The sequence below is a fragment of the Streptomyces sp. NPDC085524 genome (assembly GCF_044541755.1).
GTDB lineage: Bacteria > Actinomycetota > Actinomycetes > Streptomycetales > Streptomycetaceae > Streptomyces.
On sequence record NZ_JBITTH010000014.1, the window covers coordinates 170,871 to 226,350 of the forward strand.

General features: G+C 72.2%; 53 protein-coding genes and 1 pseudogene (2 of these 54 only partly in view). 32 read left to right on the forward strand and 22 right to left on the reverse strand.

Annotated features, from left to right (window positions below):
• The 11 genes from dnaJ to ACIGFK_RS22800 form a co-directional block, all read left to right on the forward strand.
• A protein-coding gene (gene dnaJ / locus ACIGFK_RS22750; protein ID WP_376660969.1) for a molecular chaperone DnaJ crosses the window boundary here: on the forward strand, positions 1 to 443 show its final stretch. Its footprint begins 694 nt before the window's first position; the window shows 443 of its 1,137 coding nt (coding positions 695–1,137); its start codon lies off the left edge, out of view; it ends in the stop codon at positions 441 to 443.
• Between the two features lie 180 nt (positions 444 to 623).
• Positions 624 to 1,715: a nitronate monooxygenase gene (locus tag ACIGFK_RS22755; protein ID WP_376660968.1), complete on the forward strand. Its 1,092-nt coding sequence runs from the start codon at positions 624 to 626 to the stop codon at positions 1,713 to 1,715.
• Positions 1,712 to 2,455, forward strand: a complete 744-nt coding sequence (locus tag ACIGFK_RS22760; protein ID WP_400053328.1) for a 16S rRNA (uracil(1498)-N(3))-methyltransferase — start codon at positions 1,712 to 1,714, stop codon at positions 2,453 to 2,455. Before ACIGFK_RS22755 ends, ACIGFK_RS22760 begins: the two co-directional genes overlap by 4 nt.
• 323 nt (positions 2,456 to 2,778) lie before the next feature.
• Positions 2,779 to 3,138 carry a histidine triad nucleotide-binding protein gene (locus ACIGFK_RS22765; RefSeq protein ID WP_386466774.1) on the forward strand — a complete coding sequence of 120 codons (360 nt, stop codon included), beginning with the start codon at positions 2,779 to 2,781 and terminating at the stop codon, positions 3,136 to 3,138.
• Between the two features lie 12 nt (positions 3,139 to 3,150).
• Positions 3,151 to 4,089: a ribonuclease Z gene (locus tag ACIGFK_RS22770; protein ID WP_376660965.1), complete on the forward strand. Its 939-nt coding sequence runs from the start codon at positions 3,151 to 3,153 to the stop codon at positions 4,087 to 4,089.
• Positions 4,090 to 4,359: 270 nt separating this feature from the next.
• Positions 4,360 to 5,457 (forward strand): carbohydrate kinase family protein, encoded by a 1,098-nt coding sequence (locus tag ACIGFK_RS22775; RefSeq protein WP_376660964.1) that lies wholly within the window; start codon positions 4,360 to 4,362, stop codon positions 5,455 to 5,457.
• A 140-nt stretch (positions 5,458 to 5,597) separates the two neighbouring features.
• Complete coding sequence (locus ACIGFK_RS22780; protein ID WP_376660963.1) at positions 5,598 to 6,635, forward strand: PhoH family protein; 1,038 nt, start codon at positions 5,598 to 5,600, stop codon at positions 6,633 to 6,635.
• Between the two features lie 13 nt (positions 6,636 to 6,648).
• The gene (ybeY, locus tag ACIGFK_RS22785) at positions 6,649 to 7,146 is read left to right on the forward strand and encodes an rRNA maturation RNase YbeY (protein ID WP_400053331.1); all 498 of its coding nucleotides are present in this window, start codon (positions 6,649 to 6,651) and stop codon (positions 7,144 to 7,146) included.
• The gene (locus tag ACIGFK_RS22790; RefSeq protein ID WP_376660961.1) at positions 7,143 to 8,447 is read left to right on the forward strand and encodes a hemolysin family protein; all 1,305 of its coding nucleotides are present in this window, start codon (positions 7,143 to 7,145) and stop codon (positions 8,445 to 8,447) included. Before ybeY ends, ACIGFK_RS22790 begins: the two co-directional genes overlap by 4 nt.
• Positions 8,444 to 8,797, forward strand: a complete 354-nt coding sequence (locus tag ACIGFK_RS22795) for an MmcQ/YjbR family DNA-binding protein (protein ID WP_376660960.1) — start codon at positions 8,444 to 8,446, stop codon at positions 8,795 to 8,797. Before ACIGFK_RS22790 ends, ACIGFK_RS22795 begins: the two co-directional genes overlap by 4 nt.
• A 192-nt stretch (positions 8,798 to 8,989) precedes the next feature.
• Entirely contained in the window at positions 8,990 to 9,343 is a 354-nt protein-coding gene (locus tag ACIGFK_RS22800) for a cytidine deaminase (RefSeq protein ID WP_376660959.1), read from the forward strand.
• Between the two features lie 454 nt (positions 9,344 to 9,797).
• On the opposite strand, the gene ACIGFK_RS22805 is transcribed toward ACIGFK_RS22800, so the two are convergent.
• Positions 9,798 to 11,072, reverse strand: a complete 1,275-nt coding sequence (locus ACIGFK_RS22805; protein WP_376662345.1) for an MFS transporter — start codon at positions 11,070 to 11,072, stop codon at positions 9,798 to 9,800.
• Between the two features lie 71 nt (positions 11,073 to 11,143).
• Between ACIGFK_RS22805 and ACIGFK_RS22810 the strand changes: the two genes are divergently transcribed.
• The 4 genes and pseudogenes from ACIGFK_RS22810 to era all read left to right on the forward strand — a co-directional run bounded on the left by ACIGFK_RS22810 (position 11,144) and on the right by era (position 15,550).
• Complete coding sequence (locus tag ACIGFK_RS22810) at positions 11,144 to 12,130, forward strand: GlxA family transcriptional regulator (RefSeq protein WP_376662344.1); 987 nt, start codon at positions 11,144 to 11,146, stop codon at positions 12,128 to 12,130.
• 151 nt (positions 12,131 to 12,281) lie between these two features.
• On the forward strand, positions 12,282 to 13,592 hold the full coding sequence (locus tag ACIGFK_RS22815; RefSeq protein WP_400053334.1) for a beta-xylosidase: 1,311 nt from the start codon (positions 12,282 to 12,284) through the stop codon (positions 13,590 to 13,592).
• A gap of 203 nt (positions 13,593 to 13,795) precedes the next feature.
• Positions 13,796 to 14,107, forward strand: a pseudogene (locus ACIGFK_RS22820) (WxL protein peptidoglycan domain-containing protein); the annotation flags it as partial.
• 492 nt (positions 14,108 to 14,599) lie between these two features.
• A complete protein-coding gene (era, locus tag ACIGFK_RS22825) occupies positions 14,600 to 15,550 on the forward strand; it encodes a GTPase Era (protein ID WP_376660479.1) in 951 nt (316 codons plus the stop codon).
• 37 nt (positions 15,551 to 15,587) lie between these two features.
• Here era and ACIGFK_RS22830 read toward each other — a convergent pair whose 3' ends face one another.
• The 4 genes from ACIGFK_RS22830 to ACIGFK_RS22845 form a co-directional block, all read right to left on the reverse strand.
• The gene (locus tag ACIGFK_RS22830) at positions 15,588 to 16,244 is read right to left on the reverse strand and encodes an SAM-dependent methyltransferase (protein ID WP_400053335.1); all 657 of its coding nucleotides are present in this window, start codon (positions 16,242 to 16,244) and stop codon (positions 15,588 to 15,590) included.
• Positions 16,245 to 16,359: 115 nt separating this feature from the next.
• Entirely contained in the window at positions 16,360 to 17,166 is an 807-nt protein-coding gene (locus ACIGFK_RS22835) for a GNAT family N-acetyltransferase (RefSeq protein WP_400053337.1), read from the reverse strand.
• Between the two features lie 83 nt (positions 17,167 to 17,249).
• The gene (locus ACIGFK_RS22840; protein ID WP_376660476.1) at positions 17,250 to 17,519 is read right to left on the reverse strand and encodes a protealysin inhibitor emfourin; all 270 of its coding nucleotides are present in this window, start codon (positions 17,517 to 17,519) and stop codon (positions 17,250 to 17,252) included.
• Positions 17,520 to 17,529: 10 nt separating this feature from the next.
• A complete protein-coding gene (locus tag ACIGFK_RS22845; protein WP_386466762.1) occupies positions 17,530 to 18,603 on the reverse strand; it encodes a M4 family metallopeptidase in 1,074 nt (357 codons plus the stop codon).
• A 366-nt stretch (positions 18,604 to 18,969) separates the two neighbouring features.
• Here ACIGFK_RS22845 and leuA point away from each other — a divergent pair, with 366 nt between their 5' ends.
• On the forward strand, positions 18,970 to 20,733 hold the full coding sequence (gene leuA / locus ACIGFK_RS22850) for a 2-isopropylmalate synthase (RefSeq protein ID WP_376660474.1): 1,764 nt from the start codon (positions 18,970 to 18,972) through the stop codon (positions 20,731 to 20,733).
• A 94-nt stretch (positions 20,734 to 20,827) separates the two neighbouring features.
• Here leuA and ACIGFK_RS22855 read toward each other — a convergent pair whose 3' ends face one another.
• Positions 20,828 to 21,586: an SDR family NAD(P)-dependent oxidoreductase gene (locus ACIGFK_RS22855; protein WP_376660473.1), complete on the reverse strand. Its 759-nt coding sequence runs from the start codon at positions 21,584 to 21,586 to the stop codon at positions 20,828 to 20,830.
• A gap of 153 nt (positions 21,587 to 21,739) precedes the next feature.
• Between ACIGFK_RS22855 and ACIGFK_RS22860 the strand changes: the two genes are divergently transcribed.
• From ACIGFK_RS22860 to ACIGFK_RS22880, 5 genes are all read left to right on the forward strand, one after another.
• A complete protein-coding gene (locus ACIGFK_RS22860) occupies positions 21,740 to 22,435 on the forward strand; it encodes a TerB family tellurite resistance protein (protein WP_376660472.1) in 696 nt (231 codons plus the stop codon).
• Positions 22,436 to 23,054: 619 nt separating this feature from the next.
• The gene (locus ACIGFK_RS22865; RefSeq protein ID WP_400053339.1) at positions 23,055 to 24,590 is read left to right on the forward strand and encodes a nucleobase:cation symporter-2 family protein; all 1,536 of its coding nucleotides are present in this window, start codon (positions 23,055 to 23,057) and stop codon (positions 24,588 to 24,590) included.
• 84 nt (positions 24,591 to 24,674) lie between these two features.
• Positions 24,675 to 25,421, forward strand: coding sequence for a DNA repair protein RecO (gene recO, locus ACIGFK_RS22870; RefSeq protein ID WP_376660470.1), 747 nt, complete (start codon positions 24,675 to 24,677; stop codon positions 25,419 to 25,421).
• Positions 25,422 to 25,432: 11 nt separating this feature from the next.
• Positions 25,433 to 26,257, forward strand: a complete 825-nt coding sequence (locus ACIGFK_RS22875; RefSeq protein WP_376660469.1) for an isoprenyl transferase — start codon at positions 25,433 to 25,435, stop codon at positions 26,255 to 26,257.
• Positions 26,258 to 26,339: 82 nt separating this feature from the next.
• Positions 26,340 to 26,885 carry a hypothetical protein gene (locus ACIGFK_RS22880; protein ID WP_400053342.1) on the forward strand — a complete coding sequence of 182 codons (546 nt, stop codon included), beginning with the start codon at positions 26,340 to 26,342 and terminating at the stop codon, positions 26,883 to 26,885.
• Between the two features lie 72 nt (positions 26,886 to 26,957).
• Here the strand turns inward: ACIGFK_RS22880 and ACIGFK_RS22885 are convergent, their stop codons facing one another.
• The 4 genes from ACIGFK_RS22885 to ACIGFK_RS22900 are packed head-to-tail and all read right to left on the reverse strand — an operon-like array spanning position 26,958 to position 30,087.
• Positions 26,958 to 27,383 carry a Fur family transcriptional regulator gene (locus tag ACIGFK_RS22885; RefSeq protein WP_376660467.1) on the reverse strand — a complete coding sequence of 142 codons (426 nt, stop codon included), beginning with the start codon at positions 27,381 to 27,383 and terminating at the stop codon, positions 26,958 to 26,960.
• A 51-nt stretch (positions 27,384 to 27,434) separates the two neighbouring features.
• Positions 27,435 to 28,301 (reverse strand): metal ABC transporter permease, encoded by an 867-nt coding sequence (locus ACIGFK_RS22890; RefSeq protein WP_376660466.1) that lies wholly within the window; start codon positions 28,299 to 28,301, stop codon positions 27,435 to 27,437.
• Complete coding sequence (locus tag ACIGFK_RS22895) at positions 28,301 to 29,092, reverse strand: metal ABC transporter ATP-binding protein (RefSeq protein ID WP_376660465.1); 792 nt, start codon at positions 29,090 to 29,092, stop codon at positions 28,301 to 28,303. The genes ACIGFK_RS22890 and ACIGFK_RS22895 overlap by 1 nt, the downstream gene beginning before the upstream one ends.
• 29 nt (positions 29,093 to 29,121) lie before the next feature.
• Positions 29,122 to 30,087, reverse strand: a complete 966-nt coding sequence (locus ACIGFK_RS22900; protein ID WP_400053344.1) for a metal ABC transporter substrate-binding protein — start codon at positions 30,085 to 30,087, stop codon at positions 29,122 to 29,124.
• 155 nt (positions 30,088 to 30,242) lie between these two features.
• On the opposite strand from ACIGFK_RS22900, the gene ACIGFK_RS22905 reads away from it, so the two are divergent.
• Entirely contained in the window at positions 30,243 to 31,625 is a 1,383-nt protein-coding gene (locus tag ACIGFK_RS22905) for a glycine--tRNA ligase (protein ID WP_376660463.1), read from the forward strand.
• Positions 31,626 to 31,704: 79 nt separating this feature from the next.
• Here the strand turns inward: ACIGFK_RS22905 and ACIGFK_RS22910 are convergent, their stop codons facing one another.
• The 4 genes from ACIGFK_RS22910 to ACIGFK_RS22925 form a co-directional block, all read right to left on the reverse strand.
• The gene (locus tag ACIGFK_RS22910) at positions 31,705 to 32,433 is read right to left on the reverse strand and encodes a VC0807 family protein (protein ID WP_376661493.1); all 729 of its coding nucleotides are present in this window, start codon (positions 32,431 to 32,433) and stop codon (positions 31,705 to 31,707) included.
• A gap of 136 nt (positions 32,434 to 32,569) precedes the next feature.
• Entirely contained in the window at positions 32,570 to 33,163 is a 594-nt protein-coding gene (locus tag ACIGFK_RS22915) for a TetR family transcriptional regulator (RefSeq protein ID WP_400053347.1), read from the reverse strand.
• Positions 33,164 to 33,184: 21 nt separating this feature from the next.
• Positions 33,185 to 34,129, reverse strand: coding sequence for an aldo/keto reductase (locus tag ACIGFK_RS22920; RefSeq protein ID WP_376661494.1), 945 nt, complete (start codon positions 34,127 to 34,129; stop codon positions 33,185 to 33,187).
• A 174-nt stretch (positions 34,130 to 34,303) separates the two neighbouring features.
• A complete protein-coding gene (locus ACIGFK_RS22925; RefSeq protein ID WP_400053349.1) occupies positions 34,304 to 34,648 on the reverse strand; it encodes a DoxX family protein in 345 nt (114 codons plus the stop codon).
• Positions 34,649 to 34,739: 91 nt separating this feature from the next.
• Here ACIGFK_RS22925 and ACIGFK_RS22930 point away from each other — a divergent pair, with 91 nt between their 5' ends.
• Entirely contained in the window at positions 34,740 to 35,195 is a 456-nt protein-coding gene (locus ACIGFK_RS22930) for a MarR family winged helix-turn-helix transcriptional regulator (RefSeq protein WP_400053351.1), read from the forward strand.
• 80 nt (positions 35,196 to 35,275) lie between these two features.
• On the opposite strand, the gene ACIGFK_RS22935 is transcribed toward ACIGFK_RS22930, so the two are convergent.
• Entirely contained in the window at positions 35,276 to 36,724 is a 1,449-nt protein-coding gene (locus tag ACIGFK_RS22935; protein WP_376661489.1) for an MFS transporter, read from the reverse strand.
• A 35-nt stretch (positions 36,725 to 36,759) separates the two neighbouring features.
• Here ACIGFK_RS22935 and dusB point away from each other — a divergent pair, with 35 nt between their 5' ends.
• The 3 genes from dusB to ACIGFK_RS22950 all read left to right on the forward strand — a co-directional run bounded on the left by dusB (position 36,760) and on the right by ACIGFK_RS22950 (position 42,384).
• Complete coding sequence (dusB, locus tag ACIGFK_RS22940) at positions 36,760 to 37,920, forward strand: tRNA dihydrouridine synthase DusB (protein WP_400053353.1); 1,161 nt, start codon at positions 36,760 to 36,762, stop codon at positions 37,918 to 37,920.
• A gap of 364 nt (positions 37,921 to 38,284) precedes the next feature.
• The gene (ppdK, locus tag ACIGFK_RS22945) at positions 38,285 to 40,993 is read left to right on the forward strand and encodes a pyruvate, phosphate dikinase (RefSeq protein WP_376661487.1); all 2,709 of its coding nucleotides are present in this window, start codon (positions 38,285 to 38,287) and stop codon (positions 40,991 to 40,993) included.
• A 389-nt stretch (positions 40,994 to 41,382) separates the two neighbouring features.
• Positions 41,383 to 42,384 (forward strand): helix-turn-helix domain-containing protein, encoded by a 1,002-nt coding sequence (locus tag ACIGFK_RS22950; protein WP_376661486.1) that lies wholly within the window; start codon positions 41,383 to 41,385, stop codon positions 42,382 to 42,384.
• A gap of 128 nt (positions 42,385 to 42,512) precedes the next feature.
• Here the strand turns inward: ACIGFK_RS22950 and ACIGFK_RS22955 are convergent, their stop codons facing one another.
• A complete protein-coding gene (locus ACIGFK_RS22955) occupies positions 42,513 to 43,673 on the reverse strand; it encodes an alkaline phosphatase PhoX (protein ID WP_400053355.1) in 1,161 nt (386 codons plus the stop codon).
• Between the two features lie 212 nt (positions 43,674 to 43,885).
• Between ACIGFK_RS22955 and ACIGFK_RS22960 the strand changes: the two genes are divergently transcribed.
• Both ACIGFK_RS22960 and ACIGFK_RS22965 read left to right on the forward strand, forming a co-directional pair.
• Entirely contained in the window at positions 43,886 to 44,350 is a 465-nt protein-coding gene (locus tag ACIGFK_RS22960; protein ID WP_376662150.1) for a group III truncated hemoglobin, read from the forward strand.
• Between the two features lie 134 nt (positions 44,351 to 44,484).
• Complete coding sequence (locus ACIGFK_RS22965) at positions 44,485 to 44,895, forward strand: VOC family protein (RefSeq protein WP_376662151.1); 411 nt, start codon at positions 44,485 to 44,487, stop codon at positions 44,893 to 44,895.
• A gap of 9 nt (positions 44,896 to 44,904) precedes the next feature.
• Here ACIGFK_RS22965 and nirD read toward each other — a convergent pair whose 3' ends face one another.
• Genes nirD through ACIGFK_RS22980 form a run of 3 tightly spaced genes read right to left on the reverse strand, consistent with a single transcriptional unit; the run spans position 44,905 to position 49,023 of the window.
• Positions 44,905 to 45,237 carry a nitrite reductase small subunit NirD gene (gene nirD / locus ACIGFK_RS22970; RefSeq protein ID WP_376662152.1) on the reverse strand — a complete coding sequence of 111 codons (333 nt, stop codon included), beginning with the start codon at positions 45,235 to 45,237 and terminating at the stop codon, positions 44,905 to 44,907.
• Positions 45,234 to 47,762 (reverse strand): nitrite reductase large subunit NirB, encoded by a 2,529-nt coding sequence (gene nirB / locus ACIGFK_RS22975; RefSeq protein WP_376662153.1) that lies wholly within the window; start codon positions 47,760 to 47,762, stop codon positions 45,234 to 45,236. The genes nirD and nirB overlap by 4 nt, the downstream gene beginning before the upstream one ends.
• A gap of 1 nt (position 47,763) precedes the next feature.
• Positions 47,764 to 49,023: an NAD(P)/FAD-dependent oxidoreductase gene (locus ACIGFK_RS22980; protein WP_400053358.1), complete on the reverse strand. Its 1,260-nt coding sequence runs from the start codon at positions 49,021 to 49,023 to the stop codon at positions 47,764 to 47,766.
• A 157-nt stretch (positions 49,024 to 49,180) separates the two neighbouring features.
• On the opposite strand from ACIGFK_RS22980, the gene ACIGFK_RS22985 reads away from it, so the two are divergent.
• The 3 genes from ACIGFK_RS22985 to ACIGFK_RS22995 are packed head-to-tail and all read left to right on the forward strand — an operon-like array spanning position 49,181 to position 51,573.
• Positions 49,181 to 50,476, forward strand: coding sequence for a ferric reductase-like transmembrane domain-containing protein (locus ACIGFK_RS22985; protein WP_376660712.1), 1,296 nt, complete (start codon positions 49,181 to 49,183; stop codon positions 50,474 to 50,476).
• Between the two features lie 32 nt (positions 50,477 to 50,508).
• Entirely contained in the window at positions 50,509 to 50,760 is a 252-nt protein-coding gene (locus ACIGFK_RS22990) for a hypothetical protein (RefSeq protein WP_376660713.1), read from the forward strand.
• Positions 50,761 to 50,796: 36 nt separating this feature from the next.
• Entirely contained in the window at positions 50,797 to 51,573 is a 777-nt protein-coding gene (locus tag ACIGFK_RS22995) for a sulfite exporter TauE/SafE family protein (protein WP_376660714.1), read from the forward strand.
• Positions 51,574 to 51,593: 20 nt separating this feature from the next.
• Here the strand turns inward: ACIGFK_RS22995 and ACIGFK_RS23000 are convergent, their stop codons facing one another.
• Positions 51,594 to 52,310, reverse strand: coding sequence for a class F sortase (locus ACIGFK_RS23000; RefSeq protein WP_386466737.1), 717 nt, complete (start codon positions 52,308 to 52,310; stop codon positions 51,594 to 51,596).
• A gap of 126 nt (positions 52,311 to 52,436) precedes the next feature.
• Positions 52,437 to 52,979, reverse strand: coding sequence for a hypothetical protein (locus tag ACIGFK_RS23005; protein WP_386466735.1), 543 nt, complete (start codon positions 52,977 to 52,979; stop codon positions 52,437 to 52,439).
• Between the two features lie 771 nt (positions 52,980 to 53,750).
• Between ACIGFK_RS23005 and ACIGFK_RS23010 the strand changes: the two genes are divergently transcribed.
• Positions 53,751 to 54,167, forward strand: coding sequence for a gamma-glutamylcyclotransferase family protein (locus ACIGFK_RS23010; RefSeq protein ID WP_400053360.1), 417 nt, complete (start codon positions 53,751 to 53,753; stop codon positions 54,165 to 54,167).
• A 465-nt stretch (positions 54,168 to 54,632) separates the two neighbouring features.
• Here the strand turns inward: ACIGFK_RS23010 and dnaG are convergent, their stop codons facing one another.
• On the reverse strand, positions 54,633 to 55,480 hold the final stretch of the coding sequence (dnaG, locus tag ACIGFK_RS23015; protein WP_376656767.1) for a DNA primase. Its footprint extends 1,066 nt past the window's final position; only the last 848 of its 1,914 coding nucleotides appear in the window; its start codon lies off the right edge, out of view; it ends in the stop codon at positions 54,633 to 54,635.

The following is a 55,480-nucleotide window of genomic DNA, read 5'->3' on the forward strand; positions in this document are numbered from 1 at the left end:
CGGGTGAGGGCGAGGTCGGCCCCGGCGGCGGCCCCGCCGGCGACCTGTACGTGGAGATCCACGAGCTGTCGCACCCGACGTTCCAGCGGCGCGGGGACGACCTGCACTGCACGGTGACCATCCCCATGACGGCGGCGGCCCTGGGCACCAAGTGCCCGCTGGAGACCCTCGACGGCCTGGAGGAGATCGACATCCGGCCCGGTACCCAGTCCGGCCAGGCGATCCCGCTGCACGGGCGCGGCGTCACGCACCTGCGCGGCGGCGGGCGCGGCGACCTGATCGTCCACGTCGAGGTCACCACCCCGGGCAAGCTGGACGCCCAGCAGGAGGAGCTGCTGCGCCAGCTGGCGAAGCTGCGCGGCGAGGAGCGGCCGACGGGCCAGTTCGCGCCGGGCCAGCAGGGTCTGTTCAGCCGCCTGAAGGACGCCTTCAACGGCCGCTGACCGGCCCGTACGCACGCACAGGAGCCCGGCCCGGGGAGTGTCCCCGGACCGGGCTCCGTGCGGTGGGGGAGGGGGCCGCCAGGGCCGTCGCGGACCGGATCCGGCCACGCCGGGAAGCGGACTATGCCAGGCGAATGCGGTGATTCGGCCGACCGGGCGGGACGTGGCACGATGCAGTCCATGTCCTCGGCACCGAGCGGTCTCTCCCCTCACCCGATCGTGCAGGCGCCCATGGCCGGCGGCGGCTCCTGCCCCGCACTCGTCGGAGCCGTGTGCGAAGCGGGCGGACTGGGCTACCTGGCCGGCGGCTACAAGACCGCCGACGGCATGTACCACGAGATCAAACAGGTGCGGGCGCTGACCCGGCGCCCCTTCGGCGTCAACCTCTTCATGCCGCAGACCGGTTACGTGGACCCGGCCGCCGTCGAGGCGTACCGCGGACAGCTCGCCGGGGAGGCGAGCTGGTACGCGATCTCCCTCGCCGAGGAGGAGATCATCGGCACCAGCGACGACGGCTACGACGCCAAACTCGCCATCCTCCTCGAGGACCCGGTCCCGGTCGTCTCCTTCACCTTCGGCTGCCCCGCGCCCGAGGCCCTCGCAGCCCTGCGCAAGGCGGGCACGTACACCGTCGTCACCGTGACCTCCGCCGAGGAGGCCCGCAGCGCACAGGACGCCGGCGCCGACGCGGTCTGCGTCCAGGGCGTCGAGGCCGGCGGCCACCAGGGCACGCACCGCGACGACCCCCAGGCCGACGGCACGGCCGCCCTGGGGCTGCTCGCGCTGGTCGCCCAGGTACGGGAAGCGGTCGCGCTGCCCATCACTGCGGCGGGCGGCCTGATGCGCGGCTCGCAGATCGCGGCCCTGCTGGCGGCGGGTGCGGTCGCGGCCATGCTCGGCACGGCCTTCCTGGTGTGCCCCGAGTCGGGGGCGGACCCGCTGCACAAGCGGGCGCTGACCGACCCGCTCTTCGTACGGACCGAGCTGACCCGGGCCTTCTCCGGGCGGCCTGCCCGGGGCCTGGTGAACCGCTTCATGCGGGAGCACGGGCCCTACGCCCCCGCCGCGTACCCGCAGGTGCACCATCTGACCTCGGGGCTGCGCAAGGCCGCCGCGGCGGCCGGGGACCCGCAGGGCATGGCGCTGTGGGCGGGCCAGGGACACCGGCTGGCGCGGGCGCTGCCCGCCGGGCAGCTGGTGGAGGTGCTGGCGGCCGAACTGGCCGAGGCGCAGCGAGTGTTGAAGGACATGCAGATGAGGAGTGCGTCATGACCGCCCCCGTGTTCGTGGTCGAGGAGGTCCCCGCGGGGCCGGAGTTCGTCCTGGACGGCCCGGAGGGCCGGCACGCGGTCTCCGTGAAGCGGCTGAACCCGGGCGAGGCGGTGGTCCTCGCGGACGGCCGCGGGCGCTGGGCCGAGGCCGTGGTGAAGGCGGCGGAGGGCAAGGACCGGCTCGTCGTCTCGGTGTCCGGGGTCTTCGAGGAGGCCGAACCGGCCGTCCGGATCACCGTCGTGCAGGCCCTGCCCAAGGGGGACCGGGGCGAGGTGGCGGTGGAGACCATGACCGAGACCGGCGTGGACGCGATCGTGCCGTGGCAGGCCTCGCGGTGCATCACCCAGTGGCGCGGCGACCGGGGGGCCAAGTCCCTGGCCAAGTGGCGGGCCACGGCCCGGGAGGCGGGCAAGCAGTCCCGCCGGGTCCGGTTCCCGGAGGTGGCCGAGGCCATGTCCACCAAGCAGGTGGCGCAGCTGCTGGCCGACGCCGACCTGGCGATGGTCCTGCACGAGGACCGGGACACCCCCTCCGGGGCGCTGGCCACGGTGGAGCTCCCGGCGGCCGGTTCCGTCATGCTGGTGGTCGGCCCCGAGGGCGGGGTCTCCCCGGAGGAGCTCGCCGTCTTCGCGGGGGCGGGGGCGCAGCCGTACCGGCTGGGGCGCTCGGTGCTACGGACCTCCACGGCGGGGACCGCGGCGACGGCGGTGCTGCTGGCGCGCACGGGACGCTGGGGCTGACACCGTCCGGGGGCCGGGGGCCGGGGGCCGGGGGCCGGAGGCGGCCCGGGGGCTGAGGCAGCCCGGGGTCTGGGGCGGCCCGGGGGCTGAGGCAGCCGGAGGGCTGGGGCGGCCCGGGTCGGCGGTGCACGGGCTTCGGCGGGCCGGGCCCGGGCCCGGCGGTACGCGCGCCCTGGCGGGCCGTGGTGCCGACGGGGCGGTGGTCCTGGTGGGGCCGCGCCGCCCCCGGCCGCGGAGATGCCCTTCGGGCGGTCGTTCCGGACGGGGCGGCGCCGGTGGCCGATACGATGCGCGGACTGATCAACACCACGGGAGGCTCAGCAATGGCCGGGGAACCGCAGGCCGACTGCCTGTTCTGCAAGATCGTCACGGGGTCCATCCCCGCGACGGTGGTCCGGGAGACCGAGACCATCGTCGCCTTCCGGGACATCAACCCGCAGGCGCCCACGCACGTGCTCGTCATCCCGAAGGTGCACTACCCCGACGCGGCCTCCCTCGCCGCCGCCGAGCCGACGGTCATCGCCGACATACTGCGTGAGGCCGGGAACATCGCCGCCGAAGAGAAGATCGACGACCACGGCTACCGGGTCGTGTTCAACACCGGCGCCGGCGCCGGCCAGACCGTCTTCCACGCACACCTGCACGTCCTCGGGGGCCGCGGCCTCCAGTGGCCGCCCGGCTGACCGGGATCGCAGATGTCCGTAAGAGAGTTCGTGGTGCTGGGCACCGCCAGCCAGGTGCCCACCCGCCACCGCAACCACAACGGCTACCTCCTGCGCTGGGACGGCGAGGGCATCCTCTTCGACCCGGGCGAGGGCACGCAGCGGCAGATGCTGCGCGCCGGCGTCGCCGCGCACGACATCAACCGGATCTGCGTCACCCACTTCCACGGTGACCACAGCCTCGGGCTCGCCGGGGTGATCCAGCGGATCAACCTCGACCGGGTGCCGCACCCGGTCAGCGCGCACTACCCGGCATCGGGGCAGAAGTTCTTCGACCGGCTGCGGTACGCGACGGCGTACCGGGAGACCGTGCTGCTGGAGGAGTCCCCGGTGGTGGGCGACGGGATGCTTCCCGTGGCCGAAGGGCCGTCGTACGCCCTGGAGGCGCACAGGCTCTCGCACCCGGTGGAGTCCTTCGGCTACCGGGTCACCGAGCCGGACGGCCGGCGCATGGTCCCCGAGCTGCTCGCGCGGCACGGGGTCGAGGGGCCGGACGTGGGCCGGATCCAGCGCGAGGGGCGGCTCGGCGAGGTGTCGCTGGACGACGTCAGCGAGCACCGGGCGGGGCAGCGGTTCGCCTTCGTGATGGACACCCGGCTGTGCGAGGGGGTGGAGGCGCTCGCGGAAGGCTGCGACATGCTGGTCATCGAGTCGACCTTCCTCGAAGCGGAATCCGCGCTGGCCACCGAGCACGGCCACCTCACGGCCGGTCAGGCGGCACAGGTGGCGCGGGCGGCGGGCGTACGCCACCTGGTGCTGACCCACTTCTCGCAGCGCTACACCGACCCGGAGGCGTTCGAACGCGAGGCCCGGGAGGCCGGTTTCGAGGGCGAGCTGACGGTGGCCGCGGACCTGGTGCGCGTGCCGCTCCCGAAGCGGGGCCCTTCCCCTGCGGGGGGCTCGGCGGGGTGAGGGCGGTGTTCCCGGCGGGGCTGCTTGAGGCTGCTGCCGGGGCGGGGCGCCGTCCGGGGCCCCGTCCCCGTCCCGGGCGGGCAGAGTCCGGCCTCCCCGGCGTTTGACGCGCGAGGTCCGGGGCGGAGCCCTCGGGAACGGTGGAAGGGCGGGGTGGGGAACGGCTCCGCACGGCGGTGGACCACCGTGGTACGGCACCTTGGCGTGGTGATCTGAGCCACACTGTTTCCACCGCAGGAACGAACCTTCCAGAACTCCGGGGAGCACACCGTGACGAGTCGGGACAGCTTCGACAGCCCCACAGCCGCCGTGGACCCGCTCGGTCCGGTGCGGGACCCGGAGGAACCGGGCTGCGACGTCTTCCTCACGGGCACGGTCTTCCTGGACATCATCTTCACCGGCCTCGACTCCGCGCCCGTGCGCGGTACGGAGTCCTGGGCGCGCGGCATGGGCTCGAGCCCCGGCGGCGTCGCCAACATGGCCACCGCCCTGGCCCGGCTCGGCCTGCGCACCTCGCTGGCCGCGGCCTTCGGGGACGACCACTACGGCGAGTACTGCTGGGACGCGCTCGAACAGGGCGAGGGCATCGACCTCTCCATGTCCCGCACGGTGCCCGGCTGGCACAGCCCCGTCACGGTCTCCATGGCGTACGAGGGCGAGCGCACGATGGTCTCCCACGGCCACGAGGCACCGCCCCCGGCGGGCCCGGGCCCGTTCCCGCAGTGCCCGCCGAGAGCCCGGGCGGCCGTGGCCTCGCTGGGCCCCGGCCGCGGCGAGGAGTGGATCGGGGAGGCCGCCCGGCGCGGCTCGCGGGTCTTCGCGGACACGGGGTGGGACGAGAGCGGGCGCTGGGACCTGGGCGGCCTGGCCGACCTGGAGCACTGCGAGGCGTTCCTGCCGAACGCGGGCGAGGCGATGCGCTACACCCGGACCGACTGTCCGCGCGCGGCGGCCCGGGCGCTGGCCGAGAAGGTGCCGATCGCGGTGGTGACGATGGGTGCGGAGGGCTCGTACGCGGTGGACGGGCGCACCGGGGAGACGGCCGAGGTCCGCGGGATCGCGGTCGAGGAGCTGGATCCCACCGGCGCGGGCGACGTGTACGTGGCGGGCTTCGTCACCGGCACCCTGGCGGGCTGGCCGCTGGCGGACCGGCTCGCCTTCGCCGGGCTCACGGCCGCACTGTCGGTGCAGGAGTTCGGCGGCTCCCTGTCGGCCCCCGGCTGGCCGGAAGTGGCCCACTGGTGGCGGACCGCCCCCGAGGGGCTGCGCGGCCGGTACGCCTTCCTCGACGAGCTCGTCCCCCGGCGGTCCACCCCGGCCGAGCGCCGCAGGGCGGTGCCGACGATCGGCTTCCGGCACTCCGCGTAGCCGTCCGCCCACCCGGCCCCTGCAGGCGGGGCGAAAACCTCTCGGGGAAGACCGCGCGGCGTCGTACGCTTGGTATTCCGGAGGTCGTCGAACAGCGCGGCCCTTCAGCGGGAGGTATGTGCAGGCCACAGTGCCGGCCCATGACTCAGACATCGACAGCCCACATCCCGGCGCCGGGGCAGGCGCGAGCCCACTTCACCGTTCCGGCCACCCACCCGATGGTGACCGTGCTCGGCTCGGGTGACGCCCTGTTGCGCGTGATCGAGAAGGCCTTCCCGAAGGCCGACATCCATGTTCGGGGCAACCAGGTCAGCGCGATCGGTGCGGCGGCGGAAGTCGCACTGATCCAGCGCCTGTTCGACGAGATGATGCTGGTGCTCCGCACCGGGCAGCCGATGACGGAGGACGCAGTGGAACGCTCGATCGCCATGCTCAAGTCGAGCGAGAACGGCAACGGCCCGGACGAGACGCCCGCCGAGGTGCTCACCCAGAACATCCTCTCCAGCCGCGGCCGCACCATCCGCCCCAAGACGCTCAACCAGAAGCGGTACGTCGACGCGATCGACAAGAACACGATCGTCTTCGGCATCGGCCCCGCCGGTACCGGCAAGACCTACCTCGCCATGGCCAAGGCGGTGCAGGCCCTGCAGTCCAAGCAGGTCAGCCGCATCATCCTGACCCGGCCGGCCGTCGAGGCGGGGGAGCGGCTCGGCTTCCTGCCGGGCACCCTCTTCGACAAGATCGACCCGTACCTGCGCCCGCTCTACGACGCGCTGCACGACATGATGGACCCCGACTCGATCCCGCGGCTCATGGCGGCGGGCACGATCGAGGTCGCACCGCTCGCCTACATGCGAGGGCGCACGCTCAACGACGCCTTCGTGGTCCTCGACGAGGCGCAGAACACGACCACCGAGCAGATGAAGATGTTCCTGACCCGGCTCGGCTTCGACTCGAAGATCGTGATCACCGGTGACATCACCCAGATCGACCTCCCGGGCGGGGCCAGGAGCGGTCTGCGCCAGGTCCAGGAGATCCTCGACGGGGTGCCGGACATCCACTTCTCCCGGCTCACGTCGGAGGATGTCGTCCGGCACAAGCTGGTCGGCCGTATCGTCGACGCGTACGAGAAGTACGACGACGGCCAGCAGGCCGCGAACGGCCACCAGCGGAAGTAGACCCCAGCGCACCATGTCGATCGACGTCAACAACGAGTCCGGAACCGAGGTCGACGAGCAGGCGATCCTCGACATCGCCCGCTACGCGCTCACCCGGATGCGGATCCACCCGCTCTCCGAGCTGTCCGTCATCGTCATCGACGAGGACGCGATGGAGCAGCTCCACATCCAGTGGATGGACCTGCCCGGACCCACCGACGTCATGTCCTTCCCGATGGACGAGCTCCGTCCGCCGACGAAGGACGACGAGGAGCCCCCGCAGGGGCTCCTCGGTGACATCGTGCTCTGCCCCGAGGTCGCGAAGAAGCAGGGCGAGGAAGCCCCGACGCAGCACTCCATGGACGAGGAGCTCCAGCTCCTGACCGTCCACGGGGTGCTGCACCTGCTCGGTTACGACCACGAGGAGCCGGACGAGAAGGCCGAGATGTTCGGCCTCCAGGCGGCGATCGTCGACGGCTGGCGCACCGAGCGCGGCATCACCGGTCCGTCGCCGGCCCCGACCGTCTCGTGAACGCCCCCCAGCTGATCACCGGAGCGGTGCTGCTGGTCGTGGTCGCCTGGTTCGCGGCGTGCGCGGAGTCCGGGATCGCTCGGATCTCCAGCTTCCGCGCAGAGCAGGCCGTACGGGAGGGACGGCGCGGCAGCGCGAAGCTCGCCCAGGTCGCCGGGGACCCCACCCGCTACCTGAACGTGGCGCTGCTGGTCCGCGTCACCTGCGAGATGGCGGCCGGGGTGCTGGTCACCTACGTCTGCCTCGACGCCTTCGGCGACACCTGGACGGCGCTGCTCGTGGCCATCGCCGTGATGGTGCTGGTCTCCTTCGTGGCCGTGGGCGTCTCCCCGCGCACGATCGGCCGCCAGCACCCCCTGAACACCGCGACGGCCGCCGCGTACGTCCTCGTACCGCTCGCCCGGATCATGGGGCCGATCCCGCAGCTGCTGATCCTCATCGGCAACGCGCTCACGCCCGGGAAGGGCTTCCGCAAGGGGCCGTTCGCCTCCGAGGCCGAGCTGCGCGCCATGGTGGACCTGGCGGAGAAGGAATCGCTGATCGAGGACGACGAGCGGCGGATGGTGCACCAGGTCTTCGAGCTCGGCGACACGCTCGTGCGCGAGGTGATGGTGCCGCGCACCGACCTGATCTGCATCGAGCGGTACAAGACGGTCCGTCAGGCGACCACGCTCGCCCTGCGGTCCGGTTTCTCGCGCATCCCGGTGACCGGGGAGAACGAGGACGACATCGTCGGGATCGTCTACCTGAAGGACCTGGTCCGCAAGACCCACATCAGCCGGGACGCCGAGGCCGACCTGGTCTCGACGGCGATGCGGCCCGCCGTCTTCGTGCCCGACACCAAGAACGCGGGCGACCTGCTGCGGGAGATGCAGCAGGTGCGCAACCACGTGGCGGTGGTCATCGACGAGTACGGCGGCACGGCCGGCATCGTCACCATCGAGGACATCCTGGAGGAGATCGTCGGCGAGATCACCGACGAGTACGACCGGGAGCTGCCGCCCGTCGAGGAGCTCGGCGAGAACCGCTACCGGGTCACGGCCCGGCTCGACATCACCGACCTGGGCGAGCTGTTCAAGGTCGAGGCCTTCGACGACGAGGACGTGGAGACGGTCGGCGGCCTGCTGGCCAAGGCGCTGGGCCGGGTGCCGATCGCGGGTGCCTCGGCGACGGTGGAACTGCCCGACGGGCGGCCGCTGCGGCTGACGGCCGAATCCCCTGCGGGGCGGCGGAACAAGATCGTGACGGTGCTCGTCGAGCCGGTGGTCCCGGCGGCGGGCGAGGGCGAGGAGGGCGAATGACCCCGGAGCAGCTGCGCGCGTTCTGTCTGGGCTTCAACGCGGCGGTGGAGGAGTTCCCCTTCACGCCGGAGACCTCGGTGTTCAAGGTGCTGGGGAAGATGTTCGCGCTGTCGGCGCTGGACGCCGAGCCGCTGAAGGTCAACCTCAAGTGCGAGCCGGAGCTGGCGGTGCGGCTGCGGGAGGAGCACGAGGCGATCGCGCCGGGCTACCACATGAACAAGCGGCACTGGAACACCGTCACGGTGGGCGGGCTGCCGGACGAGATGGTCCGGGAGCTGGTGGAGGACTCGTACGACCTGGTGGTCGCGGGCCTCCCGAGGGCGGAGCGGCTGCGGCTCGACCGGCCGTGACCCCCGGGGGCGTCCCACGTACTGGAATCCCAGCGGGCCGAAGGTCATACGGGTAAGGGACCTTTGGAACGCAGGAAGCTCATACCTTCCGCTTAGGTTTGTGGTGCCCCAGGGGGAACGGGGCATGGAGGGGAGGGTGCCCCGGCGGGGTCGTTGCACGGCCCGGCCGGGGCGCTCCATATGCTTTCGCCCATGACCGACAGCACCGGGATCGACCCCGAGGACACCAAGATCATCACGCTCGCGCGCAGTGCCCGGGCCCGCAACGGAGTGCCCGAGGGTGCGGCCGTGCGCGACGAGACCGGCCGCACCTACGTCGCCGGGACGGTGGAGCTCGACTCCCTCAAGCTGAGCGCGCTGCAGACCGCGGTCGCCATGGCCGTGGCGAGCGGGGCGCAGTCCCTGGAGGCCGCGGCCGTCGTCTCCGCCGCGGATGCCCCGGCCGAGGCCGACCGTGCGGCCGTACGCGACCTCGGTGGCCCGGACACGCCGGTGCTGCTGGCCGGGCCGGACGGCACCCTGAAGTCCACGACCCCGGCCGGCTAGCCCTCCCCCGTCGCCGGGGCTTCCCGCAGCCCGGACCGCCCCCGCCGGGGTGGGGTGTGCGGTGGGGCGCCCCCGCAGGGCGTCGAACGCAACCACGCCGTACGTGTCCGACCCCGTGGAAACGTTCGACGGCCGAGGAGGTGCCCCGCCGCGCGCCCGGGCCCGGTGGCCCGTTGCGTGCGGGCCGCCCCGGGGTGCCGCTGCGCGGAGCCGCTCCCCGCCCCGCCCTTCCACCGTTCCCCGGGCTCCACCCGGACCCCGCGCCTCAAACGCCGGCGGGGCTTGAGGACCCGGGGCTCCGCCCGGACCCGGCGGGGGATCCGCCCCCGGGCCCCCGGTCCTCAAACGCCGGACGGGCTGGAATCCGCGTATGAGGCGCGGGCGCGGAGCGCCGTCGGGGTGACGGGAAGGGGGCAGCGGCGGCCCCCCGGGAGTTCGGCCGCCCGCCGGGAGGCTACCGGCGGCGGATCACCATCGACATCAGCGCCGCCATCGCGCACAGCGCGCCCGACGCGTACCAGACCAGGTCGTACGAGCCGGAGGCGTCCCGCGCCAGGCCGCCGAGGAAGGCCACCAGGGCCGCGCCGACCTGGTGGGAGGCCAGCACCCAGCCGAAGACGATCGCGCTGTCCTCCCCGTACTGCTCCCGGCACAGGGCGATGGTCGGAGGGACCGTCGCCACCCAGTCCAGGCCGTAGAAGACGATGAAGAACACCAGCGGCGGCTGCACCGACGGCGCCAGCAGCATCGGCAGGAAGAGCAGCGAGATGCCGCGCAGGGCGTAGTACACGGCCAGCAGGCGCCGGGCGTCGAAGCGGTCCGTGAACCAGCCGGACGCGATCGTGCCGACCACGTCGAACACGCCCACCACCGCGAGGAGTCCCGCGGCCGCCGTCACCGGCATGCCGTGGTCGTGGGCCGCCGGCACGAAGTGGATCCGCACCAGCCCGTTGGTCGAGGCGCCGCAGATCGCGAAGGTGCCCGCCAGCAGCCAGAAGGGCCCCGTCCGGGCCGCCTTGAACAGGACCGTCACGGCCCGCCGCGCCGCGCCCGGGACCGGAGCCGGCTTGGCCGTGTACGTGCCCCCGTACGGGGCGAGGCCCACGTCCGCCGGGTGGTCGCGCAGCAGCAGCCATACGAAGGGGACCACGGCCAGGGCAGCCAGTGACACCGTGACCGCCGCCGGGCGCCAGCCGTGGTGCTCCACCAGCCAGGACAGCAGCGGCAGGAAGATCAGCTGCCCGGAGGCGCCCGCGGCGGTCAGGATGCCGGTGACCAGCCCGCGCCGGGCGGTGAACCAGCGGTTGGTCACCGTCGCTGCGAACGCGAGGGCCATCGAGCCGCTGCCCAGGCCCACCAGTACGCCCCACAGCAGCACCAGCTGCCAGGCGGCGGTCATCCACACGGTGGCCACGGAGCCGCCGGCTATGACGGTCAGGGCCACCGCGACGACCTTGCGGATGCCGAAGCGGTCCATCAGGGCGGCGGCGAAGGGGGCGGTGAGCCCGTAGAGCGCGAGGTTCACGGAGACCGCGAAGCCGATCGTGCCGCGCGACCAGTCGAACTCCTCGTGCAGCGGCTCGATGAGCAGACCGGGGAGGGAGGCGAAGGCGGCGGCGCCGATGATCGTCACGAAGGCGACGGCCGCGGCGAACCAGGCGCGGTGGATGCGGCCGGCCCGGCGGGGAGCCTGCGGGGCATCGGCGGAGGTGGGTGCTGTCTGCGTCACGCAGACAGCTTCCGGGCCGCGGTACGCTCCGCGACAGTGGCCCGACCGACATGGTTCGCTACGATCGGGCCATGAAGCCGCACCGTGTCGCCGTCCTCGCCCTCGCCGGCCTGCTGCCCTTCGAACTCGGCATCCCGCACCGGATCTTCGGCTACTCCAGGGATGCGGAGGGCCGGCCCCACTACGAGACCCTCACCTGCGGACTGCGCCCCGGAGCGGTGTCCACGAACGCCGACTTCGCGGTCCACGTCGAGCACGGCCCCGAACTGCTCGCCGCGGCCGACACCGTCGTCGTGCCCGCCTCGTACGAGCTGGGCCCCGTCCACGAGAAGGGCGTCCTGACGGACGAGCTGGCGGCGGCCCTCGCGCACATCCGGCCCGGCACCCGCCTGGTCTCCATCTGCACCGGCGGCTACGTGCTGGCGGCGGCCGGATACCTGGACGGCCACCGGGCCACCACCCACTGGGCGTACGCCGAGCACTTCCAGCAGCTCTTCCCGGCCGTACGGGTCGACGCGAACGTGCTCTACACCGACGACGGGGACGTGCTGACCTCCGCCGGCGTCGCCTCCGGGATCGACCTGTGCCTGCACATCGTGCGCCGCGACCACGGCGCGGCCGTCGCCAACGACGTGGCCCGGCGCACCGTCGTACCGCCGCACCGGGAGGGCGGACAGGCCCAGTTCATCGAGCGCCCGGTGCCGCAGCCGCAGTTCGCCAGCACCGCGGCGGCCCGGGCCTGGGTGATGGACCGGCTGCACGAGCCGGTCAGCCTCAGTGACCTGGCCCGGCAGGAAGCGGTGTCCGTACGGACCTTCACCCGCCGCTTCCGGGAGGAGGCGGGCGTCAGCCCCGGCGAATGGATCACCGCGCAGCGGGTGGAGCGGGCCCGGCAGCTGCTGGAACGGACCGATCTCCCGATCGAGCGGGTGGCCCGGGAGGCGGGCTTCGGGACGGCCCAGTCGCTGCGCAAGCACGTGCAGGCGGCCCTCGGCGTGAGCCCGACCGCCTACCGGCGCACCTTCCAGACCCAGAACCCCGAGACTGACATCTCCTGATGGGCCATCAGTTGATGCGGGGTCCGTGCATTGACTTCTCCTGCCCCCCGCTCGTGAATGGCCCCCTGCGGAGCGGAGGGGGCGGGCAGTGCGAACAGGGGCGCGCATCGGTGGAAACAAGAGGGGCCGAAGATGGTCGGCAGCCGTCGGCATGGCGGTGCTCGCCGCCACGGCCGGGGGCGCCCTGAGCGCGCCCGCCGCCGCAGAGGGGGACACCCCCGTGGGCCAGGTGGAGTTCCCCACCCACTGCCTGCCGCCCCAGGAAGCCGGACTCCCGCCCGCCGACGGGCCGACCACCGCCCGGATCACCGTCGACAACCCGGCCCCGCAGGTCGGCGACACCGTCACCGTGACCTACCAGGTGGCCCGCACCCCTGCCGTGAACCCCGTCGGCGCCGAACTCCCCGCGGACGCCCTGACCCCGGCCGGGCGGGTGCTGCTGTCCGGCGCCCAGAGCGGCGAGGTCACCGTGGTCGGCGCCCAGCGCAACGACCCCGTCCCGGCCGGGGCGGCCCTGCCCGCCGTCACCATGACGGGCACCTTCACCGTCACCGCCCCCGGGCAGACGTCCCTCGCCCCGGGCGGCTACACCCTGCACACCAGCCAGCCGCTGGGCCTGGACACCGTGTGCACCCCCGCCGCCGAGCCGTCCGCGGCACCGGTCTCGGCCCGCCTCACCGCGAGCGCCCTGCCCACGGCCAACCTGCGCAGCGTCTTCCTCGGCGCCCCCTCCGGGAAGCCGGGCGCCAAGGTCGCGGTCACCGCGGCCGGCTTCACCCCGGGCTCGGCCGTGACGCTCGCGGGGCGGGCGGGCGCCGCGGAGACCGCCGACCGGGTCACCGCCACCGCCGACGCGTGGGGCGTGGCGGTGGCGGAGCTGCCGGTCAAGGACAAGGCCACGACGGCGGTGGTCGCCTACGAGGGCGCGGCCTGGTCCGCGCGGCAGGGCTCGGGGCCGGCGGCGTACGCGGTCGTCGACGTCGTGCCGGCCGCGGCGGCCGCCGTGCCGACCGCCACCCAGCGGGTCACCGCCACCGTCGAGCCGGGCGGGCTGGCCATGACCCAGACCGGCGAGGACATCACCCTCGGGGCGGTCCCGTACGGCGACGGGGGCGCCGCGCCGGGCCGCATCGGCACCGTCACGGTCACGGACGCGCGGGGCGGGCCGGCCGGGTGGTCCCTGATCGGCAAGGTGACCGACTTCACGGGGCCGGGCGGGGTCCGCATCCCGGGTGCGTCGCTGTCCTGGACCCCGGTGTGCGCGGCGGCCCCGGGCAGCGCGACCGCCTGTACGGCGGGCAGTGCGGGGGTCGTCGGGCCGGAGGGGGCGGTGCTGGCGTCGACCCCCGACGCCGCGCCGGCCGGCGGCACCTTCACCGTCGACGCGGCGGTCACGCTCCAGGTGCCGCGGTACACCGCGCCGGGTGCGTACACGGCGGTCCTGACCCTGACCCTGTCGTGACGGCCGCACTGCCGCTGCGCGGGGCCTCCCCGTCCCGGGGCTCCGCTCCGGCCCCGGGAAGGCCCCGCGCAGCGGCGCCAAGGTCCGGCGGCGGGCGGCTCCGGCGGCGCTGCGGGGGCCTGGTGGCCGGCCTGGCCGTGGTGGTGGGGCTGGTGCTCGGCGCAGCCGGGGTGGCCGGGGCGGCCGACAACGGGCTGTGGTCCGTGCTGCCGGCCGCCAACGCCGTCGGGCAGCGGCCGTACTTCTACCTCTCGGCCGCCCCCGGCGCGGCCGTCACCGACACCGTCACCCTCACCAACCGCACCGACCGCCCCCGCACCTTCCGCCTCTACGCCGCCGACGCCTACAACACCGCCCGCGACGGCGGCTTCGCCCTCCGCGGGCCCGACGAGCCCCGCCGGGCCGCCGGCGCGTGGGCGCGGCTCGAGCGGGAGCGGGTCACCGTCCCGGCCCGCGGTGCGGTCAGCGTCCCGTTCACCGTCGCCGTGCCCGAGCGGGCCGAACCCGGGGACCACCCCGGCGCGATCGTCGCCCTGGAGGACCGGCCCGCCCCCGCCACCGCGCAGGGGATCGGCGTGCAGCAGGCCGTCGCCGCCCGGCTGTACCTGAGGGTGACCGGTCCGACCGCTCCCGCCCTCGCCGTCGAGCGGGTCCGCGTCGAGGGGAAGGGGGCCCGCGCCGAGGTCTCGTACACGCTCCACAACATCGGCAACGTCACGCTCCGGCCCCGCGCCGGCCTCACCGCCACCGGCGCCCTCGGCCGCAGACTCGCCGGCGGCGGCGAGCTCGGCGGGCTCCCCGAGGAGCTGCTGCCGGGTCAGGAAGTGCGGCTCAGCGCCCGCTGGGACGGCCCGCCCGCCGTGGAATGGGCCGAGGTGACGGTCCGGGCCCGGGCCGAAGGGGCCGAGGCCCGGGGCGGCGCGGACTTCGCCGCGTATCCGCCGCTCACGGCCGTCGTGGCCCTCGTCACCGTGGCCTGGTCGGCGCTGGGAGCCGCATCGGGGAGAATGGCCCGTATGAGCGATCGTTCCCCCGAGTCCACCGGCCCGCACCGTGCGGGCTTCGCCTGCTTCGTCGGCCGCCCCAACGCGGGGAAGTCGACCCTGACCAACGCACTCGTGGGCACCAAGGTCGCGATCACCTCCAACCGGCCGCAGACCACCCGCCACACCGTCCGCGGCATCGTGCACCGCCCCGACGCGCAGCTGGTCCTCGTCGACACCCCGGGCCTGCACAAGCCGCGCACGCTGCTCGGCGAGCGGCTGAACGACGTGGTGCGGACCACCTGGGCCGAGGTCGACGTCATCGGCTTCTGCCTGCCGGCCGACCAGAAGCTCGGCCCCGGCGACAAGTTCATCGCGAAGGAACTCGCGGCGATCAAGAAGACCCCCAAGATCGCCATCGTGACCAAGACGGACCTGGTGGAGTCCAAGGCGCTGGCCGAACAGCTCCTCGCCATCCACCAGCTCGGCGCGGAGCTGGGCATCGAGTGGGCCGAGATCGTGCCGGTCTCGGCCGTCGGCGACACCCAGGTCCAGCTGCTCGCCGACCTGATCGCGCCGCTGCTGCCGGAGAGCCCGCCGCTCTACCCGGAGGGCGACCTCACGGACGAGCCCGAGATGGTCATGGTGGCGGAGCTGATCCGCGAGGCCGCGCTGGAGGGCGTGCGCGACGAACTGCCGCACTCCATCGCCGTGGTCGTCGAGGAGATGATCCCGCGGGAGAACCGCCCGGCGGACCGCCCGCTGCTGGACATCCACGCGAACGTCTACATCGAGCGGCCGAGCCAGAAGGGCATCATCATCGGCCCGAAGGGCTCCCGGCTGAAGGAGGTCGGGATGAAGTCGCGCAAGCACATCGAGGCGCTGCTCGGGACCCCGGTCTTCCTCGACCTCCACGTGAAGGTCGCCAAGGACTGGCAGCGGGACCCCAAGCAGCTCCGCAAGCTCGGCTTCTAGCAGCCCGACGCGAGCCCGACGCGAGCCCGGCGCCTCCCTAGCGGAGGCGCCGGACCTTGAGCACGTTGTCGTAGCCGGGGCCCGGGCGGTCGGCCTCGGCGCCGGCCCGGGCGTGCTCCGCGCAGACCAGGACCTCCCAGTCGCCCTCCGGCAGTTCCAGGTCCGCCAGGACCTCCTGCGGGGTGGGGAAGTGCAGTTCGGGGTGCGGGTTCTCCGCCCCGTGCTCCGAGCCGCCGTGGCCGCCCACCAGCAGGACGCCGCCCGGGGCGACGGCCGCCGCGGCGGTGCGCAGGATCCGCTCGCGGGGCATCTCGCCCGGGCTGTGCAGGAAGCACGCGGAGACCAGGTCGAACTCGCCGGCGGGGAAGGACTCCCCGAGGTCGTGGTGCTCGAAGGCGATCCGGTCGCCGAGCCCCGCCTCGGCGGCGTGCTCGGCGGCGCGGCCGAGGGCGACCTTCGAGATGTCGGCGCCGGTGACCAGCCACCCCTGCCGGGCCAGCCACACGGCGTCCGCGCCCTCCCCGCAGCCGAGGTCCAGCGCCCGGCCCGGGGCAAGGTCCCCGGCCTCCCGGAGCAGGATCGCGTTCGGATTGCCGCTCCAGATGCGGGTGCTCTCGCTGTAGCGGCCGTCCCAGAACCCCGCGCCGCCGTCGGACTGCGCGGCGGGGGAGTGGGTGTGCTCGTGCTGGTGCATGGAGGCCTTCTTCCGGTTCGGGTCTGGGTCGTCCGGTCTGCGTCCCTCCGATGCTCCGCCCGGCGCGGGAGATCCGGCAAACCCTGTTGCCGATCCGGCAAACCCGGCGGGGGGCCTACGCCTCCGCGGGCTCCGCGATCAGTGCCGTCGCCACCCGGCGGAAGCCGATGCGGCCGTAGATGCGGGCCACGTCCTCGTCGCCCGCGGAGAGGAAGACGGTGCGCGCCCCCTGCTCCAGGGCGCGGGCGACCAGGGCCGCGGTGACCGCGAGGGCCAGGCCCTGGCGGCGGGCCGACGGGAGGGTGCCGACGCCCACCACCTCGGCGACGTCGCCGACGGGGTTGTACTGGCCCGCGCAGAGCACCACGCCGTCGCGGACGGCCGCCGCCAGGGCGGTGGTGCCCGCCTCGAGCTTCCCGGCGACCCGGGCCCGGCCCTCCTCCGCCCAGGGCTCGGCCGTCTTCGCCGCCAGCTCCGCCGGGCCTGCCTCGCCGACCGCGGTCCCGGGGGCCGCGAAGGCCAGCGCCGGGACCGTCACCGCCGCCTTCAGCAGCGGGTCGTCCGGGCCGAGCAGGCGCACGTCGGGATGCGGGGGGAGGGGCGCCGCCCCGGCGTCCAGCACCATCAGCGGGTGCGCGTGGACGTGCAGCCCAGCCGCCTCCACCGGGCCCCGGAGGGAGGGGGTGGTTTCGGCCACCCACTCGAAGGATTCGGGGACCTTCAGCTCCCGCTGCCGGGCCAGGACCCGCTCCACGTCCGCCACGGTCGCCCCGGCGCCGCCGAGCGCGGGTCGTGCGTAGTACTGCCAGCCCGCGCCCTCCTGGACGAACAGGGTCAGCGGGCCGAAGTCCTCGGCCCGCGCACCGCCCACCCGGGGCACCGTGTCGTAGTACCGCTCCAGCGAGTCCAAGATCGTAGTCATCCCGGCATCCAACCAAAGCGGTGCCGCGAGGGCACGCCCTTATCGGGCCCCTCCTCCGGGCTCCCTCCTCCGGGCTCCCTCCTTCAGGCTCCCTCCTTCAGGACCCGTGAGATCAGCGTGCGCTGCGCGTCCGAGAGGTGCGGGTCGTGGCAGGACACCGTCCGCCCGTCCACCGTGATCTCGTACGAGAACCCGTCCCGCACCCCGGCCGGCGCATGCGCCGGCGAGGCCGGCCGCAGCGCCAGGTGGGCCAGGGCCCGCCACTCGTCCTCGTCCGGCCGGCCCGAGGTGTCCACCTCGGCCCGTCGCTCGATGCCCGCGAAGCCGCCCGTCCGCACCACCTGAATCCGCATGGCAGCCGTCCTACCCCGCGAACGGCACGCCCACCACCGACCACGCCTTCTGCAGCGCCCGGTGCTCGGCGCCGCCCTCCCCGTACCGGGCCGCGGCCGCGGCGGTGGACAGCCGGGCGAAGTCCGCGAACTTGGCGTTCGAGGCCAGCTCCCCGCCCGTCAGGGTGTCGTACCAGATCTGCCCGGCCCGCTCCCAGGCCTTGCCGCCCAGCTCGGTCGCCGCGACGTAGAAGGCGTGGTTGGGGATGCCGGAGTTGATGTGCACCCCGCCGTTGTCGCGGTTGGTGGTCACGTAGTCGTCCATCGTGGCCGGCTGCGGGTCCTTGCCGAGCTCGTCGTCGTCGTACGCCGTCCCGGGCGCCTTCATCGAGCGCAGCGCGACCCCGGTGACGTTGGGGCCGAGCAGTCCGGCGCCGATCAGCCAGTCGGCCTGCTCGGCGGTCTGGTCGAGGGAGTACTGCTTGATCAGCGAGCCGAAGACGTCCGACATCGACTCGTTCAGGGCGCCGGACTGGCCGAGGTACTGCAGGTTCGCCGTGTACTGGGTGACCCCGTGGGTCAGCTCGTGCCCGATGACGTCGACCGACACCGTGAAATCGAGGAAGAGGTCGCCGTCGCCGTCGCCGAAGACCATCTGCCGGCCGTCCCAGAAGGCGTTGTTGTAGTCCTCGCTGTAGTGGACGGTCGCGTCGAGCGCGAGCCCGGAGTCGTCGATCGAGCGGCGCCCGAAGCCCTTCAGGAAGAGTTCGTACGTGGCTCCGAGCCCCGCGTACGCACGGTTGACGGTGGCGTCCTTGTGCAGCGGGTCGCCCTCGCCGCGCACCTTCTTCCCGGGCAGCCGGGTGCGGTGCTGGGCGTCGTAGATCGTCCGGTGCGGATCGTCGGAGGCGGGCGCCCCGAGGGCGGGGGCGATCCCGCGGACGGTGGTGACCCGGCGCCGGGTGCGCAGCATGGCGTCGTGTTCGAGGGTGCTCTGGGCGAGGTCGGCGCGCCGGGGGTCCGCGGACAGGGCGGCCTTGTCGAGCAGGTGCGGCGGCACGACGGTGCAGAAGACGGGGTGACGGGGGGCGTGGGAGGCATTCATGCCCGAAATGTGGCAGCGGGTCACGGCAGTGTCACTACCCGCGACCATGATTCATTCGCATGTCCGAAAGTCGCGTCGCCGGATTGACGGATCAACCGGACATTCGCGAGGGAAAGGAGGCTTGGCTCACATTTGGTGCAAATCGGACGGGCCGGTCTTGCATACTGAAACAGGTCCTCGCGTTACGGCGCGGCTCGGCTAGGCTCGGCCCATCATGCGTTTCGGGCTGCTTCTCCTTAGCTGCCGCGGCGAGGGTCTGTAGTCGTAGGCCGACCCCCTCCCCGCGGAGTTTGGTGTTGCGGTTTTTACGACCGCCGTCGGCCGTTTCCAGCGAACTACACGCGGACACGCGAGGAGCCCAACGCCATGAGCCAGCAGCCTTTTGTCGGTCGCCCCACGCCCATCACCAACGCGACCCACACCCAGAAGTCCTCCGGGATGCCCATCCACAAGTACGGCCGGTACGAGCAGGTGGACATCCCCGACCGCACCTGGCCGGACGCCCGCGTCACCAAGGCTCCCCGCTGGCTCTCCACCGACCTGCGCGACGGCAACCAGTCGCTGATCGACCCGATGACCCCCGCCCGCAAGCGCGAGATGTTCGACCTGCTGGTGCGCATGGGCTACAAGGAGATCGAGGTCGGCTTCCCCTCCTCCGGCGAGACCGACTTCGCCTTCGTGCGCTCCATCATCGAAGAGGGCGCGATCCCGGACGACGTCACCATCTCCGTCCTGACCCAGGCCCGCGAGGACCTGATCGAGCGGACCGTCGAGTCGCTGATCGGCGCCAAGCGCGCCACCGTGCACCTGTACAACGCGACCGCCCCGACCTTCCGCCGGGTCGTCTTCCGCGGCTCCAAGGAGCAGATCAAGCAGATCGCCGTCGACGGCACCCGCCTGGTCATGGAGTACGCCGAGAAGCTGCTGGGCCCGGAGACCACCTTCGGCTACCAGTACAGCCCCGAGATCTTCACCGACACGGAGCTGGACTTCGCCCTGGAGGTCTGCGAGGCCGTCTGCGACGTATGGCAGCCGGGCGAGGGCCGCGAGATCATCCTGAACCTGCCCGCCACCGTGGAGCGCTCGACGCCCTCCACCCACGCGGACCGCTTCGAGTGGATGGCCCGCAACCTGACCCGCCGCGAGCACGTCTGCATCTCCGTGCACCCGCACAACGACCGCGGCACTGCCGTAGCCGCCGCCGAGCTGGCCCTGATGGCCGGTGCCGACCGCATCGAGGGCTGCCTGTTCGGGCAGGGCGAGCGCACCGGCAACGTCGACCTGATCACCCTGGGCATGAACCTGTTCTCGCAGGGCATCGACCCGCAGATCGACTTCTCCCAGATCGACGAGATCCGCCGCACCAGCGAGTACTGCAACCAGATGGAGGTCCACCCGCGCCACCCCTACGCGGGCGACCTGGTCTACACCGCCTTCTCCGGCTCCCACCAGGACGCCATCAAGAAGGGCTTCGACGCCATGGAGGCCGACGCGGCCGCCCAGGGCAAGACCGTCGACGACATCGAGTGGGCGGTCCCGTACCTGCCGATCGACCCGAAGGACGTCGGCCGCTCCTACGAGGCGGTCATCCGGGTCAACTCGCAGTCCGGCAAGGGCGGCATCGCGTACGTCCTGAAGAACGACCACAAGCTGGACCTGCCGCGCCGCATGCAGATCGAGTTCTCGCGGATCATCCAGGCCAAGACCGACGCCGAGGGCGGCGAGGTCACGCCGAAGGCGATCTGGGACGTCTTCTCGGACGAGTACCTGCCCAACCCCGAGAACCCGTGGGGCCGCATCCAGCTGCGCTCCGGCTCGACCACCACCGATCGCGACGGCACCGACACGCTGACCGTCGAGGCGGTCGTGGACGGGGTCGAGACGGTCCTGAACGGCACCGGCAACGGTCCGATCTCGGCCTTCTTCGACGCGCTGGCCGACATCGGCGTCGACGCCCGCCTGCTGGACTACACCGAGCACACCATGAGCGAGGGCGCCTCCGCCGTGGCCGCCTCGTACATCGAGTGCGCCATCGACGGCCGGGTCCTGTGGGGCATCGGCATCGACGCCAACACCACCCGCGCCTCCCTGAAGGCGGTCATCTCCGCCGTCAACCGCGCGGGCCGCTGAACCACGCGCACGTGAACCCCGCTCCTCCCCCGTGGAGGGGCGGGGTTCCGTCGTCTTCTGGTGCCGCGGTCTCCGCGGGCCGGGTGCCGCAGCCTCAGCGGGCCAGGTAGCCGCCGTCCACGGGCAGCACCACGCCCGTCACGAACGAGGCCGCGTCCGAGGCCAGGAAGGCGATGACCCGGGCCACCTCCTCCGGCTCGCCGAGCCGGCCCATCGGATGCGCAGCGGACATCTCCTCGAGGTACTCCGGACCGCCCGGCTCGTCCTCCAGCGCCAGCACCCGCTCCGTACGGATGGTGCCGGGGGCCACCGCGTTGACCCGGATCCCGCGGGCCGCCCACTCCACCGCGAGGTGCTTGGTCAGCCCCGACGCCACGAACTTCGCCGGCCCGTAGGCGGCCTGCCGCGCCTGCCCGGCCACCCCCGAGATCGAGGACACGCAGACCAGCGCCCCGCCGGGCCGCTCCTGCGCGGTCATCGCCTCGATGGCGTACTTGCACGTCAGGAACATGCCGCGGCCGTCGACCGCCATGACGTGGTCCCAGTCCGCAGGGGCGGTCTCCCGTACATCCGAAAGAGGGAGCACTCCGGCGTTCGCCACGGCGACGTCGAGCCGCCCGTACGCCTCCACCGCGGCGGAGACCATCGCGCGGTTGGCTTCCGGATCGGACACGTCGCCGCTCACCGTCGTGATGCCGAACCCCTCCGCGGCGAGCGATGCGCGCAGGGCCTCGACGCCGGGGCCGTTGATGTCGGCCGCGGTGACCCGCGCCCCCGACCGGGCCAGCAGCGTGGCGGTGGCCCGGCCGATCCCGCTCGCGGCGCCCGTCACCAGGCAGGACTTCTCGTTCATGGGGCAGACCCTAGGGCCCGGAGGCATGGGCGCGGATCGGCCAAGTCCGCGCCGCGCCACATGTTGTCCTGTCACACGACTGACGCGGCCTCACCTATGTGGCTAACATCACGCCAACCCGGCGATGTTGCCGGAAGGTTACGGAGGTGCGACGTGCTGCCAGTTCGGGGTGGGGACGGCCGGAAGCTGATGCTCTGGGGCATCCGTACCACCTGGAGCACCGTGGGCGACGGGGAGTTCTTCTGCCCCTCCTGCGGTGGCGACCGCAACTACCGCAGGCGCACCGGGCGCCGCCGGTTCACCGTGCTCGGGGTCCCGCTGCTGCCGCGCGGGCAGGCCGGGCCGATCGTCGAGTGCCAGGGGTGCCGCGAACGCTTCGACACCGAGGTCCTGGAGCACCTGACCACCACCCGCTTCACGGCGATGCTGCGCGACGCCGTGCACACCGTGGGCCTCGCCGTGCTCGCGGCGGGCGGCACGGCCTCGCGCGGGGCGCTGGAGGCCGCGGCGGGCGCGGTACGGGCCGCCGGCTTCCCCGAGTGCAGCGAGGAGCAGCTGGAGGCCCTCGTGGCGGCGCTGACCGCGGACGAGGGGCGGCTCGGGCTGTACGACGTCCCGGAGTGCTGCGGGGCCGCCCTGTCCATCGAACTCCACGAGGCCCTGGAGCCGCTGGCACCGCACCTGGCGGGCCCGGGCCGTGAGTCGATCCTGCTCCAGGGCGCTCGCATCGCGCTCGCGGACGGCCCGTACACCCCGGCGGAGCGCGAGGTGCTCTCCACCATCGGCGCAGCGCTGCGGATCGACGTGGACGAGGTGGGACGGCTGTTGTCGGCGGTGCGCGCTCCGTAATCGCCCCTCTCTGCACGGTGACGCCCGAACCCTTGGGGTTCGGGCGTTTTCGTGTTCCCGGACGGTCACATCCGCTCAGCGGATCAGATCCGTCCGAAACAGACGTGCCGGGGGGTAACGATCCGGCCTCACGGGGGCTGTTCAGGGCCTCGTGAACGTCCTGTGAACGCCGGAATCACGTCATCCACACAGGATCGGTCCACCAGGTGGACACCCGGAGCGAGTGTCCCGACTTCGCGGATTCGAACGCCGTTGAAGTCTTAATGCGCAGGTCACACCCCATGTGCTTCGCGGTTGCAGGGCCGGAGGGGCTGCCTCCGAATGCCGCTTCTCATACCCCTCCCCGGGGGTCCGCACCACTGGAGAAACCTACAGATCCGACGTCACCAGAGGTCAACAATTTGTGTAAGTCGACGATATCTGTGAGGCCCCCCACAGGCGTTCAATTCCGGTCACACGACAAGACGGCGCCGTTAACAGGGCTCGGCTTGGATGCAACGCAACAGCGTGAACGTGAACGCACTGAAACCCTGGCGGATCAACGGGATAACGGACCCACTCCGGCCAGGGATAACCAGATCTCCTCTCAATTACCTACCTCTTGAAGGGCAAGGCAGAGATGGCACGTGTCGCCGCCCGGCTTTCCACCAGTGGAGAGCAGAGCACGCACCCGGTCGACGAGGTGCTCCCCCTCCCCAAGCTCGCGCTGTACGGCTTCCAGCACGTACTCGCGTTCTACGCCGGCGCGGTGATCGTCCCGATCATCGTCGGCAGTGCGCTCAAGCTGAGCCCTGAACAGCTCGTCTACTTGATCAACGCAGACCTCTTCACCTGCGGTATCGCCTCCATCATCCAGGCCTTCGGCATCGGCAGGATCGGCGCGCGGCTGCCGCTGATCCAGGGCGTGACCTTCACGGCCGTGTCCCCGATGATCGCCATCGGCCTCGGTGCCGGCGGTGGAACCGCAGCGCTCCTGGTCATCTACGGCGCCGTCATCACGGCGGGTATCGCGACCTTCGCGTTCGCCTGGCTGCCGGCAGGCGCCTTCAAGGCGGTGATGCGGCTCTTCCCGCCGGTGGTCACCGGCACGGTCATCACGGTGCTCGGCATCGTGCTGATCCCGGTGGGCCTCAAGGACGCGGCCGGCGGCGTTCCGACGCTCGCCGACGGCGGTGTGCCGACGCAGCTGGCCTACGCGGGCGGCACCATGCTCTTCATCCTCGTCCTGATGAAGTTCGGCGGACCGTTCCTGCGCAGCATCAGCATCCTGCTCGGCCTGGTCGGCGGTACCCTCGCGGCCTTCGCGCTGGGCGACGCCAAGTTCGGCAACGTCGGCCAGTCCGACTGGATCGGCGTCACCACGCCCTTCCACTTCGGCGCCCCGAAGTTCGAATGGTTCCCGATCTTCCTCATGCTGATCGTCATGCTGATCACCATGGTCGAGACCACGGGTGACACCTACGCCGTCGGCGACATCGTCGGCAAGGAGGTCGACAGCGAGGTCGTGGCCCGCGCCCTGCGTGCCGACGGCGCCGCGACCGCCCTCGGCGGCGTCCTGAACTCCTTCCCGTACGTCGCCTTCGCCGAGAACGTCGGCTTGGTGCGGATGACCAAGGTCAAGAGCCGCTTCGTGGTCGTCGCCGCGGGTGTGTTCATGATCATCCTGGGTCTGCTGCCCAAGGCCGCCGCGATCGTCGCCTCCGTCCCGCCGGGCGTCCTCGGCGGTGCGGCCACCGTGATGTTCGGCATGGTCGCCCTGGCCGGTATCCAGACCCTGGCCAAGGTGGACCTCAAGGAGGAGAAGAACGCGCTGATCGTGGGCGTCTCGCTGGCCCTCGCGCTCTTCCCCGCCACCGTTCCGCTCTACTTCGACAAGCACGTGAGCCCCGACGCGTCCTCGCTGCTCAACAGCGGTGTCACCCTCGGTGCCACGGCCGCCATCGTCCTCAACCTGATCTTCAACGGTCTGGCCAAGGACGACGCCCACGACGCCGTCAAGGCCGAGCTGCCGGCCCAGCCGACGGCGGCCCCGGCCGCCGCCGAGAAGGAGGCCGACGCGGAGAACGCGGAGAACGCGGAGAACGCGGAGAACACGGACGCCGCCGAGAAGGCCGACGGCGCGAAGAAGGCGGACGCGGAGACGACCGCCTCCTGATCCTCCCAAGGGGTGCTGACCCCTCGTCCGGAGACGCTCATCCGGACGGGGGGTCAACGCTGTCCCGTACGGGACAATGGGCGCATGAGTCTGTTCCGCGACGACGGCATCGTGCTGCGCACCCAGAAGCTGGGTGAGGCGGACCGCATCATCACGCTCCTCACCCGTGGCCACGGCCGGGTCCGGGCCGTCGCGCGCGGCGTCCGGCGCACCAAATCGAAGTTCGGGGCCGGGCTGGAACCTTTCTCCCACGCCGACGTGCAGTTCTTCGCCCGCGGCAGCGAGCTGATCGGCCGCAGCCTGCCGCTCTGCACCCAGACCGAGATCATCGCCCCGTACGGCAACGGCATCGTCACCGACTACGCCCGCTACACCGCCGGCACCGCGATGCTGGAGACCGCCGAACGCTTCACCGAGAACGAGGGCGAGCCCGCCGTACAGCAGTACCTGCTGCTCGTCGGGGCCCTGCGCACCCTCTCCCGCGGCGAACACGAACCGCACCTCATCCTCGACGCCTTCCTGCTGCGCTCCCTCGCCGTGAACGGCTACGCGCCGAGCTTCCAGGACTGCGCGAAGTGCGGGATCCACGGCCCGAACCGGCACTTCTCCGTCGCCGCGGGCGGGGTCATATGCGGGGACTGCCGCGTGCCCGGCAGCGTCGTACCCTCGTCGGAGGCCATCGCCTTGCTCAGCGCCCTGCTGACGGGCGACTGGGGGTATGCCGACGCGTGCGAGGCGCGTCACGTGCGGGAGGGCAGCGGGCTGGTCTCGGCCTACCTGCACTGGCATCTGGAGCGCGGGCTACGCTCCCTGCGATACGTCGAGAAATAGGAGCTGGGCACATGGCACGACGCGGGATTCTGGGACGCTCTCGCCGGGAGTACAAGGTTCCCGAGCCGCACCCGTCCGGTGCGGTCCCGCCGAAGATCCCCGGCGAGCTGGTCCCGAACCACGTGGCCATCGTCATGGACGGCAACGGCCGCTGGGCCAAGGAGCGCGGCCTGCCCCGCACGGAGGGCCACAAGGTCGGCGAGGGCGTCGTGCTCGACGTGCTCAAGGGCTGCCTGGAGATGGGCGTCAAGAACCTCTCCCTCTACGCCTTCTCGACGGAGAACTGGAAGCGCTCGCCCGACGAGGTCCGCTTCCTCATGAACTTCAACCGCGACGTCATCCGCCGCCGCCGCGACGAGATGAACGAGCTGGGCATCCGCATCCGCTGGGTCGGCCGCATGCCGAAGATGTGGAAGTCCGTCGTCCAGGAGCTCCAGGTCGCGCAGGAGCAGACCGTCGACAACGACGCGATGACCCTGTACTTCTGCGTCAACTACGGCGGCCGCGCGGAGATCGCGGACGCGGCGCAGGCCATCGCCCGCGACGTCGCCGCCGGGAAGCTGGACCCGTCGAAGGTGAACGAGAAGACCTTCGCGAAGTACATCTACTACCCGGACATGCCGGACGTGGACCTGTTCCTGCGCCCCAGCGGCGAGCAGCGCACCTCCAACTACCTGATCTGGCAGAGCGCCTACGCCGAGATGGTCTACCAGGACGTGCTGTGGCCCGACTTCGACCGCCGCGACCTGTGGCGGGCCTGCCTCGAGTACGCCCAGCGCGACCGCCGCTTCGGCGGCGCCGTCCCCAACCAGGCGGAACCCGGCTCCACGGCCTGAGGGCCCTGATCCGCGTCCGGCGGCACGGCGCGCCGGACGCGGCCGCCGTCCGGACGCGGTGATCCCGATAGGGTCGGCTGTCATGGACATGGAGCACGGCGCGACGCGGCCCGTTGCGCAGACGGTCGAACTGGCCTACCGGATCACCACGAAGGACCTCGCGGAGGCGGTGCGCCTGCGCGACTCGAAGACGGCGGCCGGGCGCCGCAGGCGGTGGCTGTTCCCCCTGATCGGGACGCTGTCGCTGCTCATCGGCGTCTCGGCGATCATGCGGGACGAGTCCGCGGCCAGGGCGGCCGGCTTCCTCACCGGTGCCGTGGTGCTGTGGGCGTTCGCGCTGTTCGGCCCGCGCCTCCAGGCACGGGCCTTCCGGGGGCTGCTGGACAAGGCGGGCGACTGCCGCACCGTCGTCGACGGTGCGGGGCTCCTGGTGAAGACGGCCACCACCGAGGCGCGCATCTCCTGGGCCGCGCAGCCGACGTACGCGGAGACGGACGGCGCGTTCGTCATGCTCAGCGACGACAAGGGGGCGGTGGCCATGACGGTCCTGCCCAAGCGCGGCGTCCGCCAGCCGGCGGACGTCGACGGGCTGCGGGCCCTCCTGGACGCGAACCTGCGGCGGCTCTAGAGCTGCGCCCGCGTACGGCCCCGTGCGCGGGCCGGGCCGGCACGGGTGCTCGTGCGGCTCAGCCCGCGGCGCTCAGCCCGCGGCGGCGCAGTCGGCGCAGGTGCCGAAGATCTCCACCGTGTGGGCCACGTTCACGTAGCCGTGCTCGGCGGCGACGGACTCCGCCCACTTCTCCACCGCCGGGCCCTCCACCTCGACGGCCTTGCCGCACTTGCGGCAGACCAGATGGTGGTGGTGGTCCCCGGTGGAGCAGCGGCGGTAGACGGACTCGCCGTCGCTGGTGCGCAGGACGTCGACCTCGCCCGCGTCCGCGAGGGACTGGAGGGTGCGGTACACGGTGGTCAGGCCCACGGAATCGCCACGGTGCTTGAGCATGTCGTGGAGTTCCTGGGCGCTGCGGAACTCGTCCACCTCGTCCAGCGCCGCCGCTACGGCGGCCCGCTGCCGGGTGGATCGTCCTCGTACTGGCGCGTTCATCTCGCCAGGCGCAGTCGCCACCGGTTCCTCCTCGTGTAGGCCTGCGGCCATTGTGCCAGGCGGCCGCCGGGCCTAGACCTTCACGTCGTCGCGGGTGCACACCTCTTCGGCGGCGCGGGCGGCGTTGGCCCGGCGCTTGGCCAGGGGGGCCGAGACCGCCGTCGTGATCATGAACACAGCGATGGCCAGGAGCACGATCGTGCCGCCGGAGGGGGCGTCGATGTAGTACGTGGTGACCGTGCCGGTCAGCGAGACGAGCACGCCGATGGTCATGGCCACCGCGAGGGTCGCGGTGAACCCGCGGGTGACCCGCTGGGCGGCCGCGACGGGGATCACCATCATGGCGCTGACCAGCAGCAGGCCCACGATGCGCATCGCCACGGTCACCGTGACGGCGGCGGTGACGGCCATCAGCAGGTTCAGCGCGCGCACCGGCAGGCCGGTGACCCGGGCGAACTCCTCGTCCTGGCAGACCGCGAACAGCTGCCGGCGCAGGCCCAGGGTCACGGCGACGACGAACACGGCCAGGATCACCACGGCCGTGATGTCCTCGGCCGAGACGGTGGTGATGGAGCCGAAGAGGTAGCTGGTCAGATTGGCGGTGGAGCCGCCCGGCGCCAGGTTGATGATCATGACGCCGCCGGCCAGGCCGCCGTAGAAGAGCATGGCGAGCGCGATGTCACCGCTGGTCTTCCCGCGCGAGCGGATCAGCTCCATGCCGACCGCGCCGATGACGGCGACGAGGGTCGCCATCCACACCGGGCTGGTGCGCAGCAGGAAGCCGAGGGCGACGCCGGTCATGGCCACGTGGCCGATGCCGTCGCCCATGACCGCCTGGCGGCGCTGGACGAGGTACGTGCCGATCGCGGGGGCCGTGAGGCCGACCAGGACGGCCGCGAGCAGGGCCCGCTGCATGAAGGCGTAGTCGAGGAGGTCCATCAGCTCAGCAGTCCCGTCCGCAGGGGCTCGGCGTCGTGCGCCGCGTGGGGGTGTACGTGGTCGTGGCCGGGCAGCGCGTGCTGGCCCACGGCCTCCGGGGGCGGGCCGTCGTGGACGACGCAGCCGTCGCGCAGGACGACGGCCCGGTCGATCAGCGGCTCCAGCGGGCCCAGTTCGTGCAGGACGAGGAGAACGGTGGTGCCGGCGGCGACCTGTTCGCGCACGGCGCCCGCGAGGACCTCCTGGTTGGCGAGGTCCACGCCGGCCATCGGCTCGTCCATGATCAGGAGTTCGGGTTCGACGGCGAGTGCCCGGGCGATGAGCACGCGCTGGTGCTGGCCGCCGGAAAGGGCGTTGACCGATGCGTCGGCGTACGACTCCATCCCCACGAGGACGAGGGCGCGCTCGACGGCGGCCTTGTCGGCCTTGCGCAGGAAGCCGAAGCGGGAGCGGGCGAGCCGGCCGGCGGAGACGACCTCGCGCACGGTGGCCGGGACCCCGCTGGCGGCGGTGGTGCGCTGCGGGACGTATCCGATGCGCGACCAGTCGCGGAAGCGTTTGAAGTCCGTGCCGAAGAGGGAGAGGTCTCCGCCGGAGAGCGGGACCTGGCCGACGACGGCGCGGACCGCGGTGGACTTGCCGGAGCCGTTGGCGCCGAGGAGTGCGACGACCTCGCCGCGGCGGACGGCGAGGTCGACGCCGCGCAGCACGGGGCGCGAGCCGAGCGAGGCGGTGGCCCCGCGCAGGGATATGACGGGCTGGTCGTCAGCCGGTCGGGGCGTGGACTGCATGGCTCGCGCCTCCGTTGCTGCTGCTGTCATCACTTGGCTCCGAGCGCCTTCTGGAGGTTCTTCAGGTTGGACCGCATGACCTCGAAGTAGTCAGCGCCCTGGGACTTCCCGGTGATTCCCTCGAGCGGGTCGAGGACGTCCGTCTTGAGACCGGTGTCGGTCGCGAGGCTCTGGGCCGTCTTGTCGCTGGCCAGGGTCTCGAAGAACACCGTGGAGACATTCTCCTGCTTCGCGAGGGCCTGGAGTTCCTTCATCCGGGCCGGGCTGGGCTCGGACTCGGGGTCGACGCCGGAGATGCCCTCCTGGTCCAGGCCGTAGCGCTCGGCGAGGTAGCCGAAGGCGGAGTGGGTGGTGATGAAGGTCTTGGAGGCCGTGTTCTTCAGGCCGTCCTCGAACTCGGTGTCCAGCGCGGTCAGCTTGCCGACGAGTTCGTCGGTGTTCTTCCGGTAGTCCGCGGCGTGGTCGGGGTCGGCCTTCTCCAGGGCCGCGCCGACGCCCTTGGCGACCTCCGCGTACTTGGCGGGGTCGAGCCAGATGTGCGGGTCCTCGCCGGCCTCGCCGTGGCCGTGGTCGTGACCGGCTTCGCCTTCGCCCTCGTGGGCGTGGCCGGAGGTGCCGTGGGCCTCGAGCTTGGTGAGCGTGCCCGCGTCGACGATGTTCTTCACGCCGGACTGGGCGACGGCCTTGTCGACGGCGGGCTGCAGGGTCTTGAGGTAGAGGACCACGTCGGCCTCGCCGAGCTGCCCGGTCTGCTTCGGCGTGATCTCCAGGTCGTGCGGCTCGACGCCCGGCTTGGTCAGCGTGGAGACCTTCACGTGGTCCTTGCCGATCTGCTCGGCGAGGAACTGCATCGGGTAGAACGACGCCATCACGTCGAGCTTGCCGTCCTTGCCGCTGCCTGCCGCGCTCGCGCCGGAGCAGGCCGTGAGGGCCGCGGCGCCGAGGGCTACGGAGGCGACGAGGGCGGTGGCGGGTATGAGGCGTCGTACGTTCATGACATCCATTTTCATCAAAGATGGAAACGATTGTCAAAAACCCTGGTGAGGGGCTCCGGGAGCGGTCGCGGAAGGGGGTCCCGATTTGAAAGGGGAGGTGCGGGCGCCGGTAACCTAAGGGCTTCGCCGTTCGTCCTCGTAATGAAGAGAGCACCGTGGCCGCCGACAAGATCGACACCATCGTCAGCCTGAGCAAGCGCCGTGGCTTCGTTTTCCCCTGCAGTGAGATCTACGGCGGCTCCAAGGCCGCCTGGGATTACGGTCCGCTGGGTGTCGAGCTCAAGGAGAACATCAAGCGCCAGTGGTGGAAGGCGATGGTCACCGGGCGTGAGGACATCGTCGGCATCGACTCCTCCGTGATCCTGGCCCCCGAGGTCTGGGTGGCCTCCGGGCACGTCGCGACCTTCTCGGACCCGCTGACCGAGTGCACCTCCTGTCACAAGCGCCACCGCGCCGACCACCTGGAAGAGGCGTACGAGGCCAAGCACGGCCGCCTGCCCGAGAACGGCCTCGCCGACATCAACTGCCCCAACTGCGGTGTGAAGGGCCAGTTCACCGAGCCGAAGCAGTTCTCCGGCATGCTGGAGACCCACCTCGGCCCGACCCAGGACACCGGCTCCAAGGCGTACCTGCGCCCCGAGACCGCCCAGGGCATCTTCACCAACTTCGGTGTCGTGCAGACCACCTCGCGCAAGAAGCCCCCGTTCGGCATCGCGCAGATGGGCAAGTCCTTCCGCAACGAGATCACCCCCGGCAACTTCATCTTCCGCACGCGCGAGTTCGAGCAGATGGAGATGGAGTTCTTCGTCAAGCCGGGCGAGGACGAGCAGTGGCAGGAGTACTGGATGCAGGAGCGGTGGAACTGGTACCGCGACCTCGGCATCCGCGAGGAGAACATCCGCTGGTACGAGCACCCGAAGGAGAAGCTGTCCCACTACTCGAAGCGCACCGCCGACATCGAGTACCGCTTCAACTTCGGCGGCAACGAGTTCTCCGAGCTCGAGGGCGTGGCCAACCGCACCGACTTCGACCTCAAGGCGCACTCCGCGGCCTCGGGCCAGAACCTGTCCTACCTGGACCAGGAGTCGGGTGAGCGCTACACCCCGTACGTCATCGAGCCGGCGGCCGGCGTCAACCGCGCCATGCTCGCCTTCATGCTCGACGCGTACGTCGAGGACGAGGCCCCCAACGCCAAGGGCGTCATGGAGAAGCGCACCGTGATGCGCTTCGACCCGCGCCTGGCCCCGGTCAAGGTCGCCGTCCTGCCGCTGTCCCGCAACGAGAAGCTGTCGCCGAAGGCCAAGGGCCTCGCCGCCGACCTGCGCAAGTTCTGGAACATCGAGTTCGACGACGCGGGCGCCATCGGCCGCCGCTACCGCCGCCAGGACGAGATCGGTACGCCGTTCTGCGTCACCGTCGACTTCGACACCCTCGAGGACAACGCGGTGACCGTGCGCGAGCGCGACACCATGAAGCAGGAGCGCGTCTCCCTGGACCAGATCCAGGCCTACCTCGGCAGCCGCCTGCTCGGCTGCTAGGTCCGCTCCGGCAGACGAAAGACCGGCGGCCCGGTGCGCAGTGCGCGCACCGGGCCACCGGTCTTTTCCGTGGTCCCGCTCAGGCGGTTCCGGCCGCCGAGGCCTCAGCCGCCGCAGCTTCGGCGGCCGCGGTTTCGGCCGCGCGGCGCTCGCCCTCGGCCTGCGACCGCTTCCCGTACATCGCGGTCCACACGCCGAGCGCGCCCAGGACGCCGTAGATCATGATCGGGCTGACGGCCACCATGGTCTTGGTGTCCAGCACGTAGGCCAGCACGACGCGGACGATCGCCTCGGCGACGTACGCCACGCCCCAGACGAGCGTCATCCGGGTCATGGTGGTGCGGAAGCCCTCGTACTGCCACAGGCCGTTCCACCAGGCGGTGCTCTCCGGGGTGCCGTCCGTGGCGAACTTGCGGCCGAAGTAGAACATCAGCGGGCGCGGCGCGAGCAGCGTGGCCAGGCAGAGCAGCCCGAACAGGCCGGTCACGCACGAGTCCTTGATGAGCAGGGCGCGGGCGGACGGGTCGCCGACGAGCGAGACCACGGCCGTGATCACGATGAACACCAGGGTGACGAGAGCGAATTCGTCGAACTTGCGGTGCCAGGCGAGGTTGATCGCGCTGTCCAGTACCGGCCAGGCGCTGGACAGGAGCAGTGCGGAGAACTCGCTCCAACCGTGGCCGTCCACGAGCGTGTTGTACGTGATGATCGGCGCGACCACGTTGAGGCCGATGGTCAGGATCCAGCCGATGGCGGTCGCTGCCCCGGAGCGGGCAGGTGGTTCGGGCCGAGCTACTTGGGCTGACAAGGTTCCCCCTGGAACGTACCTGATGAGTGCGGTAGGGGGACCGTAAGGAAATGGCCATGGCATGTACAAGGCGAACGGCCTAAAATGATCACCAAGCGGACCGGACGGAATGGTTCCGGACAGATCGGTGCCCAGGTCAGGCGCGCAGGCCCCGGATGATCAAGGCGGTGACCGCCTCGAATTCGGCGAGGATCCTGGGCGAGCGCCAGTCGGCCGCGTACTGCGGGTCGTGGAAGCGGCCGGTCGCGTCGAACACCGCGCGGGCCGCGGCCGGTACGTCGTCGGCGGCGATCGTCCCCGCGGCCACGCCCTCGGCGATGATCCGCGCCAGCTGGTCGATCAGCTCGTTCAGGTGCGAGTCGACCACTCCGCTGTTCTCGGCGAGCAGCACCGTGTAGGTGGCGAACAGCTCGGGATCGTCCCCGGCCTTGTGCCGCTTCGCCTCGAAGAGCGCCTCCAGCCAGGCCTCGAGCTTGGAGGGCGCGCTCTCGGCGGGCGCCGAGGTGATCCCCTCCAGCACGGCGACGCTCTTCGCGAGCCACCGGTCCGTGACGGCCTCGCGCAGCGCGGCCTTGGACGGGAAGTGCCGGTACACGCTGCCGTGGCTGACGCCCAGGGCACGTGCCACGTCGACCACGGTGGCCTTGGTCGGACCGAAGCGCCGCAGCACGTCCTCGGTGGTCTCGAGGATGCGCTCGGGTGTCAGGGGCTCAGCCGCGGCGGGGGACATGGGTACGACCGTACCGCCAGCTCAGTGCTCGCTGTCCAGGTGGGCCATCTGCGCCGCCGGGTAGCGCTCTCCGGCCGCGGCGCCCGCGGGCACGGCCTCCTCGATGGCGGCCAGGTCCCCGGCGCTGAGGGATATCTCCATGGCACCCAGTGCCTCGGCCAGCCGCTCGCGGCTCCGGGCGCCGACCAGCGGCACGATGTCCTCGCCGCGCGAGAGCACCCAGGCGATGGCGGTCTGGGCGACGCTCACGCCCTTGCCCTCGGCGACCTTGCGCAGGGCGTCGACCAGATCGAGGTTCCGGTCGAGGTTCTCGCCCTGGAAGCGGGGGCTCATCCCGCGGAAGTCGCCCGGGCCGAGCGCCCTGTCGCGAGTGAAGTGTCCGCTGATCAGGCCGCGGGAGAGGACCCCGTATGCCGTCACGCCTATGCCGAGCTCGCGGGCCGTCGGCAGGATCTCGGCCTCGATGCCGCGGGAGATCAGCGAGTACTCGATCTGGAGGTCGGCGATCGGAGCCACGGCAGCAGCCCGGCGCAGGGTGTCGGCGCCGACCTCGGAGAGGCCGATGTGGCGCACGTGCCCGGCTTCGACCGCCTCGGCGATGGCCCCGACGGTCTCCTCGATCGGCACGGCCGGATCCACGCGGGCGATCCGGTAGATGTCGATGTGGTCCCGGCCGAGCCGCTGGAGCGAGTAGGCCAGGAAGTTCTTCACGGCTTCGGGCCGGCCGTCATAGCCGGTGAAGCCGCCCTCGACGGTGCGCAGGGCGCCGAACTTGACGCTGGTCAGCGCCTGCTCGCGGGCTGCGGCGGGCGCGGTGCCCAGGGCTTCGTTGATCAGCAGCTCGTTGTGGCCCATGCCGTAGAAGTCGCCGGTGTCGAGCAGCGTGACGCCCGCGTCCAGCGCGGCATGGATGGTCGCGATGGACTCGGAGCGGTCCGCCGTGCCGTAGAGGGCGGACATCCCCATGCAGCCCAGACCCAGCGGGAAGACGGTGGGGCCGGTGCTGCCGAGGGTGCGCCGAGCGTGCTCCGGGTGGGCGCCGCCCCGGTGGTCGGTGGTCGCAAGGGTGTTCTCGTTCGTCTCCATGCAACGAGAATGGCATGACGAGTGACAGATTTCAATATCTGTCACTCGTCAGTGTCAGGCGAGGATCCGCAGCGCCAGGGCGGCCGCGGCGACCAGCGTGAGCACGGCCGCCGGCGCCAGCTCGTAGTCCTTGACGCGCAGGTGGGCGACGACCGCGCCGATGAAGTAGAGGGTCACGCCGGTCGCCGCGGCCACGCCGAGCGGCGTCACCCACAGGCCCGCCACCAGGCCGATCGCCCCGGCGGCCTTGAGGCCGGCCAGTCGCGGCAGCCAGGAGTCCGGGACCTGGACGCGCCGCATGTTCGCGACGATCTGGTCGTTGCGCTGGAGCGAGAAGGCGGCGGAGGCGGTGAGGGTCAGGGCGAGCAGGAGGCCGACGACGGCATAGGCGATGAACATGGAAGTCTCCAACGGTCGATGATTGCTAATCATTGAATAGCATCAACGATCTAACCAGTGCAATCATTTCTTCGTTGCTACGATGTGACACATGACGGCAGATCAGGACGGCTCGCACCCCCCGCAGCGGCTGGGCCTGCTGCTCGCCTGGCACGGATCGATCACCCAGACCCGTATGAAGAAGGCGCTCGGCGTGGCAGGGCTCACCCCCCGCCACGCCATGACGCTGATGCACCTGGAGGACGGCCCCCTCAGCCAGCGGGCGCTCGCCGACCGGCTGGAGGTGGACCCCAGCGTGCTCGTCGGCATCCTGAACGACCTGGAGGGCGACGGCCTCGCCGAACGCCGCCGGGACCCGGCCGACCGCCGCCGTCACAACGTGGTGATCACCGCCGCGGGCCGGGCCGCCCTGGACACGACCAACGCCGCCCTCGACGAGGTCGAGGGCGGCATCTTCGGCGCACTGTCCGTGCAGGAGCGCGAGGTCCTGCGCGGCCTCCTCGACCGGGTCAACACCTCGGCCGAGGACTTCACCTGCGGGGAGTAGTCACCCGCGTCCGGCGGCGGGCCCGCGCCTCACGCACGCGCCGGGCATGACGCGCGCCGCGCCCGACGCACGGCGCCCCGTCACGCGCGCGGCGCGCCGATCTCCGCCAGGGGCCCCGGCGGCTCCTCCAGGGCGCGGGCCGTACGGTCCGCGGTGCGCAGCGCCCATGCGCCGGTCGACGCCGCGCCCAGCACCAGGACGAGCGCACCGCAGACCGTGATGATCCACCACGCCGGGACGGCCGCCTCGGTGAAGTCCCGGCCGTCCGCCATCCCGGCCGCCAGCACCGCGCCCACGACGGCGACGCCCAGAGTGCTGCCGGTCTGGCGGCTGGTGGACGCGATCGCGGCCGCGACGCCCGCCTGGGAACGCGGCATCCCGGAGACGGCCGTATTGGTGACCGGCGCGTTGACCATGCCGAAGCCGAGCCCGAAGAGCACGTACCCGGTGAACAGCAGCGGGGTGGACGTCTCACCCCGGAAGACGGCGAACAGCAGCCCGCTCGCGCCCATCGCGGCGCCGGCGATCAGCAGCGGCAGCCGCGGCCCGCGGCTGCCCACCAGCCGCCCCGACAGCGGCGCGACGAACAGCGTCAGCGCGGCCATCGGCAGCATGTAGAGGCCGGCGTCCATCGCATCCAGCTTCCGTACGTCCTGGAGGTACAGGGTGTTCAGGAAGAGGAAGCCGGCCATAGAGGCGAAGGCGCTGACCGCGATCACGGTCGCCCCGCTGAAGGGCACGCTCCGGAAGAACCGGAAATCGATCAGCGGCTCCTCGCGCCGGGGCTCGTAGACCAGCAGCGCCACCAGCGCGACGACGGACACCAGGGCGCACCCCACGATCACCGGCGAGCGCCAGCCGGCGGACGGCGCCTCGATGATCCCGTACGTCACACAGCCGAGCAGGACCATGATCAGCACCTGGCCCACCGGGTCGGGCCGCCGAGGCCGGGCCGCCCGGGACTCGGGGATGTGGCGCAGGGTCAGCACGAGGGCCAGGAGGCCGATCGGCAGGTTGACCCAGAAGATCGAGCGCCAGCCCACGGAATCGACCAGGAGACCGCCGATCAGGGGCCCCGCGGCCATGGAGATGCCCGCGACCGCACCCCACACGCCGATGGCCCGCGCCCGCTGGGCCGGATCGGTGAAGGTGTTGGTGATGATCGACATCGCCACCGGGTTGAGCATCGCGCCGCCGACCGCCTGGACCATCCGGAAGGCGATGAGCCATTCGAGACCGGGCGCGAGGGAGCACAGCAGGGAGCCGGCGGTGAAGAGGACCAGGCCGGTGACGAACACCTTGCGGCGCCCGATCCGGTCGGCCGTGGACCCCATGAGCATCAGCAGCGAGGCCAGCACGAGCGTGTAGGCGTCGATGGTCCACTGCATGCCCGCGACGGAGGCGTCCAGATCGGTGCGCATCGTGGGGAGCGCGACGTTCAGGACGGTGTTGTCGAGGCTGACGATCAACAGGCTCATGCAGCAGATCGCCAGGACGAGCGTGCGCTGCCGGGAACTCGTCTCGATCATGCCGCCGATCGTACGTCCGCACCCATGGCCGCGGCATGCGGGACAATGGGCGGATGACCACGCTCCCCCCGCCTCTCGCGATCGGCCCGCACACCGTGCAGCCCCCCGTGGTGCTCGCCCCCATGGCCGGCATCACCAATGCCCCGTTCCGTACCCTCTGCCGGGAGTTCTCGGGCGGCAAGGGGCTGTTCGTGAGCGAGATGATCACGACCCGCGCCCTGGTCGAGCGCAACGAGAAGACCATGCAGCTGATCCACTTCGACGAGACCGAGAAGCCCCGGTCGATTCAGCTGTACGGGGTCGACCCCGTGACGGTCGGCAAGGCGGTCCGCATGATCGTCGAAGAGGACCGCGCCGACCACATCGACCTGAACTTCGGCTGCCCGGTCCCCAAGGTGACCCGCAAGGGCGGCGGCTCGGCCCTGCCCTACAAGCGGAACCTGCTGCGCGCCATCCTGCGCGAGGCCGTCGCGGGCGCCGGCGACCTGCCGGTGACCATGAAGATGCGCAAGGGCATCACCGACGAGCACCTCACCTACCTCGACGCCGGCCGGATAGCCGTCGAGGAGGGGATCACCGCCATCGCCCTGCACGGCCGCACCACCGCCCAGCACTACGGCGGCACCGCCGACTGGGAGGCCATCGCGCGGCTCAAGGAGCACGTGCCGGAGATCCCCGTGCTCGGCAACGGCGACATCTGGTGCGCCGAGGACGCGCTGCGCATGGTCCGCGAGACCGGCTGCGACGGCGTGGTCGTCGGGCGCGGCTGCCTGGGGCGGCCGTGGCTCTTCAACGACCTCGTGGCGGCCTTCGAGGGGCGCCCCGAGGACTTCCACAAGCCGACGCTGCGCGAGGTCGCGGCGACCATGCACCGCCACGCGCAGCTGCTGGGTGAGTGGATCGGGGACGAGGCGCGCGGGGTGATCGACTTCCGTAAGCACGTGGCCTGGTACCTCAAGGGCTTCTCGGTGGGCTCCGAGATGCGGGGCAAGCTCGCGGTGACCTCGTCGCTGGCCGAGTTGGACGCTCATCTGAGCGAGCTGGACCTGGACCAGGGCTGGCCCGAGAGCGCGGACGGTCCGCGGGGCCGGACGTCCGGAAACAACCGGGTTGTCCTGCCGGACGGCTGGCTGAAGGACCCGTACGACTGCGCCGGCGTGAGCGAGGACGCCGAACTGGACACCTCCGGAGGCTGACAAATCGCCCTGCGTGGCGCGTGATATACGCCACGCATGGGTAGGGGTTTGCTCAGATGAGCGCATAAGTCACGGGTAAGACTTCCAAAGGGTGGCACTGGGTGCCACCCTTTGTGTGTTCAAGTCTTGAACGCAAATGTATCGATGATCGCTCATCCGAGCGGAAACGCCGCCCGAACGGCCCCTTCCCCTTCGGCTTGTGAACGCTCTTCGTACTTTCCCATTACCCGTGAGTTACTTTCGATCTGCTGGCGCACGGGTGGTTACGGCCATATGACGGCCAAGTGGACGTACCCATAAGCCTTCGATCTGGGTATGTTCCTGGCCGTCAGGGCAGCCACCGAGCCTCGAGGAGTCGAGACCCGTGTCGGAAAACAAAGATCAGAAGTTCGTCTACGACTTCACCGAGGGCAACCGCGACCTCAAGGACCTTCTCGGCGGCAAGGGAGCCAACCTCGCCGAGATGACCAACCTGGGTCTGCCGGTCCCTCCCGGCTTCACCATCACCACCGAGGCCTGCAAGGTCTACCTCGAGAGCGGCTCGGCCCCGGCCGCGCTGCGCGACGAGGTCAGCGCCCACCTTGCCGCCCTCGAGTCGAAGATGGGCAAGAAGCTCGGCCAGTCGGACGACCCGCTGCTGGTCTCCGTGCGTTCCGGCGCCAAGTTCTCGATGCCCGGCATGATGGACACCGTCCTCAACATCGGCCTCTCCGACGAGTCCGTGACCGGCCTCGCCACCCAGGCCGGCAACGAGCGCTTCGCGTGGGACTCGTACCGCCGCCTGATCCAGATGTTCGGCAAGACCGTCCTCGGGGTCGAGGGCGAGCTCTTCGAGGACGCCCTCGACGAGGCCAAGGCCGCCAAGAAGGTCACCGTCGACACCGACCTCGACGCCGCCGACCTGAAGAAGCTGGTCAAGGTCTTCAAGAAGATCGTGGCGAAGGAGGCCGGCCGCGAGTTCCCGCAGGACGCCCGCGAGCAGCTGGACCTCGCCGTCGAGGCGGTCTTCAACTCGTGGAACACCGACCGCGCCAAGCTCTACCGCCGCCAGGAGCGCATCCCGAGCGACCTGGGCACCGCCGTCAACATCTGCTCCATGGTCTTCGGCAACCTCGGCCCGGACTCCGGCACCGGCGTCGCCTTCACCCGCGACCCGGCCAGCGGCCACGCGGGCGTCTACGGCGACTACCTCCAGAACGCGCAGGGCGAGGACGTCGTCGCGGGCATCCGCAACACCGTGCCGCTCGCGGACCTCGAGGCCATCGACAAGACCTCGTACGACCAGCTCATGACGATCATGACGACGCTGGAGACCCACTACAAGGATCTCTGCGACATCGAGTTCACCATCGAGCGCGGCCAGCTGTGGATGCTCCAGACCCGTGTCGGCAAGCGCACCGCCGGCGCCGCCTTCCGCATCGCCACCCAGCTCGTGGACCAGGGCCTCATCGACGAGGCCGAGGCCCTCCAGCGCGTCACGGGCCACCAGCTCGCGCAGCTGATGTTCCCCCGCTTCGACGAGGGCGCGAAGACCACCCTGCTCGGCCGCGGCATCGCCGCCTCCCCGGGCGCCGCGGTCGGCAAGGCCGTCTTCGACTCGTACACGGCCGTCAAGTGGTCCCGCTCCGGCGAGAAGGTCATCCTGATCCGCCGCGAGACCAACCCCGACGACCTCGACGGCATGATCGCCTCCGAGGGCATCCTGACCTCCCGCGGCGGCAAGACCTCGCACGCCGCCGTCGTCGCCCGCGGCATGGGCAAGACCTGCGTCTGCGGCGCCGAGGAGCTCGACGTCGACACCAAGCGCCGCCGCATGACGGTCGGCGAGACGGTCATCGAAGAGGGCGACGTCGTCTCCATCGACGGCTCCACCGGCAAGGTCTACCTCGGTGAGGTACCCGTCGTACCCTCCCCGGTCGTCGAGTACTTCGAGGGCCGCATGCACGCCGGCGCCGACGACGCCGACGAGCTCGTCGCCGCCGTGCACCGGATCATGGCGTACGCGGACCGCGTCCGCCGCCTGCGGGTGCGCGCCAACGCCGACAACGCCGAGGACGCGCTGCGGGCCCGCCGCTTCGGCGCCCAGGGCATCGGCCTGTGCCGCACCGAGCACATGTTCCTCGGCGAGCGCCGCGAACTGGTGGAGCGACTGATCCTCGCGGACACCGACGGCGAGCGCGAGGAGGCACTCAGTGCCCTCCTGCCGCTGCAGAAGAAGGACTTCGTCGAGCTCTTCGAGGCGATGGACGGGCTGCCCGTCACCGTCCGCCTCCTCGACCCGCCGCTGCACGAGTTCCTGCCCGACATCACCGAGCTGTCGGTGCGCGTCGCCCTCGCCGAGTCCCGCCAGGACCACAACGAGAACGACCTGCGCCTGCTCCAGGCCGTGCACAAGCTGCACGAGCAGAACCCGATGCTGGGTCTGCGCGGCGTCCGCCTCGGCCTGGTCATCCCCGGCCTGTTCAAGATGCAGGTCCGGGCGATCGCCGAGGCCGCGGCCGAGCGCAAGAACGCCAAGGGCGACCCGCGCGCCGAGATCATGGTCCCGCTCGTCGGCACCGTCCAGGAGCTGGAGATCGTCCGCGAGGAGGCCGACGCGGTCATCGCCGAGGTCGAGGCCGCCACCGGCACCAGCCTCAAGCTGACCATCGGCACGATGATCGAGCTGCCGCGCGCCGCCCTGACGGCCGCCCAGATCGCCGAGGCCGCGCAGTTCTTCTCCTTCGGCACGAACGACCTGACCCAGACGGTGTGGGGCTTCTCCCGCGACGACGTCGAGGCCAGCTTCTTCACCGCCTACCTGGAGAAGGGCATCTTCGGGGTCTCGCCCTTCGAGACCATCGACAAGGACGGCGTCGGCTCGCTGGTCCGCCACGCGGCCGAGCAGGGCCGGGCCACCCGCCCCGACCTCAAGCTCGGCGTCTGCGGCGAGCACGGCGGTGACCCCGAGTCCGTCCACTTCTTCCACGAGGTCGGCCTCGACTACGTCTCCTGCTCGCCCTTCCGGATCCCGGTGGCGCGCCTGGAGGCCGGTCGTGCGGCCGCCGAGGCGAAGGGCAGCGACAGCCGCTGACCCACGGCCCTGAGAAGGGCCCCGCAAGACGGCGCGTCTGCCCCCGGGTTCCCTGACCCCCGAGGGCAGACGCGCCCATTTTTTTTCTTGTTCAACAAATCTTTACGCCAGCAGGCGGTGGACGGATCCCCACCCGTCCACCGCCGCTGTCATTCTGCCGGGCACGTCGGCGCTTCCCGTGCGACCGACCGCCAGGCTCCGCAAAGCCCCCCACGGCCTTCGCGGAGCGTTTCGGTCGCATCGGAGTGTGCCCGGCGGAGTACAGGATTTCGGTTGTCACGCCTCTGCCGAAAGGGGTTTCAACTGTGGCCGAAAGGGCGTGGTGACCACGTGTGACTGCATGCATACTCATGGGGCGGGGGGATTGCGGTTGCACAGGTGGGGGTTCGGTGCTGCGTATCCATTTCACTGGAGTGGACCTGGCACGCGTACGGATGGCAGGGCGTCCCGATGCGTTGTGGGAAACGATTCTCAGCTTTCATCGGCTAAGAGACCGGCGAGATGTCCGGTTGTTCGGTGAATGGCGGACGGAATCGCGAATCAGGTTGAACAGTGAAACACGCACGCTCGGTATGCTTATACCGAGCAAGGGTTATTTCCCTGATTTCCTGACGCCCGTCGAGGGGCAGTACGGGTGGGACGTGGGCCTCGACGCCCTGCGCGGGATCCGTCCCGAGCGGGTGCAGCGGGAGCTGGCGCTGCTGGGCGGCGGTGCGGCGCTGCCGCCGAGGCTGCGGGAGTTCATGGACGACTCCGCCAAGCACCTGCCGAGGCTGCTGGGCGAGCTGCGCGCGTACCACCGGGCGGCCGTGGAGCCGTACTGGACCCACATCCAGGCCCAGATCGAGGCCGAGCGGGCCGCGCGCGGCCGGGCCCTGCTGGACGGGGGCGCGGACGAGCTGCTGGCCTCGCTGCCGCCGATGCTGCGCTGGCGGGCTCCTGTGCTGGAGTGCGACTATCCCGTGGACCGGGACGTACGGCTGCGGGGGCGCGGGCTGCTGCTCCAGCCGTCCTTCTTCTGCCGCCGCACCGCGGTGACCCTGCACGACCCGCAGCTGCCGCCGGTCCTGGTCTACCCGGCCGCCGCGCAGCTCGCCTCGGCGCCGGCGGGGGGCGAGGCGGCGCGGCCGGCGGTGGAGGAGCAGCGGGTGCGCACCCTGGGCAAGCTCGTCGGGCACACCCGCTCGGTGGTGCTGCGGGCCATAGGGGACGGGGCGACCACCAGCGAGCTGGCGCGGCGGGCCGGGGTCTCGCTGGCCTCGGCGAGCCAGCACGCGTGCGTGATGCGGGAGGCGGGGCTGGTGACGACGCTGCGGCACGGGAACGCGGTGCTGCACACCGTGACGCCGTTGGGGGCCGCGCTGCTGAAGGGTGGGGCCGTGGCCTCGTGACGTGCCGCTGCCCCGGCGGGGTCGACCCGTCGGGGCAGCGGCCGGTGGCGCGGTGCGGCGCCGTTTGCGGGGGCGCTGCCCCCGGGCCTCCGTGCCTCAAACGCCGGCGGGGCTGGGTTCTGTCCGGCTCAGGTGCGGAAGGGGCCCGTCACCTCGTATGTGATGCCGCCCGTCGAGCTGCCCGTGGTGCCGCGCTGGCTGGAGAAGTACAGCCGGGTGCCGTCGGGGGAGAAGGCGGGGCCGGTGATCTCCGAGGAGGACTGGCCGCCCACGCGGAGGAAGACGGCCACCACGTCGTCCGGGGTGATCAGGCAGATCTCCATGTTGCCGCCGTCCTCCGCGACGTACAGGTCCCCGTACGAGGACCCGGTGACGTTGTCCACGCCCGTCAGCGGGGCCGCGCCGCCGGGGACGAGCGAGTCGTCGTAGGCCAGCTCGTACGTGCTGCTCGCGAGGTTCAGCTGCCAGACCCGGTTGTCGCCCTTCGTCGTGAACCAGACCGTGTCGTTGGCGTAGTGGCAGCCCTCGCCGCCGTTGAACTTCTTCGAGCCGGAGACCTGGGTGCGGGTGGTGGTCGGGGAGCCGTCCGGGTCCGGGACGTTCTGCCAGGTGAAGGAGCCCGAGGCGGCGGTTCCGGCGACGAGCACCTGGAGGGTGCCGGAGGAGAGGTCGCCCCAGGTGGTGGGGATGAAGCGGTAGAAGCAGCCGCTGGTCTCGTCCTCGGTCAGGTAGATCACCTGGCGCACCGGGTCGGCGGCCGCCGCCTCGTGTTTGAAGCGGCCCATCGCGGGGCGCTGCACCGCCGCGGTCACGCCGTACGGGTCGGTCTCGTAGACGTATCCGAGGCTGACCTCCTCGCACGACAGCCAGGTGTTCCACGGGGTCTTGCCGCCCGCGCAGTTCTGCCGGGTGCCCGAGAGGATCCGGTAGGAGCCGGTGATCGTGCCCGAGGAGTCGAACTTCACCGCGCTCGCGCCGCCCGACGGGTTGATCTCCGAGTTCGACACGTAGATCCAGCCCGTGCCGTCGGCGAAGCACGCGCCGCCGTCGGGCGCGCTGTGCCACTTGTAGGAGGTGGGGCCGACGTTCTGGCCGGAGCGGGCGATCACCCGGCTGCTGAACCCGGCCGGCAGCATGATGCCGTTCGCGTCCGCGGAGCCGAGCGCCCCGTAGGGCCCGGCGCCGGGCTGGGCGGGCGCCGCGTAGGCGGCCCCGTGCATCAGCGTGCCGCCGAAGGCGGCGGCCGAGGAGCCGATGACGGCGCCGCGCAGGAAGGTACGACGTTCCACGGTCACTCCTGGGGGAGTCGGGGCCCCGCGCCCGGTCGGATGCGGGGTCGCACGCGTCGAGGAACCTAGGAGTGCCGAGTTGACGACGCTCCAATTCCGCATGACGCGCGAGCGACCGCTTCGCGTTCAATCCGCCTACGGGGTCCGGACGCCCCGGGAGCACGGGACCTTCTGCCCTGGGGAAGCCGGGCCTGCGGGAGGATGGTGGTCTCATGTGCCACTCCGCCGCCGCCGACATCACGGGCCGCGCCGACCTCGACGCCGTGCTGCGCCGCTTCTACACGGCGGCCTTCGCCGACGCCCGGATCGGCCCCTTCTTCACCGAGATCGCGGGCACGGACCTGGAGGTCCACCTGCCCCGCATCACCGACTTCTGGGAACGCGCCCTGTTCCGCAGCGCCGGCTACCGGCGCAACGCCTTCGCCCCGCACGCCGCGCTGAACTCCGTACGGGCGATGACCGCCGCCGACTTCGGACGCTGGGTGCAGCTGTGGCACGCGACCATCGACGGCCTGCACCGCGGGCCGAACGCGGAGCGGGCCAAGGCGCAGGGCGAGCGGATCGCGCTGACCCTGCACAAGCGGCTCGCGGGCGGCGACGCGTCCATGGAGGGCGGGGAGGGCATCGGCTTCATCCCTCTGGCGGCACTGGAACTGCGCACGGCGGCCAGGCTCTGACCTGGGGTTTCGTCCCGCCGGGAAGAAAATTCGAAAAACTTCCCGCGGGAGCGATGAGTTCGGCGCGGGCTCCCGGTCAACCTCTCGAAAGCAGCGCACAGCAGCGCACACCATGCGAGAGAAGAGAGACCGAGATGTCCCAGCCCCAGATGATCTTCGTCAACCTGTCGGTCAAGGACCTGGACGCCGCCAAGGACTTCTGGGCGAAGCTCGGCTACTCCACCAACCCGCAGTTCACCGACGAGAACGCGGCCTGCCTGGTCATCAGCGACACGATCTTCGCGATGCTGCTGACCGAGGCCCACTTCAAGACCTTCGCGACCAAGCCGATCGCCGACGCCGGCGCCGTCACCGAGGTGATGCTCGCCCTGAGCGCCGACAGCCGCGAGAAGGTCGACGAGATCGTCGACGCCGCCCTGGCGGCGGGCGGCACCGAACCCCGCCCGGCCATGGACATGGGCTTCATGTACGGCCGGGCCTTCGAGGACCTGGACCACCACGTCTGGGAGATCGTGTGGATGGACCCGGCCGCCGTCCAGGGCTGACACGGACGGCTACGAGGTCGCGGCGGTCCGCACCGGATACGTCCGGACCGCCACCTCCTCGTCGTCCAGGCAGCGCCCCGACTCCAGGTCGAAGCGCTGCTTGAGCAGCGGCGAGGCCACGAAGGGCCGGCCCGCCGAGGCTCCCAGCAGGCCCCGCGAGAGCACGTGCGCCCCGGTGAAGGGGTCCCGGTTGGCGATGGCGTACGTGCGGCCCGCGCGGTCGACGAACACCGCGGCCTGGCTCCCGTCGGGCAGCAGCGCCGCCACCCCGCGCCCGGGCGTGAGCGAGGACAGCTCGCACACCGTCAGCCAGCCCTCCGCCACCTGCAGTTCCACGGTCATCGGACTCCTCCGATCGTCAGGACGGCCAGGTCGGGCTTGACCTGGTCGCGCTCGGGCACGAACTTCACCGTCGGGTCCGGGGCGCCGGGCGCGTTGACGAACGACACGAACCGGCGCAGCCGCTCCGGGTCCTGGAGCGTCTCGGCCCACTCGTCGCGGTAGTGCGCCACGTGGTCGGCCATCAGGGCCTCCAGCTCGTCGCACAGCCCGAGCGAGTCGTGCACGATCACGTCCCGCAGGTGCCCCAGGCCCCCCTCCAGCCGCTCCAGCCAGGTGGAGGTCCGCTCCAGCCGGTCCGCGGTGCGGATGTAGAACATCAGGAACCGGTCGATGAGCCGGACCAGCTCGGCGTCCGAGAGGTCCTGGGCGAGGAGATCGGCATGGCGCGGGGTGGCCCCGCCGTTGCCGCCGACGTACAGGTTCCACCCGGAGGCCGTCGCGATGACCCCGAAGTCCTTGCTCTGCGCCTCCGCGCACTCGCGGGCGCAGCCGGAGACCGCCGACTTCAGCTTGTGCGGGGCGCGCAGCCCCCGGTAGCGCAGCTCCAGGTCGATGGCCATCTTCACGCTGTCCTGGACCCCGTAGCGGCACCAGGTCTGCCCCACGCAGGACTTCACCGTGCGCAGGGCCTTCCCGTACGCGTGCCCGGACTCGAAGCCGGCGTCGACGAGCCGGGCCCAGATCCGGGGGAGCTGGTCGACGCTCGCACCGAAGAGGTCGATCCGCTGACCGCCGGTGATCTTCGTGTAGAGGCCGAAGTCGCGGGCCACCTCCCCGATCACGATCAGCTTGTCGGGGGTGATCTCACCGCCCGGGATGCGCGGGACGACCGAGTAGGAGCCGTTGCGCTGCATGTTCGCGAGGAAGTGGTCGTTGGTGTCCTGGAGCGAGGCCTGCTCGCCGTCGAGGACGTAGCCGCTCGCGCCCAGGGTCGGGGCGAGCGAGGCGATGATCGAGCCGACGGCGGGCTTGCAGACCTCGCAGCCCTCGCTGCCGCGCGCCTCCGGGCGGCCGTGCCCGTCCAGGATCTCCCGGTACGAGGTCAGGCGGCGGGTGCGGACGATCTCGTAGAGCTCGGCGCGGGTGAAGGGGAAGCAGCCGCACAGCCCCTTGTCGGCGGGGGCCGGCAGCAGCTGCCCGATCACCTTCACGCAGCTGCCGCAGCCGGTGCCCGCCTTGGTGCACTTCTTGACCTCGGGGAGGGTGGCGCAGGCGGTGATGGCCTTCTTGGTGACGTTGTGGCAGGAGCAGATCACCGCGTGGTCGGGGAGCGAGGAGGGGCCGAGCGCGACGGGCGCGCCGACGCCGGCGGGCAGGACCAGCTGCTCGGGGGCGACGGGCGGCACGCTGCCGGTGAGCGGGCGCAGCAGCCCGTACGAGTCCGCGTCACCGACCAGGACCCCGCCGAGCAGGACCCCGTCGGGGGAGACGACGAGCTTCTTGTAGACGCCGGAGCGGGAGTCGGACCAGACGACGTCGAGGCTGTCGGGGGTGTTGCCGTGGGCGTCGCCGAAGGAGGCCACGTCCACGCCGAGCAGCTTGAGCTTGGTGGAGAGGTCGGCCCCCGTGAACTCCTTCTCACGGCCCAGCAGGTCGTCGGCGGCGGTCTCGGCCATCTCGTAGCCGGGGGCGACGAGGCCGTAGACGCGGCCGTCCACGGCGAGGGCGCACTCTCCGATGGCGTAGACGTGCGGGTCGGAGGTGAGGCAGCGGGCGTCGACCGCGATGCCCCCGCGCTCGCCGACGTCCAGTCCGCAGTCGCGGGCGAGCTGGTCGCGGGGGCGGACGCCGGCGGAGAAGACGACGAGGTCGGTGTCGACGGTGGAGCCGTCGGACAGACGCATCCCGCTGACGCGGCCGTCCTCGCCGGTCAGCACCTCCTGGGTGCCGACGCCGGTGTGGACGGTGAGGCCCATGCCCTCGATGGTGCGCAGCAGGGCCGCGCCGCCGCCCTCGTCGACCTGTACGGGCATCAGACGCGGGGCGAACTCGACGACGCGGGTGGCGAGCCCGAGCCCCTGCAGGGCGCCGGCAGCCTCCAGCCCGAGCAGCCCGCCGCCGACGACCGCGCCGCAGGTGCGGTCCTTGGCGTACTCCTCGATGGCGAGGAGGTCCTCGATCGTGCGGTAGACGAAGCAGCCGGGCGCGTCCTTGCCGGGGACGGGCGGCACGAACGGGTAGCTGCCGGTGGCCAGGACCAGGACGTCGTACGGGAACACCTCTCCGGAGCGGGAGGTGACGGTGCGGGCGGCCCGGTCGATGTGTTCGGCGGGGTCGTCGAGGTGCAGGGCGATGCCGTGCTCCGCCATGAAGCCGGAGGGCGTCAGGGACAGGTCCTCGGGAGTGCTGCCGGAGAAGTACGAGGTCAGGTGCACGCGGTCGTAGGCGGGCCGGGGCTCCTCGCAGAGCACGGTGATCCGGTGGGTGGCGGTGACCCCGCGCTCGGCGAGCGCCTCGAGGTAGCGCTGGCCGACCATGCCGTGCCCGATGAGCACGATCGTGGGCAAGGGCTCGGTCACGGTCATGTCAGTGGCCTCCGTCGTCGGTGAGCAGGTGGAACAGGTCGTGCGGTGTTTCGCCGCCCTCCCACGTGCGGGCGAGCGCCCCCACGGTCGAGAGCTCGCCGAGCAGGACCCCGCCGACGAGGCGGTCGCCGCGGACGACGACCTTGCGGTAGGTCCGGCGGGTGGCGTCGGCGAGGCGGACCACGTCGTCGCCGGGGCGGGGAGTGGTCTCGCCGAAGGCGGCGAGGTCGAGGGAGCCGTCCGCGCCGGGGAGGGTGAGGCGGGTGAGGGCGCGGGTTCCGGTGTAGGCGGTGGGCCGGCCGGTGAGGGTGGCGGCCAGGGCGTCGGCCTGCTCCAGGGCGGGGCCCGCCAGGCCGTACACCTGGCCGGCGTGCTCGGCGCAGTCGCCGATGGCGTGGATGCGGGGGTCGCTCGTGCGGAGGTGGTCGTCGACCACGATGCCGGTGCGGATCTCCAGCCCGGCCGCCTGGGCGAGGCCCGTGCGGGGGCGTACGCCGCAGGCGAGCACCACGATGTCGGCCGCCATCCGGTACCCGTCGGCGAGCTCGACCCCGGTGACGCGGCGGTTGCGGCGCGGCGCCGTTGCGGGGGGCAGAGCCCCCGGCAGCGGCGCCGGGGGCGACGTCGTCACCCCCCGCACCCGGCACTCCGTGTGGATCTCCACGCCGAGGGCGGTCAGGTGGGCGTGCAGCAGCGCAGCGGCATCGGCGTCCAGCTGGCGTTCCATCAGGCGTTCGCCCTGCTGTGCCAGGACCACCTGCGCGCCCCGTGCGGCCAGCGCGCGGGCGGCCGAGACGCCCAGCAGGCCCCCGCCGATCACCACCGCCCGGACCCCGGGGCCCACGGCCGCCGAAAGGGCCAGGCAGTCGTCCATCGTGCGGAAGGCGTGCACCCCTTCCGGGAGGTCCCGGCCCTCCGGCTCGAACAGGCCCCGCAGCGGCGGGAGCACCGCGTTCGAGCCCGTCGCCAGTACCAGGGAGTCGTAGGGCAGCGCCTCGCCGTCGTCGCAGTGGACCGTCCGGTCGGCCCGGTCGACGCGGACCGCCCGCACCCCGCGCCGCAGCACCGGTCCGATCGCCGGGAGGGCGGCCACCTCCGGTGCGTACCGGCCCGCGAGGACCTCGGCGAGCAGCACCCGGTTGTACGGGACGTGGCTCTCCTCGCCGAGGACGGTGACCGCCGCCGCACCGTTCAGCCGCGCGGCGAGTCGCAGGCCCGCGAGGCCGCCGCCGATCACCACCACACGCTGCTTCGATGTCATGGGACGAGCGTGCGGGGCAGCTGTTTCCCCTCGGCATCGCTCCTGTTACCCGGACGGAACGCCGGCCTCAGCACAGGGGTTAAGGGTCGGTGAGGCCTCCCTCAACGCCGCCTTAAGGATCAACTGCGCCCCCTCCGGGGCCCTTAGCGTGCTCCGTATGCGAGATGCGGCGGTGCGGGTCAGGGGCGGGATCGCGGCCGGGGCGGGGGTGGTGGCCCTGCTCTGGGCGGCTCAGGTGCGGCCCTCGGCCCGCCCCGACGCGCTGTTCGCGACCGCCGCGCACCTGACGGGGCTGCTCGCCGGGTACGGGGTGCTCGTGCTGCTGTTCCTGATGGCCCGGGTGCCCGCGGTCGAACACGGGGTCGGCGCCGACCGGCTCGCGCGCTGGCACGCCTTCGGTGGCCGGCACGTGCTGCTGCTCTGCTTCGGGCACGGGCTGTTCGCCCTGCTCGGATATGCCGTGCACGAGGAAGTCGACGTGGTCTGCGCCGTCCGGGAACTGCTCGGCTACCGCGCGCTCGCCGCCGCCGCGGCCGGGACCGTCCTCCTGGCCGCGGTCGGCGTGACCTCCGCCCGGGCGGTACGCCGCCGGGTCTCGCACGAAACCTGGCGGGGGGTCCACCTGCTCGTCCACCTCGCCGCAGCCCTCGCCTTCGCGCACCAGATCGCCGGGCCCGATCTCGCCCCGGTCGCCTGGTTCTGGGCGCTCGCCCACACCGCGGTCGCGGTCCTGCTGGTCTGGTACCGCGCGGTGGTCCCCGTACGGCAGGCCCTGCGGCACGGGCTGCGGGTCGCGGAGGTACGGGCGGAAGGGCCCGGGGTGGTCTCCGTCGTGATCCGCGGGGAGCACCTGGCGGAACTGCGCGCGGAGCCGGGTCAGTTCCTGCGCTGGCGGTTCCTGGAGCGGCGGCTGTGGCACACGGCCCTGCCGTTCTCGCTGTCCGCGCCCGTGTACGGGGACGCGCTGCGGATCACCGTCAAGGGGCTCGGCGGCCACTCCCGGCGGATCCGCCGGCTGCGCCCCGGCACGCGGGTGCTGGCGACCGGCCCGTTCGGTGCGCTCACCGCCGCCCGGCGGACCCGGCCCAAGGTGCTCCTGATCGCGGGCGGGGTCGGAATCACCCCGATGCGGGCCCTGTTCGAGACCCTCCCCGGGGGCCCCGGGGACATCACCCTCCTGTACCGGGCCGGGGCCGAGGAGCACCTCGTACTGCGCCGCGAACTGGAGGCCATCGCCGCCGAGCGGCAGGCGGGCCTGCACTACCTGCTCGGGCCGTCGGGCGCCGCCTTCGATCCGCTGGCCCCGCAGGCGCTGGCCGAGCTGGTGCCGGACCTGGCCGAGCACGACGTGTACCTGTGCGGGCCGCCGGGGATGGCCGACGCGACCCGGGGCGCGCTGCTGCGGGCCGGGGTGCCGGCCGGACGCATCCATTCCGAGTGCTTCAGCTTCTGAGCCCCCTTCCGATCAGAGAGGTGTGCCGTTCCGTGCGCCATCCGCTCCACGTCACCCTGTCCGTGCCCGTCGCCGCGGCGCCGGAGGCCCGGCACCGCAAGCCGCGGCGGCCGGTCGTACCGGTTTCCCTGCGGCCCGGGCAGCGGCTGGCGGTCGGGCTGGGGCTGGCCAGCGTGCTGGCCGCGACCGTGCTGACGGCGGCCCTCGATCCGGCGGCGCCGGAGGCCCCGGACCGGGCCGCGGACCGGAGAAGCTCAACCTTTGCGCAACTTTCCGGGGATTGATGGCCACTGCACGCGACAGGTTCATAGGGTCGGGTCGTGCCTGACATATCAATGACCATGATCATCGTGCTGTGCGTGGCCGCCGCGGCGGCCGGCTGGATCGACGCGGTGGTGGGCGGCGGCGGCCTGCTGCTCCTGCCCGCGCTCCTCCTCGGCCTGCCGAACGCCCACCCCGCCACCGTCCTCGGCACCAACAAGGCGGTGGCCATCGTCGGCACCACGGGCGCCGCGATCACCTACGCGCGCAAGGCCCCGCTGAACGTGAAGCTCGCCGTCCGGATCGGCCTGGCCGCGCTCGCGGGCTCGATGGGCGGAGCCGCGCTCGCCGGCGGGATCAGCAAGGACGCGCTCCGACCGCTGATCATGGTGGTGCTGGTGGTCGTCGCCGGGTTCGTGATCTTCCGTCCCGGCTTCGGCGCCGCCCCGGCGGCCTCGCCCGTCAGCCGCAGCCGGGTCCTGCTGGCCATCGGCCTGGCCGGCCTGGGCATCGGCTTCTACGACGGCCTCATCGGCCCCGGCACGGGCACCTTCCTGGTGCTCGCGCTGACCGCGCTGCTCCACCTCGACCTGGTCACCGCCTCCGCGACCGCCAAGATCGTCAACTGCTGCACCAACGCGGGCGCGCTCGCGATGTTCGCCTACCAGGGCATGGTGCTCTGGCAACTGGCCGGACTGATGGCCGTGTTCAACCTGGCCGGAGGCATGATCGGGGCGAGCATGGCCCTCAAGAAGGGCAGCGGCTTCGTCCGCGCGGTGCTGCTGACCGTCGTGAGCGCGCTCGTGGTGAAGCTCGGCCTCGAACAGTGGGGTTAGCCACCCGACGGGCCGTCGGGTCAGTACGTCCCGGTCAGGTGGGCGAAGACGACCACGTTGCCGCGGTAGCCGGTGCGCGGGGAGAAGCCGCCCCCGCAGGTGATCACCCGGAGCTCGGCGCGCTGCGAAGGCCCGTACACGCGGGTGTCGGGGAAGGCCCCGGCGTCGTAGACCTCGACGGCGTGGACCGTGAACACGGCGGTGCGCCCGTCCTCGCGCGGGACCTCGATGGCCGCCCCCCGGTGCAGCGCGCCCAGGTGGTAGAAGACGGCCGGCCCGGCCGCGTCGTCCACGTGCCCGGCGATGACGGCGGTGCCGGTGGCGCCCGGGGTGGTGCCGTCGCGGTACCAGCCGGCCAGGTCGCGCCGGGCCGGCGGGGGCACCTCCAGGCTGCCGCCCGGCTCCAGGCCGAGCCCGGTCAGCGGCGCGTCGACCCGGATCGAGGGGATCCGGATCCGGGTGGGCCGGGAGCCGGGGAGCGGCGCGATGGGGGGTCCGGTGGCTCCGGCCGAGCTCAGGGCGTCGGCGGGGGAGGGCAGCGGCGGCCCGACCGGCTCACGGGAGCCGCTGGAGACGAGCCAGATGCCGATGCAGGCGGCGAGCGCGACGAGTCCACCGTGGCGGGGGGTCGGGGTGCGGACGGTCCGCCCCGGCGGGCGCCCACCCGTCCCGGGGTGGCCGGCCGAGGGCCGGGGCTGCCGGCCGCGGCCACGGCCGCCGCCGAAATCGCCACCCATGCGTACCCCCTCGCGTCCGTGGCGGGGTGAATGGCCGTCGCCCGCCCGCGAACGGGGGGACCTCGCGGAGCGGGCGACGGGGGACGGTACCGGTCGGACCGCGGCCGGAGCCGCGGTGGGCATCCGTCAGCTCCGCGTGCCGCTCGCCCGGCGACGCAGGAGCCAGGTACCGCCGACGGCGGTCGCGGCCAGCACTGCCGCTCCCGCCGCGATCTTGGCGGGGTCGGTGGTGGTGGTCGTGCCACCGCCCACCCCGGTGTGGACGTGGCCCTGGGGGCCGCGTTCCGTGACGGCCAGGTCGCCGGTCGCGAACTTGCCGTCCGCGCAGGTCACCCCGATGCCGTAGCTCCCCGGCCGGGTGCCGCGGGCGACCTGGAACTGACCCACGACCACCTCCTTGTGGGTGGTGGGGACCAGCTTGAACCGGCCGCCGCCCACCGTGGTCGCATCGCCCTCGGCGTGGCTGCCCGGGCCGCAGGCGGTGGTGTTCACGGTGACCGTGGCCCCGGGGGCGGCGGACTTGGGCCACACCTCCAGCGGCGCGAAGTCCCCGGGCGCGAAGGCCACCATGCCGAGGTCCGCGGCCGCGACCGCACCCGCCACCGGGCCGGTGAACGCGGCGGCGGTCAGCGCGGTCGCGGTCAGCACGTGGGCGGTACGTCGGCGCATGGGGCTCTCCTGGAGACACGGGGTCGTGTCTCCGAGGTAACCCGGTCCTCCTGGCAGCCGCCTGCTGATGTTTCGTCAGATATCGTCCAACTCGCCCCTCCGCCACGCGTTTGTGCACGTCAGCAGGGCAGCGAGGCCATTCGTGCACCCCCACCCCGTCCGGGTGACCGGCCGCCCCGCGGGCGGTTCGCGCCGGGGGCAGCACCACCGCCGCACGGGCGCCCGAGGGCTCCTCGTTCGACAGGAGGAGACGATCCTGCCGCCGGACACCGCGCAGACGCTCAGCGCCGAACGGCCGGTCGGCAGGTCCTTGAAGACGGGCGGGCGGATACCGGCCCGGCCCGGCCTCCGGAGCGGCTCCGCCTTCCCGAGGTGCGGCCGCATCACCCCGAGGAGCCCTTTCGCGCCCAGCGCGGGGGCGGCCTTGAGCGGCACCGGCGCGGGCTCCCGCCGGCCCACCTTGGCGCCGGGCGCCTCGGTCCGGCGGGCCAGAGGGGCTCGGGGCGCGGCTGCATGGACACGGGCGGCGCGGGCGATGCGGCGCCGAGGCCACCGGGGGCGGAGCAGCCCGTGGCGACGGCTGCGCAGAGGCCCAGCAGGGCGGTGGCGAGGCGGCGGGAGGAAGAGGTCATGGCGGGCCGACGCTAGACGGCGGGGGTCACGGGCGCCGGGAAGTTGTGCAACAGCGGTGCGTACGGTGGAGTGACGCGGGACAGTCGGGACTTTCGGCCCGGCCCGAGGGCCACCGCGCCACACCCGAAGGAGATCCGCGTGACATCGCTCCCGTTCTTCGTCTACGGGACCCTGAGGCCGGGGGAGGTCAACCACGACCTGTTCCTGCGCGGACGCACCGCCTCCGAGGAGCCCGCGAGCCTCCCGGACGCGGCGCTGTACGACGGCCCCGGGTATCCGTACGCCGTCCAGCGGCGCGGCTCGGCCGTCGTGGGGGAGCTGATCACCGCGGCGCCGGGCGCGTACGGGGAGCTCCTCTCCGCGCTGGACCACCTCGAGGAGTACCGGGGCCCGGGCCTCCCGGGGAACGTGTACGACCGGATCGCCTGCGAGGCCCTGCGGCCCGACGGCACCGCCGTCCGCGCCTGGGTCTACCTGGCGGCCCCTGCGCTGGCCCGCCGGCTGGCGGAGTCGGGCACGGAGATACCCACGGGCGACTGGCGCCACCGCCGCTAGCTCCCGGCGGGCCGTGCGTGCCCCGGCGACAAAGCGCCCCCGCAGCCCGTACCCCGCGCCGGCGGGGTCGGGTGTGGGGTGGGGCGCCCCCGCAGGGCGTCGAACGCAACCGCCCTCTCCCTCTCCGGCCCCTGGAAACGTTCGACGGCCGAGGAGGTGCCCCGCCGCGCGCCCGGGCCCGGTGGCCCGTCGCGTGCGGGCCGCCCCGGGGGTGCCGCTGCGCGGAGCTGCTCCCCGCTCCGCCCTTCCACCGTTCCCCGGGGCTCCGCCCCGGACCCCGCGCCTCAAACGCCGGCGAGGCTGAAAGACCCGGGCTCCGCCCCCGGACCCCCGGTCCTCAAGCGCCGGACGGGCTGGAGGTTTCAGCCTCGCCGGCGTTTGAGGCGCGGGCGCGGAGCGCCGTCGGGGGGACGGGCGGTGCACGGCGGACAGGGGCCGGACGGACCGGACCGGTGGTGCGGGCTCTCAGAGCCCTTCCGCGCCGCGGTTGCGCAGGCGTTGGCCGTACTGCTGGAGCACCCACAGCTCCTCCTGGACGGCGGCCAGTTGCTCCGGCGGCGCCTGCGGGCCCAGCCGGGACAGCGTGCCCTGGATCTCGTGCACCCGGCGGTCCACCGCGCGCAGCCGTACCTGGACCAGCTGGACGCCCGCGTACATCTCGTCCACCGTCTTCGCGTGGATGGCCTCCACCGCCAGCTCGGTGACCAGCGCGCGCACGGTGTCGTTCGGCGCGGCCTCGCGGACCCGGGCCAGGTAGTCCTCGGCGCCGAGCGAGGCGCCGCCCGCGTCCTGGATGGCCTGGCGCACGGACGCGTAGGGCGGGGCGGTGAACTCGTCGATCCCGTAGGCGTCGAAGGCCGGGGAGACCAGGGCCGGGCGCTGCAGCGCCAGCTTCAGCAGCTCGCGCTCGGTGCGGTGGGCCGGGCTGCGCAGGTTCAGCGCGGGCCCGGAGGCCTGCTGGGCGGCGGGCTCGGGGGCGGCCCCGTACGACGGGCGGCGGCCGCCGCCCCGGCCGCCCTGCTGCTGGGGCTGGTTCCCGCGCTCCCGCGCCCACCGCGCCAGCTGCGCCACCCGCTTGACCACGAACTGCTCGTCGCGGATGCCCAGCATGCCCGCCAGCTGGACCGCCGACTCGTGCTGGATCGCGATGTTCTTGATGTTGGCGACGACCGGAGCCGCCTCGTCCAGGGCGGCCGCACGCCCCGCCGGGTTCTCCAGGTTGTGCCGGGCGACGATGTGCCGCAGGGCGAACTCGAACAGCGGCGTACGGGAATCCACCAGCGCGGCGACCGCCGCGTCGCCCTGGGCGAGCC

Bases quoted from the DNA above. Each gene is read 5' to 3' on its own strand.
- ACIGFK_RS22800 (WP_376660959.1), top strand. From the start codon at position 8,990: ATGACCGACAGCACCGGGATCGACCCCGAGGACACCAAGATCATCACG.
- ACIGFK_RS22895 (WP_376660465.1), bottom strand. From the start codon at position 29,092: ATGCAGTCCACGCCCCGACCGGCTGACGACCAGCCCGTCATATCCCTG.
- ACIGFK_RS22810 (WP_376662344.1), top strand. From the start codon at position 11,144: ATGAAGCCGCACCGTGTCGCCGTCCTCGCCCTCGCCGGCCTGCTGCCC.
- ACIGFK_RS22880 (WP_400053342.1), top strand. From the start codon at position 26,340: ATGGACATGGAGCACGGCGCGACGCGGCCCGTTGCGCAGACGGTCGAA.
- recO (WP_376660470.1), top strand. From the start codon at position 24,675: ATGAGTCTGTTCCGCGACGACGGCATCGTGCTGCGCACCCAGAAGCTG.
- ACIGFK_RS22960 (WP_376662150.1), top strand. From the start codon at position 43,886: ATGTGCCACTCCGCCGCCGCCGACATCACGGGCCGCGCCGACCTCGAC.
- ACIGFK_RS22845 (WP_386466762.1), bottom strand. From the start codon at position 18,603: ATGAATGCCTCCCACGCCCCCCGTCACCCCGTCTTCTGCACCGTCGTG.
- ACIGFK_RS23000 (WP_386466737.1), bottom strand. From the start codon at position 52,310: ATGGGTGGCGATTTCGGCGGCGGCCGTGGCCGCGGCCGGCAGCCCCGG.
- ACIGFK_RS22815 (WP_400053334.1), top strand. From the start codon at position 12,282: ATGGCGGTGCTCGCCGCCACGGCCGGGGGCGCCCTGAGCGCGCCCGCC.
- ACIGFK_RS22760 (WP_400053328.1), top strand. From the start codon at position 1,712: ATGACCGCCCCCGTGTTCGTGGTCGAGGAGGTCCCCGCGGGGCCGGAG.
- ACIGFK_RS22920 (WP_376661494.1), bottom strand. From the start codon at position 34,129: ATGGGGATGTCCGCCCTCTACGGCACGGCGGACCGCTCCGAGTCCATC.
- ACIGFK_RS22875 (WP_376660469.1), top strand. From the start codon at position 25,433: ATGGCACGACGCGGGATTCTGGGACGCTCTCGCCGGGAGTACAAGGTT.
- ACIGFK_RS22900 (WP_400053344.1), bottom strand. From the start codon at position 30,087: ATGAACGTACGACGCCTCATACCCGCCACCGCCCTCGTCGCCTCCGTA.
- ACIGFK_RS22965 (WP_376662151.1), top strand. From the start codon at position 44,485: ATGTCCCAGCCCCAGATGATCTTCGTCAACCTGTCGGTCAAGGACCTG.
- ACIGFK_RS22755 (WP_376660968.1), top strand. From the start codon at position 624: ATGTCCTCGGCACCGAGCGGTCTCTCCCCTCACCCGATCGTGCAGGCG.
- ACIGFK_RS22890 (WP_376660466.1), bottom strand. From the start codon at position 28,301: ATGGACCTCCTCGACTACGCCTTCATGCAGCGGGCCCTGCTCGCGGCC.
- nirD (WP_376662152.1), bottom strand. From the start codon at position 45,237: ATGACCGTGGAACTGCAGGTGGCGGAGGGCTGGCTGACGGTGTGCGAG.
- ACIGFK_RS22840 (WP_376660476.1), bottom strand. From the start codon at position 17,519: ATGCGGATTCAGGTGGTGCGGACGGGCGGCTTCGCGGGCATCGAGCGA.
- ACIGFK_RS22925 (WP_400053349.1), bottom strand. From the start codon at position 34,648: ATGTTCATCGCCTATGCCGTCGTCGGCCTCCTGCTCGCCCTGACCCTC.
- leuA (WP_376660474.1), top strand. From the start codon at position 18,970: ATGAGCCAGCAGCCTTTTGTCGGTCGCCCCACGCCCATCACCAACGCG.
- dusB (WP_400053353.1), top strand. From the start codon at position 36,760: ATGCGGGACAATGGGCGGATGACCACGCTCCCCCCGCCTCTCGCGATC.
- nirB (WP_376662153.1), bottom strand. From the start codon at position 47,762: ATGACCGTGACCGAGCCCTTGCCCACGATCGTGCTCATCGGGCACGGC.
- ACIGFK_RS22795 (WP_376660960.1), top strand. From the start codon at position 8,444: ATGACCCCGGAGCAGCTGCGCGCGTTCTGTCTGGGCTTCAACGCGGCG.
- ACIGFK_RS22835 (WP_400053337.1), bottom strand. From the start codon at position 17,166: ATGACTACGATCTTGGACTCGCTGGAGCGGTACTACGACACGGTGCCC.
- ACIGFK_RS22765 (WP_386466774.1), top strand. From the start codon at position 2,779: ATGGCCGGGGAACCGCAGGCCGACTGCCTGTTCTGCAAGATCGTCACG.
- ACIGFK_RS22980 (WP_400053358.1), bottom strand. From the start codon at position 49,023: ATGACATCGAAGCAGCGTGTGGTGGTGATCGGCGGCGGCCTCGCGGGC.
- era (WP_376660479.1), top strand. From the start codon at position 14,600: ATGGCCCGTATGAGCGATCGTTCCCCCGAGTCCACCGGCCCGCACCGT.
- ACIGFK_RS22985 (WP_376660712.1), top strand. From the start codon at position 49,181: ATGCGAGATGCGGCGGTGCGGGTCAGGGGCGGGATCGCGGCCGGGGCG.
- ACIGFK_RS22935 (WP_376661489.1), bottom strand. From the start codon at position 36,724: ATGATCGAGACGAGTTCCCGGCAGCGCACGCTCGTCCTGGCGATCTGC.
- ybeY (WP_400053331.1), top strand. From the start codon at position 6,649: ATGTCGATCGACGTCAACAACGAGTCCGGAACCGAGGTCGACGAGCAG.
- ACIGFK_RS22865 (WP_400053339.1), top strand. From the start codon at position 23,055: ATGGCACGTGTCGCCGCCCGGCTTTCCACCAGTGGAGAGCAGAGCACG.
- ACIGFK_RS22780 (WP_376660963.1), top strand. From the start codon at position 5,598: ATGACTCAGACATCGACAGCCCACATCCCGGCGCCGGGGCAGGCGCGA.
- ACIGFK_RS23005 (WP_386466735.1), bottom strand. From the start codon at position 52,979: ATGCGCCGACGTACCGCCCACGTGCTGACCGCGACCGCGCTGACCGCC.
- ACIGFK_RS22830 (WP_400053335.1), bottom strand. From the start codon at position 16,244: ATGCACCAGCACGAGCACACCCACTCCCCCGCCGCGCAGTCCGACGGC.
- ACIGFK_RS22770 (WP_376660965.1), top strand. From the start codon at position 3,151: ATGTCCGTAAGAGAGTTCGTGGTGCTGGGCACCGCCAGCCAGGTGCCC.
- ACIGFK_RS22855 (WP_376660473.1), bottom strand. From the start codon at position 21,586: ATGAACGAGAAGTCCTGCCTGGTGACGGGCGCCGCGAGCGGGATCGGC.
- ACIGFK_RS22930 (WP_400053351.1), top strand. From the start codon at position 34,740: ATGACGGCAGATCAGGACGGCTCGCACCCCCCGCAGCGGCTGGGCCTG.
- ACIGFK_RS22915 (WP_400053347.1), bottom strand. From the start codon at position 33,163: ATGTCCCCCGCCGCGGCTGAGCCCCTGACACCCGAGCGCATCCTCGAG.